Consider the following 40,372-nt stretch of genomic DNA (forward strand, 5'->3'; position numbering starts at 1 on the left):
CCGTCGTACCCGCGTCGGGATGACGAGCGCGGTGGGTTCCGGCGCGACGAGCGTCGCGAGGACCGTCCCTCGTACGGGCGTCGTGAGGACCGTCCGTCCTACCCGCGTCGTGACGACCGGGGCGAGCGCCCCTCGTACCCGCGTCGTGACGACCGGGGCGAGCGCCCCTCGTACCCGCGTCGTGACGACCGCGGTGAGCGTCCGTCGTACCCGCGTCGGGATGACGAGCGCGGTGGGTTCCGGCGCGACGAGCGTCGCGAGGACCGTCCCTCGTACGGGCGTCGTGAGGACCGTCCCTCGTACCCGCGTCGTGACGACCGCGGTGAGCGCCCCTCGTACCCGCGTCGTGACGACCGCGGTGACCGTGGTGACCGCGGTGACCGTGGCGGCTACCGTCGTGACGACCGTGGCGACCGTCCCTCCTACGGGCGTCGCGACGACCGCGACCGCGGCGGGTTCCGCGGCCGCGACGACCGTGGCGGCTACCGTGGCGACCGCGACCGCGACGGCGGCCGGCCGGACCGCGACCGGGACCGGGACCGCGAGCCGGTCAAGCGCCTGCCGATCGACGAGGACGTCACCGGCATGGAGATCGACGCCGACGTCCGCCAGGAACTCCTGAGCCTGCCCAAGGGGCTGGCCGAGGAGGTCTCCCGGAACCTGGTCATGGTCGCCCGGCTGATCGACGAGGAGCCGGAGCGGGCATACGCGTACTCGCGCATCGCCCTGCGGCTCGCCTCCCGTGTCGCCGCCGTCCGCGAGGCCGCCGGCTTCTCCGCGTACGCCGTGCAGAAGTACAGCGAGGCGCTCGCGGAGTTCCGCGCCGCCAAGCGCATGACCGGCTCCGTCGAGCTGTGGCCCATCATGGCCGACTGCGAGCGCGGCCTCGGCCGCCCGGAGCGGGCCCTGGCCATGGCAGGCGAGCCCGAGGTGCAGAAGCTCGACAGGGCCGGCCAGGTCGAGATGCGCCTGGTCGCCGCCGGCGCGCGGCGTGACATGGGGCAGCTCGACGCCGCCATCGTCACCCTGCAGAGCCCGGAGCTGGCCTCCAACGCCGTGCAGCCGTGGACCGCGCGCCTGCGGTACGCCTACGCCGACGCCCTCCTCGCGGCCGGCCGTGAGGACGAGGCCCGCGAGTGGTTCGCCAAGGCCATCGAGGCGGACCGGGACGGCACGACGGACGCCTCCGACCGCCTCGCCGAGCTGGACGGCGTCGAGTTCGTCGACGCGCTGGACAGCGACGAGGAGGGGGACGAGGACGAGCTCGACGGCCAGGACCCCGCCGAGGTGGCCCGCGCCGAGCGTGCCTCCGACCAGACCGAGTACTACGACGAGGACGACGACGAGTACGAGCCGATCGCGCAGTCCGAGGCGGACGCCGATGCCGATGCCGATGCCGACGCGGAGGTCGAAGCCGACGTCGAAGCCGACGCTGACGTCGACATCGCCGACGAGGTCGTGGTCGTGGAGGACGAGGGCCGGGACGGCGACAAGGCCTGAGCGCTGACCGAGTGATGGAGGGCGGCACCCCCTCGGGGGTGCCGCCCTCCGCCGTTTCCGGCGTCAGCCCGCGTGCCGCGTCAGTCCAGGCTGCGCAGGACCAGGCCCGTCGCCGGCTTCGGGCCGAACGAGGTCGACTTGCGGGGCATCGTCACGCCCTGGCGGGCCAGGTCCCGTACGACCTCCTCGCGCACGGGGTACAGCAGGACCGCGGTGCCGCCGTGCCGCTCGGCCATGGCGACGGTGGCCGCCGCGTCGTGGATGTACGTGATCTGGTCCGGCGTGTCCGGGATCTGCCACAGGGTGTCGAGGAGCGTCGCGTGCAGCACGGTCGCGTCCAGCCGGCGCCAGGCCGCGGGGCGGTCGCGGCGCACGGTCCGGTCCAGGAGCTCCGGATCCGGGTCGCTGACCAGGTGGAAGGTTCCGTCGCCCGTGAGGAGGAAGGCATTGCCCCGTTCGGCGGCGTCCCCCAGGGCCTCCAGGGCCAGCGGCAGCGGGCCCTCGACCTGGCGGACGCGGAAGCTCCCCTCGACGGCGGCCAGGGCCTCCGCGAGCGGAAGGCGGTGCAGCATGCGGTGGATGGCACGCACCTGGAGCGGGTAGCGGACCGTGTCCACGAGCAGCACGAGGCCGAAGTCCCACGGCGTCGGGGACGCGTGCTCCTGCTGGAGGCGCAGGTACGTCGCCCAGCGGTGGTGGCCGTCGGCGATCAGAGCCTGGCGGTGGCGGAGGTCCGCGGTGATGGCGTCCTGGTCCGCGGGGCCGGTGACGGCCCACAGCCGGTGCTCGACGCCGTCCTCCGTGGTCGTGGCCAGCAGCGGGGCGTCCCGCGCCGTCCGTTCGACGACCTCGGCCGCGCCGGTCGAGACGTCGCCGCCCCGGTACGTGAGCAGCAGCGGCTCCAGGTTCGCGGACGTGGCCCGCATCAGCCCGGCCCGGTCCGTGACCACGTGCGGCATGACGTCCTCGTGCGGGAGGACGATGCCGGCGTCGGCCGGGGACAGGGCCAGGGCCCCGATGATGCCGCGCTGGAGCAGGCGGCCCACCCGCTGCTCGTAGACGTACAGGGCCGGCTCCGGATCCGCGCTCAGGACGCCCTTGGCCAGCCAGTCGTGCAGGGTCTGCGCGGCCTGCTCGTTGCGGGCGTCCGGCGTGTCCGCCTGCGGGAGGATGAGGCGGACGATGTTGTGCGGGTCGGCGGACTGCAGGTAGTCGACGCCGTCGGGGCGCACCACCACGTCGTACGGCGGCGAGGTGACGGCCGCCAGGCTGCCGACGCGTTCCGGGACGTAGCGCAGTCCGTGGAAGGGGATCAGGCGCAGCCCGTCGTGCGTGGTGGCGGAAGTGGTCATTGGTGCATGGTAAGGCGCGTCTCGCGATGCGGGATGATCGAGTGAGGAAGACCTCGGTGGGCGTGTGGCCGAGAACGATCGAAGATCACGCGGATCAGGCCGACAGGGAGTGGACAGGATGACCCGGCAGAGCAGGACCAGTCCGGCAGGCAGCGAACTCGCCCTGCACCAGGTGTACGACACGGCTCTGCTGGATCTCGACGGTGTCGTGTACGCGGGCGGCGAGGCCATCGGGCACGCGGTGGACTCACTGGCGGCGGCCCGGGCCGGCGGCATGCACCTGGCGTACGTCACCAACAACGCGCTGCGGACGCCCGACGCCGTCGCCGCGCACCTGGACGAGCTGGGGATCCCGACCGAGGCCGGCGAAGTGATCACCTCGGCGCAGGCCGTGGCCCGGCTGATCTCGGAGCAGGTGGCGCCCGGTGCGAAGGTGCTGGTGATCGGCGGGGAGGGGCTGCGGGTCGCGCTGCGCGAGCGCGGGCTGGTGCCGGTGGACTCAGCCGACGAGGAGGGGCTCGCCGCGGTCGTCCAGGGGTACGGGGGTCCCGAACTGCCGTGGGGGCGGCTGGCGGAGGCCGCGTACGCGGTCAACCGCGGGGTGCCGTGGTACGCGTCCAACACCGACCTGACGATCCCGACGGGGCGGGGCATCGGCCCGGGCAACGGGGCGGCGGTGGAGGTCGTCCGGATCGCCACGGGCGCCGCGCCGCAGGTGGCGGGGAAGCCGCTGCCCCCGATGCACCGGGAGACGGTGCTGCGGACCGGGGCCAGGCGGCCGCTGGTGGTCGGGGACCGGCTCGACACCGACATCGAGGGGGCGTTCAACGGCGAGGTGGACTCGCTGCTGGTGCTGACCGGCATCGCGGACGGGGCGCAGCTGCTGCGGGCCGAGCCCCGGCACCGGCCGACGTACGTGGACCTGGACCTGCGCGGCCTGCTCACCGGGCAGCCCGGGGTCACGGCCGGCGCGGACGGCTTCCGCTGCGGGGGCTGGAACGCGGTCGCCGGGGACGGCGTACTCGAACTGCGCGGCGAGGGCGACCCGGTCGACGGGCTGCGAGCGCTGTGCGCGGCCGCGTGGACGTGGGCGGGGGACGGCTCCTGCACGCTGGATGCGGGGAAGGCCCTGGCCAGGACGGGGTTGTAGGCGCCAGAATCAGGGAGAGCAGGGATCAAGAAAATGCGGAGGGTAGGCTAACCTAACCTCCGTGTTGGTCGAGAGTCCCCCTGAACAGAGCGCGGCGACGCCGGTCGCTGCCCCGCGCCCACGGCACGCGGCGCGCGCCGCCGGCCTGATCGGCGCCTTCGCGGTGCTGGCCCTCGTCGCGGTGGCGAGCATCGCGGTCGGCGCCAAGCAGATGCCCCTCGAAGAGGTCTGGCACGGCCTGTTCCACTACGCGGGGACACCCTCCGACGTGGTGGTGCGCGATCTGCGGATCCCGCGCACCCTCCTCGGGCTGATGGTCGGGGTCGGACTCGGGCTGTCCGGCGCGGTGATGCAGGCGCTGACCCGCAACCCGCTGGCCGAGCCCGGCATCCTCGGCGTCAACGCGGGGGCCGCGGCCGCCGTCGTGTCGGCCATCAGCTTCCTCGGGGCCTCCAGCCTCACCGCGTTCGTGTGGTGGGCCCTGCTGGGCGCCGCCGTCGTCTCCGTCGTCGTGTACGTGCTCGGCGGCAGCCGCAGTGCGACGCCGGTGCGCCTCGCCCTCGCGGGTACGGCGGCCAGCGCGGCCCTCGTCGGCTACATCAACGCCGTGCAGCTGATGGACAGCAAGGCGCTCGACAAGCTCCGCTTCTGGACGGTCGGCTCGCTGGCCTCGGCCAACATGGACACCGTCCGGCACGTGGCCCCGTTCCTCGTCGTCGGCGCGGTCCTCGCGCTGGCACTGGGCCGGCCGCTCAACGCGATGGCCCTGGGCGACGACACGGCGCGGGCCCTCGGCGCGCACCTGACGCGGACCCGGATCGCGGCCATGGTCGCCGTCACCCTGCTGTGCGGGGCCGCGACCGCCGCCTGCGGGCCGATCGTCTTCATCGGGCTGATGATCCCGCACCTGGCCCGGATCATCACCGGGCCCGACATGCGGTGGCTGCTCGCCTACTCGGCGGTGCTGTCGCCCGTCCTCCTGCTGGGCGCGGACGTCATCGGCCGGGTCGTCACCCGGCCCGCCGAGCTCCAGGTCGGCATCGTCACCGCCCTCATCGGGGGACCCGTCTTCATCTACCTCGTCCGGCGCAAGAGGATGGCCCAGCTGTGACCGTCGAACTCCGACCGGGCCGAACCCGGTTCGGCTCCCCGACCCGGACCCTGCGCGGCCCCGCCGGGCTGTCGCTGCGCGTGGAACCGCGGGCGCTGGCCGCCGGGCTGCTGCTCACCGCCGCCGTGGCGGCGCTGGCCGTCCTGCTGATCGGCACCGGCGACTTCGAGATCGCGCCGGGCGACGTCGTACAGACCCTGCTGGGCAACGGCTCGCCCGCGCACGACTTCATCGTCAACGACCTGCGGCTGCCGCGGGTCCTCGTCGCCCTGCTCGTCGGCGCCGCGCTCGGCATGGCCGGGGCGATCTTCCAGTCCCTGTCCCGCAACCCGCTCGGCTCCCCGGACCTGCTCGGCTTCCACTACGGCTCGGCCGTCGGCGCCCTCGTCGTGATCGTGGTGTTCAAGGGCGACGCGAACGCGGTGGCGGGCGGGGCGCTGGCCGGCGGCGTCCTCACGGGCGTCTTCATCTACCTCGTGTCGTACAAGCGCGGCATCAACGGCTACCGGCTGGTCCTCGTCGGCATCGGCACCTCCGCCATGCTCGTCGCCGCCATCCAGTACCTGCTGACCAAGGCCCAGCTCGTCGAGGCCACCCGGGCGATGGTCTGGCTCACCGGCTCGCTCGCCGGCCGGGACTGGAGCCAGGTGTGGCCGCTGCTGGTGACCTGTGCGGTGCTGTTCCCGCTGGTCCTCGGGCAGGGCCGGGCCCTGCGGATGACCGAGATGGGCGACGACGCCGCGCACGCCCTCGGGGTACGGGTCGAACGCATGCGGATGCTGCTCATGCTGGCGGCGGTCCTCCTCACCACGGCGGCCGCCGCCGCGGCCGGGCCGATCAGCTTCGTCGCGCTCGCCGCGCCCCAGCTGGCCCGCCGCCTGACCCGCTCGCCCGGGTCGAACCTGCTCACCGGCGCGCTCATGGGCTCCGTCCTGCTGATGCTGTCCGACTGGGCCTCGCAGCGGGCGTTCGGCGCCGACCAGCTGCCCGTGGGCGTCCTGACCGGGCTCGTCGGCGGTGTCTATCTGCTCTGGCTGCTCGTCACCGAGCGCAAGGCGGGACGTATATGACCAACTCAAGGAGTACGCAGGTGCAGCAGCGGCTGACCGCGCAGAACGTGACCCTCGGCTACGAGCAGCGGGTCATCGCCGAGAACCTGTCCGTGGAGATCCCCGACAACTCCTTCACGGTGATCGTCGGACCCAACGCGTGCGGCAAGTCCACGCTCCTGCGCGCCCTCTCCCGGATGCTGAAGCCCGCCGCCGGGCAGGTGCTGCTCGACGGGCAGGCCATCGGCTCCATGCCGGCGAAGAAGGTCGCGAAGACCCTGGGCCTGCTCCCGCAGTCCTCCGTGGCCCCGGACGGGATCACCGTCGCCGACCTCGTCGCGCGCGGTCGCTACCCCCACCAGGGGCTGCTGCGGCAGTGGTCGAAGGAGGACGAGCGGATCGTCCTGGAGTCGATGGCCTCGACCGGGGTCGCCGAGCTCGCCGACCGGAGCGTGGACGAGCTGTCGGGCGGGCAGCGCCAGCGCGTGTGGATCGCCATGGCACTCGCGCAGCAGACGCCGCTGCTGCTGCTGGACGAGCCGACCACCTACCTGGACATCCAGCACCAGATCGACGTGCTGGACCTGTGCGCCGAGCTCCACGAGAACCAGGGGCGGACCCTCGTCGCCGTCCTGCACGACCTCAACCACGCCGCCCGCTACGCCACGCACCTGATCGCCATGCGGGGCGGGAAGGTCGTCGCGGAGGGCCCGCCCGCCGAGGTGGTCACCGCCGAGCTGGTGGAGAAGGTCTTCGGGCTGCGCTGCCGGATCATCGACGACCCGGAGACGGGGACGCCGCTGGTGATCCCGGCGGCGCGCACCTCCGCACGCACGGCCCGGGCCGAGGCCGCCACCGCCTGAGGGCGGCCGGCCCGGCCGGCCGCGTGGGCGCCGTCGTCGCCGCCGAGCGGCTTCCCCGGGACCGCTCAGAGCAGGTTGCGGAGCCGGAACAGGTCGCGTACGCCCGCCTCCAGCCGGACCCGGCCGGAGGCCCAGGCCTTGGCGAACGCCAGCTCGCCGGCGACCATCGCGACCAGGTCGTCGCCGGTCATGGCGAGCCGGATCTGCGCCTTCGCGGCCGGCGGGCCGGGGGCGACCGCCTCGACCCTGATCCGCCCGCCGTCGAGACGGCCCGTGAAGGTCCGGTCGAGGTCGGTGATGTGGCAGCTCAGGGAGCGGTCGAGGGCGGCCGCGCCGCGCACGTCGCCGTCGGCCCGCGCCAGGTTGTCGGAGAGTCGGTCCAGTGCCGTTCGGCAGTCCTCGATCGTAGCCATCGTGATCTCGACCGTACCGCAGAGCCGCGGGTGGCCGCTCGCACGCTTCGGGGTAGCGTCGGGGCATGAGCGACGAAGCGCCCGACGCAGCCGGGACCCCCGAGCCGCCGGAGCCCTCCGCGGATGCCGGGGCCTGTGACGGACCTGACGTACTCGACGGCGCCTCCGGCGACGGGCCCGGCGAGGCGGACCGGGCCGCGCAGGCCGCTGCCGACGGGCGCGCGGGGCCCGCGCCGCTGGGCATCGCCCGCACACCCACCGGGCACCCCGTGGTGGACGCGCACCTGGAGCGGCTGGCCGACGCCGACCACCTCACGGCGGACGGACACGCCGCCGTGTACGAGGATGTGCACAGGGGCCTGCGTGACGCGCTGACGGCGCTGGACGCACCGCCCGTCCCCGGACCGTACGAAAACAGGAGCTGAACCGAACGTGGCAGGAGTGGCACGCCGCCGCCTGGACGCCGAACTGGTACGCCGCAGCATGGCCCGCTCGCGGGAGCACGCCGCGCAGCTGATCGCCGCGGGCCGGGTCACCGTCGGCGGGACCACCGCGACGAAGCCGGCCACCCAGGTCGAGACCAGCGCGGCCCTCGTCGTCCTCAAGGACGACGGCGACCCCGACTACGTCTCCCGGGGCGGCCACAAGCTGGCCGGCGCCCTCGCCGCTTTCCAGCCGCGGGGACTCGCCGTCGAGGGCCGCCGGGCCCTGGACGCCGGCGCCTCCACCGGCGGGTTCACGGACGTGCTGCTGCGGGCCGGCGTGGCCCACGTCATGGCCGTCGACGTCGGCTACGGGCAGCTCGCCTGGTCGCTGCAGAGCGACGACCGGGTCACCGTGAAGGACCGTACGAACGTCCGCGAGCTCACCGTGGAGCAGATCGACGGGATCCCCGTCGACCTTGTCGTCGGCGACCTGTCCTTCATCTCGATCGGCCTGGTGCTGCCGGCGCTCGTCGCCTGCTGCGCGCCGGACGCGGACCTGGTGCTGATGGTCAAGCCGCAGTTCGAGGTCGGCAAGGAGCGGCTCGGCAGCGGTGGCGTGGTGCGCAGCCCCGAGCTGCGGGCGGAGGCGGTGCGCGGGGTCGCCGCGCAGGCGGCGGCGCTGGGGCTGGGGGTGCTCGGCGTGACCGCGAGTCCGCTGCCGGGCCCGTCCGGGAACGTCGAGTACTTTCTGTGGCTGCGGGCGGGGGCACCGGCACTCGACCCGGAGGATGTCGACCGTGCAGTGGCGGAGGGGCCGCAGTGACAGATTCAGCGGGATCGAACGGTTCAACAGCTTCAACATCAACGGGTCGTGCGGGTTCGCAGGGGGTGGCGGCCGCGGAAGGGGGAGGGCGTCGCCCGGTGGGCCGGACCGTGTTCCTGGTCGCGCACACCGGACGGCCCGCGGCCGTCCGCAGCGCCGAGCTGGTCGTGCAGGGGCTGCTGAGGAGCGGCCTGGGCGTGCGCGTCCTGGAGCACGAGGCGCGGGACCTGCCGCTGCCGCCCGAGGTCGAACTCGTGGCGGAGGGCACGCCGGAGGCGCTCGAAGGGTGTGAGCTGCTGATCGTGCTGGGCGGCGACGGGACCCTGCTGCGCGGCGCGGAGTTCGCGCGCGGCTCGGGGGTGCCGATGCTGGGCGTCAACCTGGGGCACGTGGGCTTCCTCGCCGAGGCCGAACGGGACGACCTGGACAAGGTCGTCGACCGGGTGGTGACGCGGGCGTACGAGGTCGAGGACCGCATGACGCTCGACGTGCTCGTGCGGACCAACGGCGACGTCGTCCACCGCGACTGGGCGTTGAACGAGGCCGCGGTCCAGAAGGTGGCCCCCGAGCGGATGCTGGAGGTGGTCCTGGAGATCGACGGGCGCCCGGTGTCCGGCTTCGGCTGCGACGGGATCGTCTGCGCCACCCCGACCGGGTCGACGGCGTACGCCTTCTCGGCGGGCGGACCGGTGGTCTGGCCGGAGGTGGAGGCGCTGCTGATGGTGCCGATCAGTGCCCACGCGCTGTTCGCCAAGCCGCTGGTGACCTCGCCGGACTCGGTGCTGGCCGTGGAGGTGCAGGCCGGCGTCCCGCACGGGGTGCTGTGGTGCGACGGCCGGCGCACCCTGGAGCTGCCGGCCGGGGCCCGGGTCGAGGTCCGGCGCGGCGCGGTGCCGGTGCGACTCGCCCGGCTGCACCACGCGTCGTTCACGGACCGGCTCGTCGCCAAGTTCGCGCTGCCCGTGTCGGGTTGGCGCGGCGCGCCCCACTAGCTCCGGAGCGGACCCGGCGGGCGAAGCCCCGCCGGGTGTCGTTAATAGCACATCCGTTCGGAGAATTCCCGATGGGTGACGTCACATGCCACCCGCCAAACCTCGGTATGGTCGTCCCGTGCTTGAGGAGATGCGGATACGGTCGCTCGGGGTCATCGACGACGCGGTGGTCGAGCTGTCGCCCGGTTTCACCGCGGTCACCGGCGAGACCGGCGCGGGCAAGACGATGGTCGTCACCAGCCTCGGGCTGCTGCTCGGCGGGCGCGCGGACCCGGCCCTCGTACGGATCGGCGCCAAGGCGGCGGTCGTGGAGGGCCGGATCGTCATGCGCCCCGGCGCGCCCGCGGCCGTACGGGCCGAGGAGGCCGGAGCCGAGCTGGACGACGGCACCCTGCTGATCAGCCGGACCGTGTCCGCCGAGGGACGCTCCCGCGCCCACGTCGGCGGCCGGTCCGTGCCCGTCGGCCTGCTCGGCGAACTCGCCGACGACCTGATCGCCGTCCACGGGCAGACCGACCAGCAGGGCCTGCTGCGGCCCGCCCGGCAGCGGCAGGCCCTCGACCGGTACGCGGGCGACGCCGTCGCGGTCCCGCTGGAGAAGTACGCGTCCGCGTACCGGCGGCTGCGCGCCGTCGCCACCGAGCTCGACGAGATCACCACCCGGGCCCGGGAACGGGCCCAGGAGGCCGATCTGCTCCGCTTCGGGCTGGAGGAGATCGCAGCCGTCGAGCCGCTGGCCGGTGAGGACGCGGAGCTGGCGGCGGAGGCCGAGCGGCTCGGCCACGCCGAAGCGCTGGCCTCGGCGGCGCAGATCGCGCACGCGGCGCTCGCCGGCGACGTCGAGGACCCGGAGGGCGTCGACGCGAACACCCTCGTCGCGGGCGCGCACCGGGCCCTGGAGGCCGTACGGTCCCACGACCCGGTGCTCGGCTCGCTCGCCGAGCGGATCGGGGAGCTGCAGATCCTGCTGGCCGACGTGGCCGGCGAGCTGGCCGGCTACGCCGACGACCTCGACGCCGATCCGCTGCGGCTCGCCGCGGTGGAGGAGCGGCGTGCGGCCCTGACCCAGCTCACGCGCAAGTACGGCGACTCGATCGACGCCGTGCTCCGGTGGGCCGAGGAGGGCTCGGCGCGGCTGCTGGAGCTCGACGGCGACGACGAGCGGATCACCGAGCTCACCGCCGAGCGGGACGGGCTCGCCGCCGAACTGTCGCAGCTGGCGCAGGCCCTGACGGACGCCCGGACGGAGGCGGCCACGCGGTTCGCCTCCGCCGTGACGGAGGAGCTGGCCTCGCTGGCGATGCCGCACGCCCGGGTGACCATCGACGTCCGGCAGGCGGCGGACGAGGACGGCGTCGAGGTCGGCGGCCGGCGCGTCGCGTACGGCCCCTCGGGCGCCGACGAGGTCGAGCTGCTGCTCGCGCCGCACCCGGGCGCGCAGCCGCGGCCGATCGCCAAGGGCGCCTCCGGCGGTGAACTCTCGCGCGTGATGCTGGCCGTCGAGGTCGTCTTCGCGGGCTCCGACCCCGTGCCGACGTACCTCTTCGACGAGGTCGACGCGGGCGTCGGCGGCAAGGCGGCCGTCGAGATCGGCCGACGCCTGGCGAAGCTCGCCAAGTCGGCACAGGTCGTCGTCGTCACCCACCTGCCGCAGGTGGCCGCCTTCGCGGACCGGCAGCTGCTGGTCGAGAAGACCAACGACGGCTCGGTGACCCGCAGCGGCGTCACCGTCCTGGAGGGCGAGGACCGCGTCCGCGAGCTGTCGCGCATGCTGGCGGGCCACGAGGACTCGGTGTCCGCGCGGGCGCACGCCGAGGAACTGCTGGCGGCGGCACGCGCCGACGCGTAGCGGAGCGAGCGCGAGGGCCCGGGGCGTACGGCGCCCCGGGCCCTCGGCACGTGCGCCGGACCGTGCGTCCGTACATGTTCGTACGCGTCCGTACGCGTCCGTGCGCGCCCCGCGTGGAGGCGCGTCGGCGGGGGGCCGCGGCGTATGCGGCGAGGGGTGGCGAGTGGGGAGGCGTGGGGTGGCGCGAAGGTGGCGCCGGGATGACGAGGCGCTACGCCGTGTGGGTGAGGCTCGGGGGCGTGTGACGGTATCTCGTGCGGGATCCGCACCCGTATGGTCCCGGAACGCGCGTGCGGACTGGCATCCTGGGCGGCGTCTCTGCCCCCTCATCCAGGAGCTTCGGCCCGTGAGCAGCTCCCCCGTCCCGTTTCCGGCCCCCGCACAGCCGTACGGCCGGCCGCCCCTGCGCACCGTCCAGGTGCTCGGCGGTACCGGCGCGGACAGCAGCGCGCACGTGCGGTCCCTCGCGACCGGGCTCGCCGCGCGCGGGGTACGGGTCACCGTGTGCGCCCCCGTGGAGGCGGAAGGAGAGTACGACTTCACCGGCGCCGGGGCACAGTTCGCGCCCGACGCGGTGAGCGCGCTCCGGGCCGCCTGCGCCGGAGCGGACGTCGTGCACGCGCACGGCGTGCCGGCGGCGGTACGGGCCCTGCTGGCGCTGCGCGGGCGCCGGGTGCCGCTGGTGGTGACCTGGCAGGGCCGCGGACCGGCCGCCGAGGGCCCGCTCGGGCGGCTGGGCCGGCTGGTGGAACGCCAGGTGGCGCGCGCCGCGGCCGTGGTCCTGGGCGCCTCCTCCGACCAGGTGGACCTGGCGCGGGCCCGCGGAGCCCGGGACGCCCGGCTGGCCCGGCCCGCCGCCCCGACCGCCCCCGGCGGCGCCCCCGCCCCCGTCGCGGATCCGGGCAAGGTGCGGGCCGAGCTCGGTGCCGTCGGGCGGCCGCTGGTCATCGCGATCGGAAGCCTCGTCCCGCACCGCGGGTACTCCGTGCTGCTGGACGCGGCGCGCTCCTGGCGGGCCCTGGAACCGCTACCGCTCGTGGTGATCGCGGGGGAGGGCCCGCAGCGAGCCGAACTGTCCCGGCGGATCGAGGCCGAGGGGCTCCCGGTACGGCTGCTGGGGCGGCGCCGGGACGCCGTGCAGCTGCTCGCCGCCGCCGATGTGGCGGTGCTGCCCAGCCGGTGGGAGTCGCGGTCGCTGCTCGCGCAGGAGGCGCTCAGGCTCGGCGTGCCGTTGGTCGCCTGTGCGGTCGGGGGTGTGCCGGAGTTGGTCGGGGACGCCGGGGTGCTGGTCCCCTACGGGGATGCGGCCGCCCTGGCGACGGCGGTGGTCCGACTCCTGGCGGATCCGGACCGCTGCTCGGAGCTGGCGGCCGCGGGCCGGGCCCAGGCGGCGACGTGGCCGTCGGAGGACGACACGGTGGCCCAGGTCCTCTCCGTCTACGACGAGCTGGTGGCCCGCCGCCGCCACTGCCCGCCGCCCCACGCGGCCGCTGCCGCTGCCGCCACATGCTGCCCGCTGCCGGTGCGCGTAGCGGTTCCCCCGCCCCCCCCCTTCCCGAAACCGGGGCTCCGCCCCGGACCCCGCGGGGGCAGGGGCGGGGGCTGAGCCTTGCAACGGGTCGGCGTCCGGGACGGCGGTGGTGGAACCACCGGCCGGGCTCCGCCGGACGGAGTTCGGCGCCGGCGCCGACCGGTGCGAGGGGCGCGTCAGGAAGGCGTGGCGTGGCGGCGGGCGCGGAGCGCCAGGCTGAGGGAGAGGACCGTCTCCGGGTCGTCGAGGTCCGTGCCCAGGAGCTCCGAGATCCGCGCCAGGCGGTTGTACAGCGTCTGGCGGTTCAGGTGCAGCTCCCGCGCCGTCTCCGCCTTCCTGCCGGCATGCGCCAGATACGTCTCCAGCGTGGGCAGCAGCGGCGGCCGCGACGTGGTGTCGTGGGCCCGCAGGGCTCCGATCGCCCGGTCCACGAAGGCCGCCAGGTCGGGATGCTCCCGCAGCCGCCACAGCAGCAGGTCGATGTCGAGGCGCCGGGCGTCGTACCAGGGCCGGGCGGGCAGCCCGTGGGCGGCGGTGGCGGTCTCCGCCGCATGCCGCAGCCCGGCGGAGACGGCCGCCCAGCCGCCCGCGACCCCGACCACCACGGCCGGCGGGGCCGTGGCCCGGTCGAGGCCGGCCCGTTCCACCCCGGCCCGCAGGGCGGCCGCGACCCGGTCCGCGACGGCGGTCCGCTCGGACTCGGCCCGCAGTGACACCAGCAGCGGCACGCGCCCTTCGACGGGTCGGACCCCGAGCAGCACCGGCACGCCGACCGCGGACAGCTCCTCGAGGACGGCCCGGGCGAGGACCGCCCAGTTCCCCGCCGGGCCCAGGTCCGTCGACAGCCGCATCACGACGGGCAGCAGGGGTCCGGCCCCGGGGCGGAAGCCCAGGATCCGGGCCTGGGCGGGGGCGTCCTCCGCGGAGATCCGCCCTTCGGCCAGGTCGGTGAGGAAGTCGCCGCGGCCGCGGGCGGCGAGTTCTTCCTCCTGCCGGGCCTGCATGAGGACGACGGCGAGCACTCCGGCGGTCCGCTCGGCGGCCATGCGGTGCACGGGCATCAGCGGCGCCGACACCCCGAGGAGCACGAGCCTGGCCCGCACCGAGCCGGTGCCGTGGCCGCCGCCGGGCACGTCGACGACGACGGCGTGGCCGGACGGCCCGGCCTCGCGCTGGCCGCGCAGCCCTTCCCACACCTGGAGCGGATCCGCGGCCGCCTCCCCGGCCACCGGGCCGGCCCCGTAGAGGAGTTGGCCGTCGGGGGTCTCCAGGAAGACCGGGTTCGCGGTGAAGTCGGCCAGGATGTGCAGCACCTGGGGGATGCCGCCGCCGCTGAGCAGCGCCTCCGTGCACCGGCGGTGGACTTCCTCGGCGCGTTGGAGCAGCGCGTAGTGGCCGTTGACGATCTCGGTGTGGACCTCCTCCGTCACGGCCACGAAGGGGACCTCGCGGTGCAGTTGGACCAGGGGCAGTCCGGCGGCCCGGGCCGTGTCCACGAGGGTCGCCGGGAGCCGGGTGAAGCGCGGGCCGAGTTCGACCACCAGCGCGGCGATGCCCCGGTCGGCCAGGCGCCGTACGAAGGCGCGCTGTTCGGCGGGGCGGGTGCCCAGCCCGAGGCCGGTGGTGAGCAGCAACTCCCCGCCCTTGAGGAGGGACGCGATGTTCGGCACCTCGCCCGCGTGGACCCAGCGGACGGTCCGGCCCAGGCGGTCGGCGCAGGCAACCACCTCCGGCAGTCCGCTGCGCAGCCCGGGCAGTTCCAGTGCCCGCTGAACGGTGATCCCGCCCTGGTCGTCCATACCGCGGGACGGTACCGTCCGGTTCGTTCCGCCGCTACAGCGGTTTGATGTTGTGGTTGAAGCGGAAGACGTTGTCCGGGTCGTACTGCCGCTTCACCTCGCCCAGCCGGCGCAGGTTCTCCGCGCCGAGGCCCGCCACGACCCGCTCCGGGCCCTCGTCGCCGGTGAAGTTCAGGTACACCGCGCCCGTGCTCCACGGCTGCGCGTCGGCCCGTACGTCCCTGACCCACGTGAGGGCGCGCTCGTCGTCCGCCGGGTCCTCCCAGATCCCGAACGGGTGCACCACCCACGGTGCGTCCCGGTACGGCACCGGCCACTGGGGCGGGCCGGCGGCGATCGCGCCGCCCTGCGGGAACAGCACGTGTTGGCAGCCGGACGGCACGGGCATGGCGTACGCGCGGGCGCAGAACACGTCGAGCATCTCGTCGGGGATGCCGGTCAGGTACTCGGCGGACCAGTAGTTGCGCAGGTCGGGCGGGTCGTCGAGCATGCACTGGAAGTCCGCGTACGGGGTCGCCGTGACGATCTCCACCTCGTGCGGGACCGCCAGCAGCGGCGCCGCGAGCTTGCGTACCCCTTCCTCCGGGCCCGCGTACGTGACGACCGCGGCGGCCAGGAGCGTGCCGACCAGGTGCGGTGGCATGAACTCGTCCGGCGAGCCGGTCAGGTAGAGGATGCCCCCGCCCACGTCGTCGGGGCCGCTCTCGATGACCTCGCGGAAGGCGCGGGCCAGGGCCGGCCCGTGTTCGGGCAGCGCCAGCAGCAGGGCGAAGGAGAACGCCGGCAGCTCGTGCAGCCGCAGGGTGAGGGAGGTGGCGACGCCGAAGTTCCCGCCGCCGCCGTGCAGCGCCCAGAACAGCTCCGGGTTCTCCGCGGCCGTCGCCTCGACGACCATGCCGTCCGCGGTCACCAGCTCCACACCCAGCAGGTTGTCCATGGCCAGCCCGAACTTCCGGTCCAACCAGCCGCTGCCGCCGCCCAGTACGTAGCCGCCGAGGCCGGTGGTGGAGGCCCGGCCGCCCGTCGTGGCGAGGCCGTGCGGCTGGCAGGCCCGGTCCAGGTGGCTCATGGTGGCGCCGCCCTCGGCGCGGACCGCCCGGGCCGCCGGGTGCACGGTCACCTTGTGCATCCGGCGCAGGTCCACGACCACCCCGCCGTCGTTGAGGGCCATCCCGGCGACGCTGTGGCCGCCGCCGCGCACCCCGACGTGCAGGTCGAGGTCGCGGGCGAAGCGGACGGTCGTGACGACGTCCGCGACGCTCTCGCACTGGGCGATGACCGCCGGCCTGCGGTCGATCATCGCGTTGAAGACGCGCCGGGCGTCGTCGTAGCCCGCGTCGCCGGGTGCGAAGACGTCGCCGGCCAGATCCTCGCGGAGCGCGGCGAGCGCCGTACCCGCCTTCGACAGGGGAGCCATGGCCGCCCCTTTCCGCCGGGAGGGCAAAGGACCATTCCAGCGTAGGCGGGCGCCCCGGATCCCACCTCCCCGAGGCGGGGTCCGGGGCGCCCCGCGGGTCAGCCGCCGTACGCGCCGCTGGCCGTCAGACGCAGGGCCGTGTCGATCAGGGGAACGTGGCTGAAGGCCTGCGGGAAATTGCCGACCTGCCGCTGCAGCCGCGGGTCCCACTCCTCCGCGAGCAGCCCCAGGTCGTTGCGCAGGCCCAGCAGCTTCTCGAAGAGGTGGCGGGCCTCGTCGACCCGGCCGATCATCGCCAGGTCGTCGGCCATCCAGAACGAGCAGGCCAGGAAGGCCCCCTCGTCGCCCTCCAGGCCGTCCACGCCGGCCTCCTCGCCGGCGGTGGGGTAGCGCAGGATGAACCCGTCGGGCGTGGACAGCTCGCGCTGGATCGCCTCGATGGTGCCGATGACCCGCTTGTCGTCCGGCGGGAGGAAGCCCATCTGCGGGATGAGCAGCAGGGAGGCGTCCAGCTCCTTCGAGCCGTAGGACTGCGTGAAGGTGTTGCGTTCCTTGTCGTAGCCCTTCTCGCACACGTCCTGGTGGATCTCGTCGCGCAGTTCGCGCCACCGCTCCAGCGGGCCGTCCGCGTCCCCGCTCTCGATCAGCTTGATCGTCCGGTCCACGGCCACCCAGGCCATCACCTTCGAGTGCACGAAGTGCCGGCGCGGGCCGCGCACCTCCCAGATGCCCTCGTCCGGCTGGTTCCAGTGCGTCTCCAGGTAGCGGATCAGCTTCAGCTGGAGCCCCTGGGCGTAGTCGTTGCGGGCCAGGCCCGTCATGTGGCCGAGGTGCAGGGCCTCGGTGACCTCGCCGTACACGTCCAGCTGGAGCTGGTGGGCGGCTCCGTTGCCGACCCGGACCGGGCGGGAGTCCTCGTAGCCCGGCAGCCAGTCCAGCTCGGTCTCGCCGAGCTCCCGCTCGCCCGCGATCCCGTACATGATCTGCAGGTTCTCCGGGTCCCCGGCCACTGCGCGCAGCAGCCACTCGCGCCAGGCCTGGGCCTCCTCGCGGTAGCCGGTGCGCAGCAGCGAGGAGAGGGTGATCGCCGCGTCCCGCAGCCAGGTGTAGCGGTAGTCCCAGTTCCGGACGCCGCCGATCTCCTCGGGCAGGGAGGTGGTGGGCGCGGCGACGATGCCGCCGGTGGGCCCGTACGTCAGCGCCTTGAGGGTGATCAGCGAGCGGATCACGGCCTCCCGGTAGGGGCCGTGGTACGTGCAGTGGTCGACCCATTCCCGCCAGAACGCGGTGGTGGCCGTGAGCGCCGCCGCGGCGTCGGGGACCTCCGGCGCGCCGCGGTGCGAGGCCTGCCAGCTGATGCAGAAGGCGACCCGGTCGCCCGGGCCGACGGTGAAGTCGGAGTAGGTCGTCAGGTCCTCGCCGTAGGTCGGCGCGTCGGAGTCCAGCCAGACCGAGTCGGGGCCGGCGACGGCGACGGTCCGCACGTCGTCCACCTTGTGCACCCAGGGCACGACCCGCCCGTAGCTGAACCGCATCCGCAGCGCCGAGCGCATCTGCACCCGCCCGCTGACGCCCTCGACGATGCGGATCAGCTGCGGGGCGTGGTCCTCGCGCGGCGGCATGAAGTCGATCACGCGGACGCTGCCGTCCGGGGTGTCCCACTCCGACTCCAGGACCAGCGAGTCGCCCTGGTAACGGCGGCGGTCGGCGTACGGAGCCCCGGAGCCCGCCGGCCCGATCCGCCAGAACCCGTGGTCCTCCGTGCCGAGAAGGCTCGCGAAGACGGCGTGGGAGTCGAACCGTGGCAGGCACAGCCAGTCCACCGACCCGTCCCGGCAGACCAGTGCGGCGGTCTGCGTGTCTCCGATCAGTGCGTAATCCTCGATGCGCCCGGACACGTTGCTTCTCCAGTCGAAACGGCCACGTCCGCCCCGAAGGGCGCTTGCATTGCGCGGTTGCGCGGTCTCCCGTGTGTGGATCCCCGCACTGAGCTCATGATTCCGGATGCGGCCGGGTTACGCCGTCTGCCGGACTGCTCGGCGGCGATGTGCAGCGATATCCGAGCAGGATATGCCGGCACCCTAGTGATCTCTTAGAGCTCGGGGACAGTGCCGCTCGTCCAAACGGGTGACCAGGCAGGATGTCGCCCGATCGGCGGTACGCCATGCGGTAGCGGGCGCTCGGGCCCGCCCGGCGCGGCGCGTGCCCGGAGGCGGAGGGTCCCGGGCGCTGATAGGCTGGTACCCCGTGGATCGGTGGTCTGTCTGTGTGCATCAGGCACCCCGAAACCGCAGCTTCGGCGCCCCCAGAGACCTTCCGGTTCGACGGTGGCCGGCGCCGGACGCACTTCACTTCGCGACCACGGGAGCCCCCTCTTGGCGATGCCGCCCAAATCCACGACGACCAAGCACATCTTCGTCACCGGGGGTGTCGCTTCCTCCCTCGGCAAGGGCCTGACGGCCTCCAGCCTGGGTGCGCTGCTGAAGGCGCGCGGCCTTCGGGTCACGATGCAGAAGCTCGACCCGTACCTGAACGTCGACCCGGGCACGATGAACCCGTTCCAGCACGGCGAGGTGTTCGTCACCAACGACGGCGCCGAGACCGACCTGGACATCGGCCACTACGAGCGCTTCCTCGACGTCGACCTCGACGGCTCGGCCAACGTCACCACCGGCCAGGTCTACTCCACCGTCATCGCCAAGGAGCGGCGCGGCGAGTACCTCGGTGACACCGTGCAGGTCATCCCGCACATCACCAACGAGATCAAGCACCGCATCCGCCGCATGGCGACCGACGACGTCGACGTCGTCATCACCGAGGTCGGCGGCACCGTCGGCGACATCGAGTCCCTGCCGTTCCTGGAGACCGTCCGCCAGGTCCGCCACGAGGTCGGCCGCGACAACGTCTTCGTCGTGCACATCTCGCTGCTGCCCTACATCGGCCCCTCCGGCGAGCTGAAGACCAAGCCGACCCAGCACTCGGTCGCCGCCCTGCGCAACATCGGCATCCAGCCCGACGCGATCGTGCTGCGCGCCGACCGCGACGTCCCCACCTCCATCAAGCGCAAGATCTCGCTGATGTGCGACGTGGACGAGGCGGCCGTCGTCGCGGCCATCGACGCCAAGTCGATCTACGACATCCCGAAGGTCCTGCACACCGAGGGCCTCGACGCGTACGTCGTGCGCAAGCTCGACCTGCCGTTCCGCGACGTGGACTGGACGGTCTGGGAGGACCTCCTCGACCGCGTCCACAACCCCGACCACGAGGTCAAGGTCGCGCTCGTCGGCAAGTACATCGACCTGCCCGACGCCTACCTGTCGGTGACCGAGGCGCTGCGCGCCGGCGGTTTCGCCAACCGCGCCCGCGTCCAGATCAAGTGGGTCACCTCCGACGACTGCAAGACGCCGGCCGGCGCCGCCGCCCAGCTGTCCGACGTCGACGCGATCTGCGTCCCCGGCGGCTTCGGCGACCGGGGCGTGGACGGCAAGGTCGGCGCCATCACCTACGCCCGCGAGAACAAGGTCCCGCTGCTCGGCCTGTGCCTGGGCCTGCAGTGCGTGGTCATCGAGGCGGCCCGCAACCTGGCAGGCATCCCCGAGGCCAACTCCACCGAGTTCGACTCCTCCACCCCGCACCCGGTCATCTCGACCATGGAGGAGCAGCTCGCCTTCGTCGAGGGCGCCGGCGACCTCGGCGGCACCATGCGCCTGGGCATGTACCCGGCCAAGCTGGCCGAGGGCTCCATCGTCCGCGAGGTCTACGGCGACCAGGCGTACGTGGACGAGCGCCACCGCCACCGCTACGAGGTCAACAACGCCTACCGCGGCGAGCTGGAGAAGAAGGCGGGCGTCGTCTTCTCCGGCACCTCCCCGGACAACAAGCTCGTCGAGTACGTCGAGTACCCGCGCGAGGTGCACCCCTACCTGGTGGCCACCCAGGCCCACCCGGAGCTGCGCTCGCGCCCGACCCGTCCGCACCCGCTCTTCGCCGGCCTGGTGAAGGCCGCGGTGGAGCGCCGCCAGTCGGGCGAGTGACGACCGCATAACGTAGACGGCCGGGGTACGGGCATCCGCACCCCGGCCGTCGCGTGTGTGGAGGGTTTCGGGGAATGAACATCAAGGACACGGCCGAGTCGTGGGAGACGCTGTCGAGCCGCAGGCCGTTCGAGGGCCGCAAGACGGCGGTGGTGACGGACGAGGTCCGGATGCCCGACGGCTCCGTGGCCACCCGCGACTACCAGGCGCACCCGGGCTCGGTGTGCGTCCTCGCCCTCGACGAGGAGGGCCGGGTCGTGGTGGTCAAGCAGTACCGGCACCCGGTGCGGTGGAAGCTGTGGGAGCTGCCCGCGGGCCTGCTCGACGTGCCCGGCGAGAACCCGCTGCACGCGGCACAGCGCGAGCTGTACGAGGAGGCGCACGTCACGGCGGGGGACTGGCGGGTGCTGGTGGACTTCTTCTCCTCGCCCGGCGGGTCGGACGAGGCGGTGCGGGTCTTCCTCGCCCGCGACCTCGCCGAGGCCGAGGGCGAGCGCTTCCAGGTGTCGGAGGAGGAGGCGGACATGGAGCTGTCCCGCGTCCCGCTCGCCGACCTGGTCCGGGGTGTCCTCGCGGGCGAACTCGGCAACCCGGGCCTGGTGAACGGCGTGCTGGCGCTCCAGGCCGCCCTGGCGTCGGAGGGCGGCCCGGACGCGCTGCGCGGCCCGCAGGCCCCCTGGCCGGCCCGCCCGTACGAGGTCTGACCCCGCCCGTTTCGCGGTCTTATCCGGCCGTACCGGGTCTGACCCGCCCGTACCGGGTCTGACCCGCGCGCACGCGGTCCGACCCGCGGCGGCTCGGCGACCCGGGCGGGTCGAACGGGCCGGACGGAGGGCGGTGTGACCATCGGCTGATCCGATCGGGCGATATGCCCGCCGCGCTCCCCACGGGTCGTCGCTCAGAGTGAACTACGCTCGCACCCCGAAGGCAGGGAGAGGAGCGGATCCGTGGCGGATTTCGTCGGGCGGCGGCGTGAGCTGAAGGAGCTGCGCGAGGACATCGCGCGCACGGGGCTCGACACCCTCTCCGGCCGCAAGGCCAAGGCCCCCCGGGCGCGCCTGCTGCTGATCGCCGGGCGCCCCGGCTCCGGCCGCACCTCCCTCGCCGAGGCCTTCGTCCGCGAGATCGCCGCCGACTACCCCGACGGCCGGCTCCGGGTCCGGCTGACCTCGCCGGGCGGCCGGCCCATCGCCACCGAACGCGCCCTGCGCACCCTCCTGGAGGGGCTCGGGGAGCCCACCCCGCCCGGCGCCGCCGAGGACGAGCTCAGCTCCGCCCTGCGCACCGCGCTGACCGGGCGGAAGGCCGTCCTCCTCGTCGACGACGCCTCCGACCCCTACCAGGTCGACGCCCTGCTGCCCGACAATCCGGACTGCCTGGTCGTCCTCACCGCCGAAGGACCCCTCACCGGCATCCCGGACGTCCGCCCCTGCACCCTGGGCGGCCTCGACAACGCCTCCGCCGTCGAGATGCTCGCCCAGCGCGCGGGGACCACCCGGATCGCCGTCGACCCGCGCGCCGCCGAGAAGCTCGCCGAGGTGTGCGACAGACAGCCGGCCGTGCTCGCCCTCGTCGGCGGATGGCTCGCCGCGCACCCCAAGGCCTCCGTCTCCGACACCGCCAAGCAGCTGCACGACATGCCGTCCGACGGGGAGGGCCCGCTCGGCCGCGGATTCCGGCTCGTCTACGAGTCCCTGCCGCAGCCCGCCCAGCGGACCCTGCGGCTGCTGCCGCTCGCGCCCGCCGGCATCGTCGACTCGCACGCCGCATCCGCCCTCGCCGGCTGCTCCGTGGCCGCCGCCCAGGCCATCCTGGAGGAGTTCGCCGGGCTGGGCCTCGTCCGGCACGGCTCCGACGGCCTGTTCCTGCTGCCCGGCTGCCTCGTCCCGCTGATCCGCCCGCTGCTGGAGACCCGGGAGCGGCCCGCCGAGGTCCAGCTGGCCCGGGCCCGGATGCTGGAGCGCACCGTACGCCTGCTGCACTCCTGCGAGGTCATGGCCGCCGCGGAGGGAGAGGACGTACGGGAGCTGCTGGAAGGGATGCCGCGCGCGCTCCGCTTCCCCGACCGGCGGTCCGCCGCCACCTGGCTCGACAGCCGGCTGCCCGCCCTGTCCGCGGCCGCCCAGCTGGCCGTGGCCGACGGCGGGCTGGACACCCTGGCCCGCCGGCTCGTCGCCGGACTCGTCCGGGCCCTCGCCGAGCACCGCGGCACCGCGGCGGCCGCACCCGAGCTGTACGGGCTGCACCGGCTGGTCCTCGACGTGGCCGAACGCCGCAGCCTGCACCGCGAGCAGGCCGCGGCCCTGCTGAACCTGGCCGACCTGGACGCCGAGACCGGCCGGACCCGGGAGGCGCTCGACCGCTACCGGGCCGCGCTGGACGCGGGGCGGGCGGCGAACGACCCGTACGCGACCGGCCGGGCGATGGAATCCGTAGGGGGCGCCTACCAGGAGCTCACCGACTGGCACCGGGCCGCCGACTGGTTCGGCCGGGCGCTGGCCCAGGCCCTGGCGCGGGGCGAACGCGCGGACGAAGCCCGGCTGTACGGGCGGCTCGGCAACGCCCACACCCACGCGGGCCGGTACGGGGACGCGCTGCGCAGCTGGCGCGCCGCCGCCGCGGGTTACCGGAGACTCGCGGACGTGCCGGGGCAGGCGAAGGCGTTGAGCGAGATGGCGCGAATCCAGGAGTACGCCGGACGGCCCGAGGAATCGCTCCACACCTGCCGCGAAGCAGTCGATCTTGCGCGTCGTGCCGGGGACCTGCGCCTTCAGGCGGCGTTGCAGGTGCGCCTCGCCGACACCCTCGACCGGCTGGGCGATCCGGCGGCTGCGCGCCTGCACCGTTCGGCGGCCGACAAGTTGCTGGGAGACGACCCTGCGGCCTGCGAAATCCGCAGTGGTAACGACTGAGATTATTGGTTTGCAAGGCTAGACAGCGCCTCATCCTTCATTAGACTGGCTCCACCACGTCATCTTGTGGTGCATCCCGTTGCGCGCCTTGTGGACGGGTATGTATGGAAGTGCCCCGTTATATCCCCTGAGCCAAGGACCGTGATCGACGATGAAGGTCGGCATCCCCCGCGAGGTCAAGAACAACGAGTTCCGGGTCGCCATCACGCCCGCCGGCGTGCATGAGCTGGTCCGCAACGGCCACCAGGTCTTCATCGAGCAGAACGCCGGTGTCGGCTCCTCGATCTCCGACGCCGAGTACGTGTCCGCCGGCGCCGAGATCCTCGCCACCGCCGACGAGGTGTGGGCGACCGCGGACCTGCTGCTGAAGGTCAAGGAGCCCATCGCCGAGGAGTACCACCGCCTCCGCAAGGACCAGACCCTCTTCACGTACCTGCACCTGGCGGCCTCCCGCGAGTGCACGGACGCGCTGCTGGAGTCCGGCACCACCGCCATCGCGTACGAGACGGTCGAGCTCGCCAACCGCGCGCTCCCGCTGCTCGCCCCGATGTCCGAGGTCGCCGGCCGCCTGGCCCCGCAGGTCGGCGCCTACCACCTGATGCGCTCGGCCGGCGGCCGCGGTGTGCTGCCCGGCGGCGTCCCCGGCACCCACGCCGGCGAGTGCGTGGTGATCGGCGGCGGCGTCTCCGGCTGGAACGCGGTGCAGATCGCCATCGGCATGGGCTTCCACGTGACCCTGCTCGACCGCGACATCAACAAGCTGCGCGAGGCCGACAAGGTCTTCGGCACCAAGGTCAAGACGATCGTCTCCAACGCCTTCGAGCTGGAGAAGGCCGTCGTCGAGGCCGACCTCGTCATCGGCGCTGTGCTGATCCCGGGTGCGAAGGCCCCCAAGCTGGTCACCAACGAGCTCGTCGCCAAGATGAAGCCCGGAAGTGTACTTGTCGACATTGCCATCGACCAGGGCGGCTGCTTCGAGGACTCCCGTCCGACCACCCACGCCGAGCCGACCTTCCAGGTCCACAACTCGGTCTTCTACTGCGTCGCCAACATGCCGGGCGCGGTCCCGAACACCTCCACCTACGCGCTCACCAACGCCACGATGCCCTACATCGTGCAGCTCGCGAACCTCGGCTGGGTCGAGGCGCTGCGCCGCGACCCCGCGCTGGCGCTCGGCCTCAACACCCATGACGGCAAGGTCGTTTACGGCCCGGTCGCCGAGGCCCACGGCCTGGAGTCCGTCGAGCTCAGCGCACTGCTCGGCTGACCCGACGAACCCGTCAACGACTGACGTCAATCTCACGTATCCGGCCGGACCTTGCCCGCAAGGTCCGGCCGGATGCGTTTGCGGAAGCCCTGCGTCCGTCCCTCAACTCGCCTCGAACGTAACCCTTTAACCCTTTCGCACACCTGCGAAACTTCGCAGATGCGGGCCGGACACCCTTGACAGAGTGGTGTTCGGATGCCGACACATCGTTGCCGGTCCAGTGGATTGTGTTGCCGCTGAGCGGTGACACGCCATAGAGTCGCCAACCGTCGGCATGGTGCCACGCTGACCTATCGATAAGTGTCCTGGTCACGTCCGAGGAGGTAAGACGACTTGTGAATAAGTCGACATTTACTCCTGGGGGTGGTCGAGCAGGAACGCCTGAGCGGGGCCAGGGCCCGGCCGGGCTCGAAGCTGTCGGCTCCGTCGCAGTCCGCACCTTCGCAAACCACCAGCACATGACGACGCCCCAAAAGAGCATGGACGGCCTAGACGTGAACTCCACGGCCGGCGACCACAGCGGCGATTCGCCCATTGGTTTCGCCGACTACGACCAGGTGCCCGAGGGGCACTTCTACGACCCCGACGCGGAGTACGAGCCGGACCCCGAGTACGCGGCCACACTCGCCCCCGACGCTGCCCGCCAGCGCCGCGAGCGGATCGGCCCGACCGGACGGCCGCTGCCGTACTTCCCGATCCCGGGTCCGCTGACCGACCACGGTCCCGCGAAGATCATCGCGATGTGCAACCAGAAGGGCGGCGTGGGCAAGACCACGTCCACCATCAACCTGGGTGCCGCGCTCGCCGAGTACGGGCGCCGCGTGCTGCTCGTCGACTTCGACCCGCAGGGCGCCCTGTCCGTGGGCCTCGGCGTGAACCCGATGGAACTCGACCTGACGGTCTACAACCTGCTCATGGAGCGGGGCATGTCGGCCGACGAGGTGCTGCTCAAGACGGCGGTCCCCAACATGGACCTGCTGCCGAGCAACATCGACCTTTCCGCTGCCGAAGTGCAGCTGGTCAGCGAGGTCGCGCGCGAGTCGACGCTACAGCGGGCGCTGAAGCCGCTGATGAACGACTACGACTACATCATCATCGACTGCCAGCCCTCGCTGGGCCTCCTGACGGTCAATGCCCTGACGGCGGCTCACAAGGTCATCGTCCCGCTGGAGTGCGAGTTCTTCGCCCTGCGCGGCGTCGCCCTCCTCACGGAGACCATCGAGAAGGTGCAGGAGCGGCTCAACCCCGAGCTGGAGCTCGACGGCATCCTCGCCACGATGTACGACTCCCGCACGGTGCACAGCCGCGAGGTGCTCGCGCGCGTCGTCGAGGCGTTCGACGACCACGTCTACCACACGGTCATCGGCCGTACGGTGCGCTTCCCGGAGACCACGGTCGCCGGCGAACCGATCACCACGTACGCGTCGAACTCCGTCGGCGCCGCCGCCTACCGCCAGTTGGCCAGGGAGGTGCTCGCCCGGTGTCACGCCGAGTGAGTCTGCCCGGAGCCGACGAACTCTTCCGTACGACCGGCGGGATGGCGCTGCAGTCGTCCTCGCCGAAGCGGGGCGGCGACGAGGCCCCGGAGGCTCCGTCGGAGCACTCGGCGGCCCCGGGGCAGGCCCCCGACCCGTCGGCGGAGGGCCGCGGCCGGGAGGCGGCGGCCGGCACGGAGCGCACGGACCCTGTGGTGGGAGCCCCGCGGCGGCCGCAGGAAGGTTCTGTCACCCCGCCCGCCCGGCGCGGCAAGACCCCGGGCCGGACGGCGAGCCGCCGGCCCAGCGGGCGCGAGCGGCACGACGAGAAGATCACGGTCTACGTCTCCGCCGAGGAGCTGATGGACCTGGAGCACGCCCGCCTGGTGCTCCGCGGCGAGCACGGCCTCGCGGTGGACCGCGGCCGCATCGTCCGCGAGGCGGTGGCGGTCGTCCTCGCGGACCTGGAGTCCCGCGGCGACGCGAGCATCCTGGTCCGCCGCCTCCGCGGACGCTGACCCCAGCGGCTCCGCCCCTGCCGCGGGCCCCCGTCGGGATCCTCCGCCCCGGCCCCGAGCCCTCCTGGCAGCCCCGTCCGGCGCCCGTGCCGCCCCCCGAGCGCTGCGGGCCGGGGGCGGCTTTCGCCCCTGGGCGGCACCCGCCCTCCCTTCGGCCTGCGCCTCACGTGCCGGCCCGGCGATCGCGCGCTCGGGGCCGCGCTGCCCGGGTCCGGGCCGCAGGGCGGGGCGGGTCCGGGGGCCGCGGGGGCTCCGGTTCGTGGGAGTCTTGGGGGTGGCCGATCGGCCCGTTCTTCCGTACCACCCTGGACTGCGATGCCCTCTCCCGCCGAACCCGGCCGCCCGCCACGCCGGAACCTGGGCCGCGGCCCGGGCGTGCCCGTGGCACCCGTAGCGCCCGTGGCGCCCGCGCGGCCGCAGACGGCTGCCGAGCGGCCCGCGTCCGACGAGGGGCCCGTCGACACCGGCGGCACCCCCGAACCCGCTCAGGCGGCCACTGAAGCCCCTGTGGCGGTATCGGAGCGCACACCTGAGGCCCAGGAGGCGCCGGAGGTCTCAGCGGCCCGGCAGGGCGGCGACGGCCGCTTCACGCTGCGGCTCGCCAACTTCGAGGGGCCCTTCGACCTGCTGCTCCAGCTGATCTCCCGGCACAAGCTCGACGTCACCGAGGTCGCCCTCTCCCAGGTCACCGACGAGTTCATGGCGCACATCCGCGCCATGGGCCCGGACTGGGACCTCGACCAGACCACCGAGTTCCTGGTCGTCGCCGCGACCCTGCTCGACCTCAAGGCCGCACGGCTGCTACCCGCCGCCGAGGTCGAGGACGAGGGGGACCTCGCCCTCCTCGAAGCCCGGGACCTGCTCTTCGCACGACTGCTCCAGTACCGCGCGTACAAGCAGATCGCCGCGATCCTGGAAGAGCGGAACGAGGCCGAGGGCAAGCGCTACCCCCGCACCGTCGGCCTCGAACCCCACCACGCGGAGCTCCTGCCCGACGTCGTCATCAGCATCGGCGCCGAAGGGTTCGCCCGCCTCGCGGTCACGGCCATGCAGCCCAGGGCCAAGCCGCAGGTCTACGTCGACCACATCCACGCGCCGCTGGTCAGCGTGCGCGAGCAGGCGGCCGTGGTGGTCGCGCTCCTCAAGCAGCGCGGCACGGCCACCTTCCAGGACCTCACCGAGGACACCGGCGACACCCTCACCGTCGTCGCCCGTTTCCTCGCCCTCCTGGAGCTGTACCGCGAGAAGGCGGTGGTCCTCGACCAGGAAGACGCCCTGCGGACCCTCACCGTCCGCTGGACCGGCGGGGACGGCGACGGCATGCCCGTCGTCACGGACGAGTTCGACCGTCCCGTGGACGTCACGGAATGAGCACGTGGAATGAATGAGCGCATGAGCGACGACAGCAGGGCCGACGACACCGCTGGCGGTGTGGCCGGGATGCCGCTGAAGCCCGCCCTGGAGGCCGTCCTCATGGTCGTGGACGAGCCCGCGACCGAGGCGCACCTCGGGCGCGTCCTCGACCGCAGCCCGCGCGAGGTGGCCGACGCCCTGCGCGAGCTCGCCGACGAGTACACCGTCCAGCAGCGCGGCTTCGAGCTGCGGCTCGTCGCCGGCGGCTGGCGGTTCTACACCCGCCCCCGGTACGCGGCGGCCGTCGAGCGGTTCGTCCTGGACGGACAACAGGCCCGCCTGACCCAGGCCGCCCTGGAGACCCTGGCCGTGGTCGCCTACCGGCAACCGGTCAGCCGCTCCCGGGTCTCCGCGGTGCGCGGAGTGAACTGCGACGGGGTCATGCGGACCCTGCTGCAGCGGGGTCTGGTCGCCGAGGCGGGCACGGAACCCGAAACAGGTGCGATCCTGTACAGGACGACGAACTACTTTCTGGAGCGGATGGGCCTGCGCGGCCTGGACGAGCTCCCGGAGCTCGCGCCCTTCCTCCCCGAGGCGGACGCGATCGAAGCCGAGACGCAGGAAGGTGTTCCGTCGTTCGATCCGGACGCACCGGACACCGAAGAAGACGACAAGACGACGGAACTTTGATGCGAAGCAGCGGCAACGGCAACGGCGGCAACCGGAACACGGGCGGCGGCGGCAGCCGCAAGGGCGGAGACGGACGCGGGCGCGGCAACTACCGCGGCGCAGGCAACGCGCGCGACGACCGGGCGGGCGGCGCGCCGCAGCGTCCGCGCCGTCCGCGCCCGGAGGAGCGCCTCTACGACGTCGGCCCCGAGGGCGAGCGCACCCGCGGCTCCCGCGGCCCGGCCGCGCGCGGCGGCGCCAAGGGCGGCCCGAAGAAGCCCACGGGCTCGGGCTCCCAGGGCGGCGGCCAGCGTGGCCAGGGCGGCTACGGCGGCGGCCAGGGCGGCGGCGCCCGGCGCGGCGAGGCCGGCTACGGCGGTCCCTCCCGGTCGCGCGAGTTCGAGGCCCGGATCGAGGAGCGGGTGCGCGACCGGTACGCCGACAAGCCGGTGATCAGGACCCCGAAGACCTTCCCGGGTGCCGAGCAGGAGGGCGAGCGGCTGCAGAAGGTGCTCGCCCGGGCGGGCATGGGCTCGCGGCGCGCCTGCGAGGAGCTGATCGAGCAGGCCCGCGTCGAGGTCAACGGCGAGATCGTCACGGAGCAGGGCAAGCGCGTCCTGCCCAAGGACGAGATCAAGGTCGACGGCCTGACCGTCGCCACCCAGTCGTACCTGTTCTTCGTGCTGAACAAGCCGGTCGGCGTCGTCTCCACCATGGAGGACCCCGACGGCCGGCAGTGCCTGGGCGACTACGTCACCAACCGCGAGACCCGGCTCTTCCACGTGGGCCGGCTCGACACGGAGACCGAGGGCGTCATCCTGCTCACCAACCACGGTGAGCTGGCGCACCGCCTCACGCACCCGAAGTACGGCGTGAAGAAGACGTACGTCGCCGCCATCACCGGCCCGCTGCCGCGCGACATCGGCAAGAAGCTCAAGGACGGCATCGAGCTGGAGGACGGCTGGGCACGCGCCGACCACTTCCGCGTGATCGACCAGGTCGGCAAGAACTACATGGTCGAGGTGACTCTCCACGAGGGCCGCAAGCACATCGTCCGCCGGATGCTGGCGGAGGCCGGCTTCCCGGTCGAGAAGCTCGTCCGGACCGCCTTCGGCCCGATCGAGCTGGGCGACCAGAAGTCGGGTTGGCTGCGCCGCCTGAGCAACACCGAGGTCGGCATGCTGATGCGCGAGGTCGGTCTGTAGGACGCCGGCCCCGGCCCGTCCGCGACGGAGCCCGCAGTGCCCTGTGGCACTGCGGGCTTTTTGCTTGCCCGGCCCCTCCCGTGCTGTTTATAGTCAGACTGACCATTAAGGGAGTGAGGGGGTCGATGCTCTCGTGAGCTGGACCGAAGTACTCGGGTTCGCCACCGGGGCCCTGTGCGTCTGGCTCGTGGCCCGGCAGCACCTTGCCAACTGGCCGGTCGGCATCGCCAACAACGTCTTCTTCATCGTGCTGTTCACCCGGGCCGGCCTGTACGCCGACGCCGGCCTGCAGATCGTCTTCATCGCCCTCGCCGCGTACGGCTGGTGGTCCTGGACCCACGGGGGTGGACCAGGAACCACCGGGGCCCTGCCGGTGCGCCGCACCACGCGCACCGAATGGGCCGTACTGGCCGCGGCGGGGGCGGTGGGGGTGCTCGCCCTCACGCTGCTGCTGGACTGGGCCACGGACTCCACCGTTCCGTTCTGGGACGCGCTGACCACCGGGCTCTCGCTCATGGCCACGTACGGCCAGTGCCGCAAGCTCGTCGAATCGTGGTGGCTGTGGATCGCCGCGGACCTCGTCTACGTCCCGCTGTACGCGTACAAGGGCCTGTACCTGACCGCCGCCCTCTACGTCGGCTTCCTCGCCCTGTGCGTGGCCGGCCTGATCGGCTGGCGGCGCACGCTGCCGGGCACTGCCGGGCGTACGACCGCGGAGGCGACGGCATGAGCGGCACGGACCGGCGGTACGCCCACGGGCTGGTGCTGGGCAAGTTCTACCCGCCGCACGCCGGCCACCACCACCTGGTGGACACCGCGGCCGCGCAGTGCGAGCGGCTGACCGTACTGGTCTGCGCGGCCTCCGTGGAGTCGGTGCCGCTCGCCGACCGCGTCGCCTGGATGCGGGACGCGCACCGGCGGGCGGGTGTCCGGGTCGTCGGCGCGGTCGACGACGTACCCGTGGACCTGCACGACCCGGCGATCTGGGACGCGCACATGGCGGTCTTCCGGAGCGCGGTGCCCGAGCCGGTGGACGCCGTGTTCACCTCGGAGGAGTACGGCACGGAGCTCGCCCGGCGGTTCGGGGCCGAGGAGGTCCTCGTGGACCCCGGCCGGAGCCGTTTTCCGGTCTCCGGGACGGCGGTCCGCGCCGACCCCGTCCGCTGCTGGCCGTACCTCAGCCCGGCGGTCCGGTCCGCGCTGGCCCGGCGGGTCGTCGTCCTCGGCGCCGAGTCCACCGGGACGACGACGCTGTCGCAGGCGCTCGCCGAGCACTACCGGGGCCGCGGCGGGGTGTGGGCGGAAACGGGCTGGGTCGCCGAGTACGGCCGCAGGTACAGCGAGGAGAAGCTCGCGGCCGCCCGCACCACCGACCCGGCGGCGACCTGGGAGGACGTGGACTTCACCTCCGAGGAGTTCCCGGTCATCGCCCGCCGCCAGGACGAGGACGAGGACCGGGCGGCCCGCGCGGGCTCACCCGTCCTCTTCTGCGACACCGACTCCTTCGCGACCGGCATCTGGCACGAGCGGTACGTGGGCGGCCGCAACGAGGAGGTCGAGCGGATCGGCGCCCTGCGCCGGCGAGACCTGTACCTGCTGACGGACCACGCGGACGTCCCCTTCGAGGACGACGGCCTGCGCGACGGCCCGCACCTGCGGCCGTGGATGACGGACCGCTTCCGCGAGGAGCTGGACCGGACCGGGCGGCGCCACCTGCTCGTCCGCGGCGACCGGGAGGCACGCCTGCGCACGGCGATCGAGGCGGTCGACGAACTCCTGGCCGAGGGCTGGCACTTCACCGCCCCCCTCCCGGAAAGGCGCTGACGACGATGACGGACCCGGGGCCGGACTACGACCCGCACGCCTTCGCCCCCTTCGCGGTGACGGTCGACCTGGCCGTCTTCACCGTCCGCGACGGCGCCCTCCACGTCCTGCTGATCCGGCGCGGCCAGGACCCGTACGCCGGCGCCTGGGCGCTTCCCGGCGGCTTCGTCCTGCCCCGCGAGTCCGCGGAGACGGCGGCCCGTCGCGAACTGGCCGAGGAAACCGGCCTGCCGGATCCGGTCGTCGCGGCCCTCCACCTGGAGCAGCTGCGCACGTACAGCGAACCGGACCGGGACCCCCGGATGCGGGTGGTGTCGGTGGCTTTCACCGCTCTCGTCCCGGACATGCCCGAGCCGGCGGAAGGGGGCGGCGGCGACGCGGACCGCGCCAGCTGGATGCCGGTGGGGAAGACCGGGCAGCTGGCCTTCGACCACGCGGTGATCCTCGCCGACGCCCGCTCCCGGGTCGGCGCGAAGCTGGAGTACACCTGCCTGGCCACCGCGTTCTGCCCGCCCGAGTTCACCCTGGGGGAGCTCCAGTCCGTCTACGAGACGGTCTGGGACACCGTCCTGGACCGGCCCAACTTCCGCCGCAAGGTCCTCGCCACCCCCGGCTTCGTCGAAGCCGTGCCCGGAGCCGCCCGGCTCACCGGCGGCCGCGGCAAACCGGCAGCCCTCTACCGGGCCGGCCCGGCCACCGCCCTGCACCCCCCGCTGCTCCGCCCCACGCCCACGCCCACGGAAGGAACCCCGACGACATGACGAAGACGGCGACGAAACGCGCAGCGACGGGATCCCTCCTGGGCCTGGCCCTCGGGGACGCCCTGGGCTTCCCGACGGAGTTCAACGACGTCCCGTCGATCCTGGCGAAGACCGGCCCGTGGCGACAGATGCGCCTGCCCCGCCCGGCGATCGTCACGGACGACACCCAGATGACCCTGGCCCTCGCCCGCGGCATCCGCACGGCGACGGACCGCGGCCCCATCGGCCCGCTCCGCCTCACCCGGCCGGTCCGCGAGGAATTCGTCGACTGGTACCAGTCCCCGGAGAACAACCGCGCCCCCGGCAACACCTGCCTGCGGGCCTGCAGCCTCCTCAAGGACCCGGCCCGGGACTGGCGGGACGCCAGCCAGATCGGCTCCAAGGGCTGCGGCGCCAACATGCGCGTGGCCCCGATAGGCCTCGTTCCCGGCTGGACGGAGGAGGAGCGGGCCGGCGCCGCCCAGCTCCAGTCGGCCCTCACCCACGGCCACCCCACCGCCCTCGCGGCCTCGGACCTGACGGCCCGCGCGGTGTACCTCCTGGCCCAGGGCACGGAGGTCACGGGCCTGGTCGGCCTGCTCCGCTCGTACGCCCTGGACAACCGCACCCGCTACCACGAGCGATGGCTGGGCGACCTCTGGATGCGCACCGCCTCGGACGCCACCCCGGAGTCCTTCATGGCCCGCGGCTGGGACGAGTGCCTGGCCGTCCTGGACCGGCTGACGGCGGCCCTGCGCAACCCGTCCCCGGAAACGGACCCCTGCCTCACCACGGGCGAAGGCTGGATAGCGGAAGAAGCCCTCGCCACGGCCCTCCAGTGCTTCCTCCTCTTCCCGGACGAGCCCCTCACGGCCCTGCGCCGCGCCGCCTGCACGGCCGGTGACTCGGACTCCATCGCCTGCCTGGCCGGCGCCTTCGCCGGCGCCCACCTCGGCGCGGACGCCTGGCCGGAAGCCTGGACGTCGGTCATCGAATACCGCGAGGACCTCCTCACCCACGCCACCCTCTGGGACGCGTGACACGCCCGGGCCGCGTCAGCCCTGCGCGACGGGGCGAGCGCGCATGCGGCGCCGGACGACTTGGTCGTCCGCCATCGCCCACCGCAGCGCCGACGCCCGACGGGCGCGGGTGAGGAAGGACTCGATCGCTGCGTGGTCCGGGGATTCCGGGAGGGGGGTGGTGGTCAGGGCCGCCTCGGACTCCTCCGTGAGGCGGGTCATCCACGACTCCACCTCCTGCCAGGTCAGTTCGCCGTGCCTCAGGGCGAGGAGGCGGTCGCGGTGCGGGGTGGCGTCGATCGTCATGCGGCCCGTGCGGAGCAGGTCGCGGCAGGACAGCAGCAGCCGCACCAGGTGCATGGCGTGCTTCCAGCGCGGGGCGCCGTGGGTGCGGACGTCCGCCCGGAGCTTCGCGTGCTGGGAGGACGCGTACCGGGTGAAGGTGGCGTGGGCCCGGCGGGAGAGGAACGCCTCGCGGAGCGAGAGGAGGTCCTCCCCGACCGGGGTGAGGGTCTCCACCAGGGGGGAGTGAAGGACCTCCAGGATGTTCGGGTTGGCGCGCAGGCCGAGTTCGCAGAAGCGTTCCAGCTCCCAGCTGAACTCCTCCTCCCGCGGACCCTCCACATGGGTCGGCGGCTTCTCGAAGCGCCAGAACAGCGGCGTCGGGGCGAGGAAGACGCCGCGCCGGTCGGTGTCGCTCGCCTCCGTCGCCAGGCCGAACGCCCGGGAGCCCATCACGCACGCGTAGACCGTGTGGTCGCGTACCAGGGCGTGGTGGTCCGGGGCTTCGGCGGGCGTGGTCGGTGCGGGTGCGGCGGTCATTCGGGGAGCGTACGCAGCCGCGCCCCCGGCGTGCGAAGGGATTACCGGGCCGGCCGGGCTGGCCGGCGGGTGGGGCGGCGGGACAGGCCGTGGGACAGGCCGCGGGTGGGGTCGCGGGTCAGGCCAGGGTGATGTCGCCCGACGGGGAGACCGCGATGTTCTGCTGCGCCAGCGGGCGGGTCGCCGGGCCGTGGACGACGGCCCCGTCGGACACGTTGAACTTGCTGCCGTGGCAGGGGCAGTCGATCGTGCCGTTCGCCACCTTGTTCACGAGGCAGCCCTGGTGCGTGCACACCGCCGTGAAACAGCGGAAGGTCCCGGCCGACGGCTGGGTGACCACCAGCTTCTTGGCGGTGATGACGGTGCCGCCGCCCACCGGCACCGCCGACGCCTTCACGAGCGCCTGCGACCCGTCGCCGCCCGTCGTGGGCGACGCCGCGGCCGTGCCCGCGGGGCCGGGGGTGGCGGCCTCGGGGGATTCGCCCTTCGGCGGGGTCTGCGCGGACTTCTCGGAGTCGCTGCCGCAGCCGGTGAGCACGCCGCCGGACAGGGCGGCGACGGCTCCTGCCGCCAGTACGGTGCGTCGGGCGGTGTGCTGGGGGTCGCTCATGCGCTGCTCCTCGTTCAAGGCCGCGGCGGGGTCGCCCGGTCGCGCCGGGTGGCCGGGGCCGCCGGGTGGGGGGGTCGCGAGGAGAATCCTGGCGTGCGGCGGGCCCGGGTGCACCCCGCCGCGCCGCCCGTTCAGGCACCAGGCTCCCAAGGGGCCAGCTCCGCCGGGGCGCCGGCCCGGCGGACCACCTCCCAGAGGCGGATCACGGCCGCCCGGTCCAGCGGGCCGTGGACGTGCGGGTAGCGGGCGCCCGATTCACCCTCCCGGCTCACCTCCGCGGTCAGGGCCCGTTCGTCCAACTCGACCGCGAGGAGCGGCCCCGGGACGTCCCGGTAGTGCGCGTCCGCGATCCCGAGCGCCGTCGGACGGTCCGCGGAGCAGTGCACGAACCCCTCGGAGTCGAGGGAGGGCGGGGCGTACGGGAGATCGGGCGCGGTGGTCCAGTCGGCGAGCGGGACGATGTGGAAGATCATGCCGATCGTTGTACCGCAGGGGTCCCGTCCCGCCCGTGACGCGGCTCCGTACGGCGTGGGCGGCCGGTCGCCGGGCGGTGCGGGCGCCGTCCCCCTTCGTTGTCCGGTCTTCGTTGTCCGGTCCAGTCCGGTCCGGTGCGGCGCGGACGCCGGTCCAGGAGCCGTCGTGCAGCCGGCTGCTGTTCGGCAGCCGCACGACCGGCCTCAACGGCCCGCGGACGGTCGACGGCCCCGGGACCCTTCCCCCGGAGCGCATAGGCTGGCCCTGACGTGCCGTAACGCAACACCGCCAACCCTGGAGCGCCCGTGAGAACCGCCGTCGTCATCGGAACCGGACTGATCGGCACCTCCGTGGCGCTCGCCCTGTCCGCCCGCGGGATCACCGTCCACCTGGCCGACCACGACCCGGCCCAGGCCCGTACGGCCGCCTCCCTCGGCGCCGGCACCGACAAGGCGCCCGACGGCACGGTCGACCTCGCGGTCGTGGCCGTGCCGCCGGCGCACGTGGCCGCGACCCTGGCCGAAGCGATCGGACGGGGCCTGGCCCGGGCGTACGTGGACGTGGCCAGCGTCAAGGGCGGGCCGCGGCGGGAGCTGGCGGCGCTCGGCGTGGACACCACCGCCTACATCGGCACCCACCCCATGGCCGGCAAGGAGCAGTCCGGACCGCTCGCCGCCACCGCGGACCTCTTCGAAGGCCGGCCGTGGGTGCTGACCCCGACCCGGGACACCGACCACGAGGTGCTGAACCTGGCGCTGGAGCTGGTCGCCCTGTGCAAGGCCGTCCCCGTCGTCATGGACGCCGACGCGCACGACCGTGCGGTCGCGCTCGTCTCGCACACCCCGCAGCTGGTGTCGAGCATGGTCGCCGCCCGCCTGGAGGAAGCGGACGAGACCGCCGTACGGCTCTGCGGCCAGGGGATCCGGGACGTGACCCGGATCGCCGCCTCCGACCCGCGGATGTGGGTGGAGATCCTCTCCGCGAACCCGGGGCCGGTCGCCGACGTCCTCGCCGGCATCGCCGCCGACCTGGACGCGACGGTCGAGGCGCTGCGGGCCCTGGAATCCGCCGACGTGGAGGAGCGGCGCGGGGGAGCGTCCGGCATCGAGGACGTGCTGCGCCGCGGCAACACGGGCCGGGGACGGGTGCCGGGCAAGCACGGCACGGCACCGATGGCGTACGAGACGGTGGCCGTCCTGATCAGCGACCAGCCGGGCGAGCTCGCCCGGATCTTCGCGGACGCGGGCCGGGCCGGGGTCAACATCGAGGACGTCCGGATCGAGCACGCGACCGGGCAGCAGGCGGGCCTGGTGCAGCTGATGGTCGAGCCGCGGGCCGCGGCCGCACTGACGGCCGAGCTCCGCGACCGCGGCTGGGCCCTGCGCCAGCAGTAGTCGCCCGCGGACCGGTGGCCCGCCCGACCGGGTTCCGCCCCGCCCCGACCGGGGTCCCGCGCCCCTCCCGGCCGGGTTCCGCGCCCCGTCCCGGCCGGGGTTCCGCGCCCGCCCCGCCCGCCTCCCGGACCTGGTCCGGGACCGGGCGGGCGGTGATCGTGGCGCGGGCCGGTAACCTTGGACAGGGGTGCTTTGTCGCGCCCTGACACGCACGCGCAACCAGGAAGGTGCCCGCACCGTGGAAACCGCAGCTCCGTCCGCCGTGATCGTCGCCATCGACGGTCCCTCCGGCACGGGCAAGTCCAGCACCTCCAAGGCCGTGGCCGCCAAGCTCGGGCTGCGCTACCTGGACACCGGTGCCCAGTACCGGGCCATCACCTGGTGGATGATCAGCAACGGCGTCGACACCGACGACCCGCAGGCCATCGCCGTGGCCGCCGGCAAGCCGACCATCGTCTCCGGGACGGACCCGGCCGCTCCGACGATCACCGTCGACGGGCTGGACGCCTCCGGCCCGATCCGCACCCAGGAGGTCACCTCCAAGGTCAGCGCCGTCAGCGCCGTCCCCGAGGTCCGCACCCTGATCACCGAGCTGCAGCGCACCATCGCCGTGTCCGCCGCGGCCGAGGGCGGGATCGTCGTCGAGGGCCGGGACATCGGCACCACCGTCCTCCCCGACGCCGACCTGAAGATCTTCCTCACCGCCTCTGCCGAGGCCCGTGCCGCCCGCCGCAACGGCGAACTGCGCGGCAAGGAGGCCGGCGACCTGGCGGCCACCCGGGAAGCCCTGATCAAGCGGGACGCGGCCGACTCCGGCCGCAAGACCTCGCCGCTGGCCAAGGCCGGCGACGCCGTCGAGGTGGACACCACCGAGCTGACCCTGGAGCAGGTCATCGAGTGCGTCGTGACCCTGGTCGAGGAGAAGAGGGCGGGGGCGGGCCGCAAGTGAGTGACACGCCCTCCCTCAAGGGTGCGGCGGTCGGCCGGCGGATCGGCGTCGGGCTCATGTACGGGCTGTGGAAGCCCCGCGTACTGGGAGCCTGGCGCGTGCCCGCCTCGGGCCCCGTCATCCTCGCCGTCAACCACGCCCACAACATCGACGGGCCCATGGTCATGGGCACGGCGCCCCGGCCGCTGCACTTCCTGATCAAGAAGGAGGCGTACGTCGGCCCGCTCGGGACCTTCCTCGACGGCATCGGCCAGGTCAAGGTCGACCGTTCGGGCACCGACCGCACCGCGATCACGAAGGCGCTGGCGGTCCTCGACAACGGCGGCGCCCTGGGGATCTTCCCCGAGGGCACCCGGGGCGAGGGCGACTTCGCCTCGCTGCGCGCCGGCCTCGCCTACTTCGCGGTCCGCTCCGGCGCGCCCGTCGTGCCCGTCGCCGTCCTGGGCAGCACCGACCGCCAGGGACGCCTGATACGGGGGCTGCCGCCGTTCAAGAGCCGGGTCGACATCGTCTTCGGTTCCCCCTTCGACGCGGGCGACGGCACCGGCCGCCGTACCCGTACCGCCCTGGACGAGGCCACCGTCCGCATCCAGAGCAGGCTCACCGCACACCTGGCCGATGCCAAGCGCCTCACCGGGCGCTGAGCGAGACTTGACCCAGTAGTGGCAGCCGCCGCGGGCACCGTCCGCGGAGGCCGCGGGGATCCCGCCCGGCTGCCACCGATCACCACGAACGACGAGGAACGGACTTCATGAACGACCAGCACGACCACGGAGCGCTCGGCGACGCCGAGTACGCGGAGTTCATGGAGCTCGCCGCGGAGGAAGGCTTCGACCTGGAAGAGGTCGAGGGCGCGATCGAGGAGGCGGGCCACGGCCCGCTGCCCGTCCTCGCCGTCGTCGGCCGCCCGAACGTCGGCAAGTCGACCCTGGTGAACCGCATCATCGGCCGTCGCGAGGCGGTCGTCGAGGACAAGCCGGGCGTCACCCGCGACCGCGTCACCTACGAGGCCGAATGGGCCGGCCGCCGCTTCAAGGTCGTCGACACCGGCGGCTGGGAGCAGGACGTCCTCGGCATCGACGCCTCCGTCGCCGCCCAGGCCGAGTACGCCATCGAGACCGCCGACGCGGTCGTCTTCGTCGTCGACTCCAAGGTCGGCGCCACCGACAGCGACGAGGCGGTCGTCAAGCTGCTGCGCCGCGCCGGCAAGCCCGTCGTCCTGTGCGCGAACAAGGTCGACGGCCAGGCGGGCGAGGCCGACGCGGCCATGCTGTGGTCCCTCGGCCTCGGCATGCCCTACCCCGTGTCCTCGCTGCACGGCCGCGGCACCGGCGACCTGCTCGACGCCGTCCTGGAGGCGCTGCCGGAGGCCCCGGCGCAGTCCTTCGGCGGTGCCCAGCTCGGCGGCCCGCGCCGCATCGCGCTCATCGGCCGCCCGAACGTCGGCAAGTCCTCCCTCTTGAACAAGGTCGCCAAGGAGGAGCGCGTCGTCGTCAACGAGCTGGCCGGCACCACCCGGGACCCGGTCGACGAGCTGATCGAACTCGGCGGCGTCACCTGGAAGTTCGTCGACACCGCCGGCATCCGCAAGCGCGTCCACCTCCAGCAGGGCGCCGACTACTACGCCTCGCTGCGCACCGCCGCCGCCGTCGAGAAGGCGGAGGTCGCGGTCATCCTGATCGACGCGAGCGAGAACATCAGCGTCCAGGACCAGCGCATCATCACCATGGCCGTCGAGGCCGGCCGCGCCGTCGTGATCGCGTACAACAAGTGGGACGAGCTCGACGAGGAGCGCCGCTACTACCTCGAGCGCGAGATCGAGACCGAGATGCAGCAGGTGGCCTGGGCGCCCCGGGTCAACGTCTCGGCGAAGACCGGCCGCCACATGGAGAAGCTGGTCCCCGCGATCGAGGCCGCTCTCGCGGGCTGGGAGACGCGCGTCCCGACCGGCCGGCTGAACGCCTTCCTCGGCGAGATCGTCGCGGCGCACCCGCACCCGATCCGCGGCGGCAAGCAGCCCCGCATCCTGTTCGGCACCCAGGCGGGCAGCAAGCCGCCGCGGTTCGTGCTCTTCGCCTCCGGCTTCCTGGAGCACGGCTACCGGCGCTTCATCGAGCGCCGTCTGCGCGAGGAGTTCGGCTTCGAGGGCACCCCGATCCACATCTCCGTGCGGGTGCGCGAGAAGCGCGGCGCCCAGCGCAAGAAGTAGGAGGAGCGGCGGCGGGCGGGTCCGGGGTCTCCCGGGTCAGTAGCCGCGGCGCGGAGCGGGCGGCAGGGCCGCCGGGATGTGGTGCATCCCGGTCTGGTGCTGCCGCCCGCTGCCGTACGTGCCGGTCGCGGTGCCGGTTGCGGCGTACGCGTACGAGGGCTGCGGAAGCGGCGGGTACGCGGGCTGCCAGGGCTCGGGCTGCCAGCCGGAGCCGCTCCAGCCGCTGCCGTACGTACCGGTGCCGACGACGGAACCGGTGTAGGAGCCGCCGTACGAGAACGAGGTGAAGGCGAGGTCCTCCTCGCCGCTCCGGTCGCCCGGAAGGGCCCGGAAGGCGCGCAGGTACTCCGAGTAGAGCGTGTCGTAGATGGGGGTGTGCGAGGGGGCGGCCGGAGCGCCGTCCCGGTCCCGTACGGGGCGCATCGGGGAGACGGTGCTCGGATGGGCAGGGGCGCGGGAGGGGTCGTATGAATGCACGTATCAGCAAACGACCCCGGGGCCCTCGCGGATGCGGCCGGAAGGACAGAAAAACGCAGATCGCCGGGCCCAGGTGCGCCCGCTGGGCGACGGCACGCTCGGCGTACGGCTGCGCGCGGCGCCCGTCGGCGTCGGTGACGGCCGCGG

General features: G+C 73.6%; 36 protein-coding genes. 27 read left to right on the forward strand and 9 right to left on the reverse strand.

All coding sequences use genetic code 11. The features are described 5' to 3' along the window. Window positions 1-585 precede the first annotated feature (585 nt). Complete coding sequence (locus tag ACFVGY_RS32795; RefSeq protein ID WP_385684648.1) at window positions 586-1,500, forward strand: tetratricopeptide repeat protein; 915 nt, start codon at window positions 586-588, stop codon at window positions 1,498-1,500. A gap of 80 nt (window positions 1,501-1,580) precedes the next feature. On the opposite strand, the gene ACFVGY_RS32800 is transcribed toward ACFVGY_RS32795, so the two are convergent. After that, a complete protein-coding gene (locus tag ACFVGY_RS32800) occupies window positions 1,581-2,852 on the reverse strand; it encodes a DUF1015 family protein (protein WP_385684552.1) in 1,272 nt (423 codons plus the stop codon). A gap of 118 nt (window positions 2,853-2,970) precedes the next feature. Here ACFVGY_RS32800 and ACFVGY_RS32805 point away from each other — a divergent pair, with 118 nt between their 5' ends. The 4 genes from ACFVGY_RS32805 (at window position 2,971) to ACFVGY_RS32820 (ending at window position 7,025) form a co-directional block, all read left to right on the forward strand. After that, window positions 2,971-4,002 (forward strand): HAD hydrolase-like protein, encoded by a 1,032-nt coding sequence (locus ACFVGY_RS32805; protein WP_385684555.1) that lies wholly within the window; start codon window positions 2,971-2,973, stop codon window positions 4,000-4,002. A 61-nt stretch (window positions 4,003-4,063) separates the two neighbouring features. Next, complete coding sequence (locus tag ACFVGY_RS32810) at window positions 4,064-5,113, forward strand: FecCD family ABC transporter permease (RefSeq protein ID WP_385684557.1); 1,050 nt, start codon at window positions 4,064-4,066, stop codon at window positions 5,111-5,113. Continuing rightward, window positions 5,110-6,183, forward strand: a complete 1,074-nt coding sequence (locus ACFVGY_RS32815; RefSeq protein ID WP_385684560.1) for a FecCD family ABC transporter permease — start codon at window positions 5,110-5,112, stop codon at window positions 6,181-6,183. The genes ACFVGY_RS32810 and ACFVGY_RS32815 overlap by 4 nt, the downstream gene beginning before the upstream one ends. After that, entirely contained in the window at window positions 6,180-7,025 is an 846-nt protein-coding gene (locus tag ACFVGY_RS32820) for an ABC transporter ATP-binding protein (RefSeq protein ID WP_385684563.1), read from the forward strand. The genes ACFVGY_RS32815 and ACFVGY_RS32820 overlap by 4 nt, the downstream gene beginning before the upstream one ends. A gap of 65 nt (window positions 7,026-7,090) precedes the next feature. On the opposite strand, the gene ACFVGY_RS32825 is transcribed toward ACFVGY_RS32820, so the two are convergent. After that, window positions 7,091-7,438 (reverse strand): SCP2 sterol-binding domain-containing protein, encoded by a 348-nt coding sequence (locus ACFVGY_RS32825; RefSeq protein ID WP_385684566.1) that lies wholly within the window; start codon window positions 7,436-7,438, stop codon window positions 7,091-7,093. A gap of 65 nt (window positions 7,439-7,503) precedes the next feature. On the opposite strand from ACFVGY_RS32825, the gene ACFVGY_RS32830 reads away from it, so the two are divergent. The 5 genes from ACFVGY_RS32830 (at window position 7,504) to ACFVGY_RS32850 (ending at window position 13,133) form a co-directional block, all read left to right on the forward strand. After that, complete coding sequence (locus tag ACFVGY_RS32830; RefSeq protein WP_385684569.1) at window positions 7,504-7,863, forward strand: hypothetical protein; 360 nt, start codon at window positions 7,504-7,506, stop codon at window positions 7,861-7,863. A 7-nt stretch (window positions 7,864-7,870) separates the two neighbouring features. Continuing rightward, the gene (locus ACFVGY_RS32835; RefSeq protein ID WP_385684572.1) at window positions 7,871-8,686 is read left to right on the forward strand and encodes a TlyA family RNA methyltransferase; all 816 of its coding nucleotides are present in this window, start codon (window positions 7,871-7,873) and stop codon (window positions 8,684-8,686) included. 98 nt (window positions 8,687-8,784) lie between these two features. Beyond that, window positions 8,785-9,678 carry an NAD kinase gene (locus tag ACFVGY_RS32840; RefSeq protein WP_385684575.1) on the forward strand — a complete coding sequence of 298 codons (894 nt, stop codon included), beginning with the start codon at window positions 8,785-8,787 and terminating at the stop codon, window positions 9,676-9,678. A 130-nt stretch (window positions 9,679-9,808) separates the two neighbouring features. After that, window positions 9,809-11,527 (forward strand): DNA repair protein RecN, encoded by a 1,719-nt coding sequence (recN, locus tag ACFVGY_RS32845; RefSeq protein WP_385684651.1) that lies wholly within the window; start codon window positions 9,809-9,811, stop codon window positions 11,525-11,527. Window positions 11,528-11,873: 346 nt separating this feature from the next. Further along, complete coding sequence (locus tag ACFVGY_RS32850; RefSeq protein ID WP_385684577.1) at window positions 11,874-13,133, forward strand: glycosyltransferase family 4 protein; 1,260 nt, start codon at window positions 11,874-11,876, stop codon at window positions 13,131-13,133. A gap of 101 nt (window positions 13,134-13,234) precedes the next feature. Here ACFVGY_RS32850 and ACFVGY_RS32855 read toward each other — a convergent pair whose 3' ends face one another. The 3 genes from ACFVGY_RS32855 to ACFVGY_RS32865 all read right to left on the reverse strand — a co-directional run bounded on the left by ACFVGY_RS32855 (window position 13,235) and on the right by ACFVGY_RS32865 (window position 18,172). After that, window positions 13,235-14,857 (reverse strand): PucR family transcriptional regulator, encoded by a 1,623-nt coding sequence (locus ACFVGY_RS32855; RefSeq protein ID WP_385684580.1) that lies wholly within the window; start codon window positions 14,855-14,857, stop codon window positions 13,235-13,237. A 34-nt stretch (window positions 14,858-14,891) separates the two neighbouring features. Further along, window positions 14,892-16,274 carry an FAD-binding oxidoreductase gene (locus ACFVGY_RS32860; RefSeq protein WP_385684583.1) on the reverse strand — a complete coding sequence of 461 codons (1,383 nt, stop codon included), beginning with the start codon at window positions 16,272-16,274 and terminating at the stop codon, window positions 14,892-14,894. Window positions 16,275-16,372: 98 nt separating this feature from the next. Continuing rightward, on the reverse strand, window positions 16,373-18,172 hold the full coding sequence (locus ACFVGY_RS32865; protein WP_385684585.1) for a glycoside hydrolase family 15 protein: 1,800 nt from the start codon (window positions 18,170-18,172) through the stop codon (window positions 16,373-16,375). 483 nt (window positions 18,173-18,655) lie between these two features. Between ACFVGY_RS32865 and ACFVGY_RS32870 the strand changes: the two genes are divergently transcribed. The 13 genes from ACFVGY_RS32870 (at window position 18,656) to ACFVGY_RS32930 (ending at window position 33,311) form a co-directional block, all read left to right on the forward strand. Further along, window positions 18,656-20,308, forward strand: a complete 1,653-nt coding sequence (locus ACFVGY_RS32870) for a CTP synthase (RefSeq protein WP_385684587.1) — start codon at window positions 18,656-18,658, stop codon at window positions 20,306-20,308. A 74-nt stretch (window positions 20,309-20,382) separates the two neighbouring features. Continuing rightward, window positions 20,383-21,012, forward strand: a complete 630-nt coding sequence (locus ACFVGY_RS32875) for an NUDIX domain-containing protein (protein ID WP_385684590.1) — start codon at window positions 20,383-20,385, stop codon at window positions 21,010-21,012. Between the two features lie 243 nt (window positions 21,013-21,255). Continuing rightward, the gene (locus ACFVGY_RS32880) at window positions 21,256-23,220 is read left to right on the forward strand and encodes an AAA family ATPase (protein ID WP_385684593.1); all 1,965 of its coding nucleotides are present in this window, start codon (window positions 21,256-21,258) and stop codon (window positions 23,218-23,220) included. A gap of 151 nt (window positions 23,221-23,371) precedes the next feature. Beyond that, the gene (gene ald, locus ACFVGY_RS32885; RefSeq protein WP_385684596.1) at window positions 23,372-24,487 is read left to right on the forward strand and encodes an alanine dehydrogenase; all 1,116 of its coding nucleotides are present in this window, start codon (window positions 23,372-23,374) and stop codon (window positions 24,485-24,487) included. Window positions 24,488-24,822: 335 nt separating this feature from the next. Continuing rightward, complete coding sequence (locus ACFVGY_RS32890; protein WP_385684599.1) at window positions 24,823-25,983, forward strand: ParA family protein; 1,161 nt, start codon at window positions 24,823-24,825, stop codon at window positions 25,981-25,983. Continuing rightward, window positions 25,968-26,480 (forward strand): hypothetical protein, encoded by a 513-nt coding sequence (locus tag ACFVGY_RS32895; RefSeq protein ID WP_385684602.1) that lies wholly within the window; start codon window positions 25,968-25,970, stop codon window positions 26,478-26,480. Before ACFVGY_RS32890 ends, ACFVGY_RS32895 begins: the two co-directional genes overlap by 16 nt. 315 nt (window positions 26,481-26,795) lie before the next feature. Continuing rightward, window positions 26,796-27,851, forward strand: a complete 1,056-nt coding sequence (locus ACFVGY_RS32900) for a segregation/condensation protein A (protein ID WP_385684605.1) — start codon at window positions 26,796-26,798, stop codon at window positions 27,849-27,851. 21 nt (window positions 27,852-27,872) lie between these two features. Beyond that, a complete protein-coding gene (scpB, locus tag ACFVGY_RS32905; protein WP_385684608.1) occupies window positions 27,873-28,523 on the forward strand; it encodes an SMC-Scp complex subunit ScpB in 651 nt (216 codons plus the stop codon). Further along, the gene (locus ACFVGY_RS32910; RefSeq protein WP_385684611.1) at window positions 28,523-29,707 is read left to right on the forward strand and encodes a pseudouridine synthase; all 1,185 of its coding nucleotides are present in this window, start codon (window positions 28,523-28,525) and stop codon (window positions 29,705-29,707) included. Before scpB ends, ACFVGY_RS32910 begins: the two co-directional genes overlap by 1 nt. Before the next feature lie 133 nt (window positions 29,708-29,840). Then, on the forward strand, window positions 29,841-30,437 hold the full coding sequence (gene pnuC, locus ACFVGY_RS32915; protein WP_385684614.1) for a nicotinamide riboside transporter PnuC: 597 nt from the start codon (window positions 29,841-29,843) through the stop codon (window positions 30,435-30,437). Then, complete coding sequence (locus ACFVGY_RS32920) at window positions 30,434-31,531, forward strand: AAA family ATPase (RefSeq protein ID WP_385684617.1); 1,098 nt, start codon at window positions 30,434-30,436, stop codon at window positions 31,529-31,531. Before pnuC ends, ACFVGY_RS32920 begins: the two co-directional genes overlap by 4 nt. Window positions 31,532-31,536: 5 nt before the next feature. Then, on the forward strand, window positions 31,537-32,292 hold the full coding sequence (locus ACFVGY_RS32925) for an NUDIX domain-containing protein (RefSeq protein ID WP_385684620.1): 756 nt from the start codon (window positions 31,537-31,539) through the stop codon (window positions 32,290-32,292). Further along, complete coding sequence (locus tag ACFVGY_RS32930; RefSeq protein WP_385684623.1) at window positions 32,289-33,311, forward strand: ADP-ribosylglycohydrolase family protein; 1,023 nt, start codon at window positions 32,289-32,291, stop codon at window positions 33,309-33,311. Before ACFVGY_RS32925 ends, ACFVGY_RS32930 begins: the two co-directional genes overlap by 4 nt. Before the next feature lie 15 nt (window positions 33,312-33,326). Here the strand turns inward: ACFVGY_RS32930 and ACFVGY_RS32935 are convergent, their stop codons facing one another. From ACFVGY_RS32935 to ACFVGY_RS32945, 3 genes are all read right to left on the reverse strand, one after another. Beyond that, a complete protein-coding gene (locus ACFVGY_RS32935; RefSeq protein WP_385684626.1) occupies window positions 33,327-34,112 on the reverse strand; it encodes a DNA polymerase beta superfamily protein in 786 nt (261 codons plus the stop codon). A gap of 118 nt (window positions 34,113-34,230) precedes the next feature. After that, complete coding sequence (locus ACFVGY_RS32940) at window positions 34,231-34,722, reverse strand: Rieske (2Fe-2S) protein (RefSeq protein ID WP_385684628.1); 492 nt, start codon at window positions 34,720-34,722, stop codon at window positions 34,231-34,233. 131 nt (window positions 34,723-34,853) lie between these two features. Further along, window positions 34,854-35,195 carry a DUF952 domain-containing protein gene (locus ACFVGY_RS32945; RefSeq protein ID WP_385684631.1) on the reverse strand — a complete coding sequence of 114 codons (342 nt, stop codon included), beginning with the start codon at window positions 35,193-35,195 and terminating at the stop codon, window positions 34,854-34,856. A gap of 306 nt (window positions 35,196-35,501) precedes the next feature. On the opposite strand from ACFVGY_RS32945, the gene ACFVGY_RS32950 reads away from it, so the two are divergent. From ACFVGY_RS32950 to der, 4 genes are all read left to right on the forward strand, one after another. Then, window positions 35,502-36,590: a prephenate dehydrogenase gene (locus ACFVGY_RS32950; protein WP_385684634.1), complete on the forward strand. Its 1,089-nt coding sequence runs from the start codon at window positions 35,502-35,504 to the stop codon at window positions 36,588-36,590. A gap of 238 nt (window positions 36,591-36,828) precedes the next feature. Next, the gene (cmk, locus tag ACFVGY_RS32955) at window positions 36,829-37,539 is read left to right on the forward strand and encodes a (d)CMP kinase (protein ID WP_385684637.1); all 711 of its coding nucleotides are present in this window, start codon (window positions 36,829-36,831) and stop codon (window positions 37,537-37,539) included. Further along, entirely contained in the window at window positions 37,488-38,183 is a 696-nt protein-coding gene (locus ACFVGY_RS32960; protein ID WP_385684640.1) for a lysophospholipid acyltransferase family protein, read from the forward strand. Before cmk ends, ACFVGY_RS32960 begins: the two co-directional genes overlap by 52 nt. Before the next feature lie 107 nt (window positions 38,184-38,290). After that, window positions 38,291-39,748, forward strand: coding sequence for a ribosome biogenesis GTPase Der (gene der, locus ACFVGY_RS32965; protein WP_385684642.1), 1,458 nt, complete (start codon window positions 38,291-38,293; stop codon window positions 39,746-39,748). Window positions 39,749-39,784: 36 nt separating this feature from the next. Here der and ACFVGY_RS32970 read toward each other — a convergent pair whose 3' ends face one another. Beyond that, window positions 39,785-40,171: a hypothetical protein gene (locus tag ACFVGY_RS32970; RefSeq protein WP_385684645.1), complete on the reverse strand. Its 387-nt coding sequence runs from the start codon at window positions 40,169-40,171 to the stop codon at window positions 39,785-39,787. Window positions 40,172-40,372 lie beyond the last annotated feature (201 nt).

The sequence above is a fragment of the Streptomyces sp. NPDC127106 genome (assembly GCF_042677605.1).
In the GTDB taxonomy this organism is placed as follows: Bacteria; Actinomycetota; Actinomycetes; order Streptomycetales; family Streptomycetaceae; genus Streptomyces.

Coding starts and splice junctions, on each gene's coding strand:
- ACFVGY_RS32860 (WP_385684583.1), bottom strand. CDS start 16,274: ATGGCTCCCCTGTCGAAGGCGGGTACGGCGCTCGCCGCGCTCCGCGAG.
- ACFVGY_RS32925 (WP_385684620.1), top strand. CDS start 31,537: ATGACGGACCCGGGGCCGGACTACGACCCGCACGCCTTCGCCCCCTTC.
- ACFVGY_RS32970 (WP_385684645.1), bottom strand. CDS start 40,171: ATGCGCCCCGTACGGGACCGGGACGGCGCTCCGGCCGCCCCCTCGCAC.
- ACFVGY_RS32945 (WP_385684631.1), bottom strand. CDS start 35,195: ATGATCTTCCACATCGTCCCGCTCGCCGACTGGACCACCGCGCCCGAT.
- ACFVGY_RS32800 (WP_385684552.1), bottom strand. CDS start 2,852: ATGACCACTTCCGCCACCACGCACGACGGGCTGCGCCTGATCCCCTTC.
- scpB (WP_385684608.1), top strand. CDS start 27,873: ATGAGCGACGACAGCAGGGCCGACGACACCGCTGGCGGTGTGGCCGGG.
- ACFVGY_RS32920 (WP_385684617.1), top strand. CDS start 30,434: ATGAGCGGCACGGACCGGCGGTACGCCCACGGGCTGGTGCTGGGCAAG.
- ACFVGY_RS32820 (WP_385684563.1), top strand. CDS start 6,180: ATGACCAACTCAAGGAGTACGCAGGTGCAGCAGCGGCTGACCGCGCAG.
- recN (WP_385684651.1), top strand. CDS start 9,809: ATGCGGATACGGTCGCTCGGGGTCATCGACGACGCGGTGGTCGAGCTG.
- ACFVGY_RS32870 (WP_385684587.1), top strand. CDS start 18,656: ATGCCGCCCAAATCCACGACGACCAAGCACATCTTCGTCACCGGGGGT.
- ACFVGY_RS32930 (WP_385684623.1), top strand. CDS start 32,289: ATGACGAAGACGGCGACGAAACGCGCAGCGACGGGATCCCTCCTGGGC.
- ACFVGY_RS32825 (WP_385684566.1), bottom strand. CDS start 7,438: ATGGCTACGATCGAGGACTGCCGAACGGCACTGGACCGACTCTCCGAC.
- ACFVGY_RS32900 (WP_385684605.1), top strand. CDS start 26,796: ATGCCCTCTCCCGCCGAACCCGGCCGCCCGCCACGCCGGAACCTGGGC.
- ACFVGY_RS32805 (WP_385684555.1), top strand. CDS start 2,971: ATGACCCGGCAGAGCAGGACCAGTCCGGCAGGCAGCGAACTCGCCCTG.
- ACFVGY_RS32910 (WP_385684611.1), top strand. CDS start 28,523: ATGCGAAGCAGCGGCAACGGCAACGGCGGCAACCGGAACACGGGCGGC.
- der (WP_385684642.1), top strand. CDS start 38,291: ATGAACGACCAGCACGACCACGGAGCGCTCGGCGACGCCGAGTACGCG.
- ACFVGY_RS32940 (WP_385684628.1), bottom strand. CDS start 34,722: ATGAGCGACCCCCAGCACACCGCCCGACGCACCGTACTGGCGGCAGGA.
- ACFVGY_RS32830 (WP_385684569.1), top strand. CDS start 7,504: ATGAGCGACGAAGCGCCCGACGCAGCCGGGACCCCCGAGCCGCCGGAG.
- ACFVGY_RS32875 (WP_385684590.1), top strand. CDS start 20,383: ATGAACATCAAGGACACGGCCGAGTCGTGGGAGACGCTGTCGAGCCGC.
- ald (WP_385684596.1), top strand. CDS start 23,372: ATGAAGGTCGGCATCCCCCGCGAGGTCAAGAACAACGAGTTCCGGGTC.
- ACFVGY_RS32855 (WP_385684580.1), bottom strand. CDS start 14,857: ATGGACGACCAGGGCGGGATCACCGTTCAGCGGGCACTGGAACTGCCC.
- ACFVGY_RS32935 (WP_385684626.1), bottom strand. CDS start 34,112: ATGACCGCCGCACCCGCACCGACCACGCCCGCCGAAGCCCCGGACCAC.
- ACFVGY_RS32795 (WP_385684648.1), top strand. CDS start 586: ATGGAGATCGACGCCGACGTCCGCCAGGAACTCCTGAGCCTGCCCAAG.